Raw genomic sequence first — 57,671 nt, 5'->3', positions numbered from 1 at the left:
GGTACAGCATCTGGCGATGGCCGATTTCGTGGCCATCACCGGCGAGATGGAAGACCGCGCAATCGAATTCGTCGACCACCTGCACCAGCACTTCCTGGACCCGGTACGCATCCGGCACGGCCGCTATCTCGCCCCGGAAGCCGCTGGTTTCTCCGCAGAAATGCATGCCGCCTCGATTGCGGAGTTCAGCTATCCGGGCGGGCGGTTCTGGGTGGAGGATCTGGCGGCCAGCGCGAAAGGCTGAGCCTACGGCCCCTCATCCGCCCTGCGGGCACCTTCTCCCGCGCGCGGGAGAAGGAAGTCGTGGTTCGTCCGGGACGGCGGGGTGATCGGTCTCCGACGTCGCGGAAAGCCAACCGCCGACCGCGGCGCACTGCAGATGCCCGGCGATGGGTCCATCCCCAAGATGCCCGAGCCAAACCGAATCACGCCTTTCTCCCACCTGCGCCTCTCCCACCTGCGCCAGATCACGCCCTTCTCCCACGTGAGCCGGATCACGCCCTTCTCCCGCCTGCGGGAGAAGGTGCCCGCAGGGCGGATGAGGGCGCGGCCTAGCGCTGCGCGGCGATCGCCTCGCCCAGCGCAAAGATCCGTCCGGCCTGCCGCCATTTCTCTCCCTGCTTACTGCCAGGCAGCGGCTTCTGAAACCGCCACATCAACTGCTCCCACGCCTGGATGCGCGGGTCGGCTGCATCGCGTGCGGCCTTGACGGCCGGATCGTAGTCCTCGCGCACCTCCATCAGCATCACCAGCCGGTCGCCGCTGCGAAAGATCTCCAATTCCAGAATGCCGGCCTGCTGCAGCGAGGCCACTACCTCCGGCCATACCTCGGTGGGCTGATGCCAGCGCTCGTATTCGGCGATCAGCGCCGCATCGTCGTGTAGATCCAGCACATAACAAAGGCGCGGCATGCTCAGGCTCCTGAAACGACGGGCACCACGCGGCGGGCGCGCAACGCGAACGACAAAATCACCGCAAAGCACGCACCCGGCACCGCCATCGCCCAGTGGATGCCGGCCATGTCCGACACCGCGCCCATCACCGCCGTGAGCAAGGCACCGCCGATGATGGACATCACCAGCATGGACGAGCCCAGCTTGCGGGCATCGTCGTGCATGCCGTCCAGGCCCAGCGCAAAAATGGTCGGGAACATCACCGACATGAACACGCTCGCCGCCACCAGCGCATACAACCCGGTCCACCCGGGTAGTGCGATGGCCACCGCGCACAAGAACAGATTGATCACGGCAAAACTTGCCAACAGCTTCGCAGGCGCCAGGTAACGCAACAGCGCGGTGCCGATAAAGCGGCCGGCCATGAACAGCACCAGCGAGATGGTCAGATAGGTCGCAGCGGTTTTTTCCGGCGTGCCAGGCACGGCATCCTGCAGATAGCGAATCAGATAACTCCAGATGCCGACCTGCGCGCCCACGTAAAAGAACTGCGCGACCACCGCAAACACGAACAAGCGATTACGCAGCAGTTCGCTGAAGCGTGCGCGCCTGGGCGCACCGCCGGTGTCTGCATCCGGCGCGCCGCTGGGGAAACGCACCAGCGCGATCAGGATCGCCCACAGCACCACCACCGCACCGATGATCAGGTATGGCATCTGCACGGCCGCCGATTCGGTGGCGAAGAACGCCTCGCGTGCGGCCGGCGCCATCGCGGCCAGTTCGGCCGGGGTGTGCTCCACGCCGGAGAAGATGAAGTGCTGGCCGACCAGCACGCCGGTAATCGAGCCCAGCGGGTTGAACGCCTGCGCAAGGTTCAAGCGCCGCGCCGCGCCATCGGCTGGACCGAGGACGGTCACCAGCGGGTTGGCCGTGGTTTCCAGGAACGCCAGGCCGCTGGCGATCACGAACAGCGCCAGCAGGAACAGCCAGTAGGTGTGCACCTGCGCGGCCGGATAGAACAGGAAGGCGCCGCAGGCGTACAGCAGCAGGCCCAGCACCACCGCGGCCTTGTAGCTGTAGCGGCGCATGAACATCGCCGCCGGCAGCGCAAACACGAAATAGCCCATGTAGAACGCGCTTTGCACCAGCCCGGCCTGCAGGTCGGTCAGTTCGAAGGCCTTCTTGAACTGCTTGATCAGGATGTCGTTGAGGTTGTTGGCCATGCCCCAGAGAAAGAACAGGCTGACAATCAACAACAGGGGAACCATGGCGGTGCGCGCCAAGTTGCCGCGCGGCGACGCGGCAATGTCACTGTGATGCATGCGACCGTTCCCCTCCCAAGGCTGTGGCGCTTGCGTTGCAATCGAGCGAGCGTACTGCGCAGACCAGCGCCATGCAAATATAAAATCTTTGTTTATATTTGCACTGACACGCGCCACCTGACCCCGCCCCGCGTTGCCTGTACCCTGGCGCGCCGCACCTTGCCTGGACCTGCAAACGGATGAGCACCGAACCCGCCAAGTACCGCGCGCCGGCCCTGGACAAGGGCCTGGACATCCTGGAGCTGCTCGCCCGCCAGGCGCAGCCGATGAGCATGGGCGCAATCTCGCAGGGCATCGGGCGCTCGCGCGGGGAGATCTTTCGCATGCTGCAGGTGCTGGAAGAGCGCGGCTACCTCACGCGCGATGGCGAAGGCGACTACGTGCTGACCAACCGCCTGTTCATGCTCGGCATGCAGCAGCCGCAGGTGCAAAGCATCAGCGAAGCCGCGTTGCCGGTGATGCGGCGCTTGTCCGATGCGATCTACCAGCCGTGCCACCTGGTGGCGCCATCCGGCGACCAGATCGTGGTGATCGCGCAAATGGACGTGCCCAGCGACCTGGGCCTGGTGGTACGCCCGGGGCATCGTCGCCCGTTGACGCATTCCAGCTCCGGGCTGGTGCTGTTCGCCTTCCAGCAGCCGGAGGTGCAGGCGCGCTGGCTGGACATGCTCGAGGCCAGCGAAGTGCCGTTCGAGCGCGCGCAGTTCCTGGCCGCCGCCGCGCAGGCGCGCCGCGATGGTTATGCCATGCAGCCCAGCGAGGCGGTGGTCGGCGTGGTCGATCTGACTGCACCGATCCTGCAACGCGGCAGCGCCACCTACACGCTCACGGTGCCCTTCATCGAACGTCGCCCTGCGCTGGTGAGTCCGCAAGCGGCGTTACAGGCCCTGTGCGCGGCAACCGCCGAGATTTCCAGCGCGCTGCACTAGCGACGTGCGCGACCGGCGCACGCGCGCCATCGCCTGCCACGCGCATTTCCAGGTGCCCCACTCCTGCGCGACGCCGCATCGCCCCTGCGCGCCGCACCTCGACGTCTGCGATGTAAAGGAATACACACAATATTGGGCAGCTTGAAGAGGCGGGCAGGCAGCACGCACGGCGCCCGCATAGCCACGGCTATAAAGATCAGACCGACCTTCGCGTGCAGTGCAAACGCACCGAACGCGGCAATGCGTTGGTACACTGCGCGCCCCTTGGGGAGTAGCCTACTTTCGTCATCGAAAGCGCCTGCATCAACATACTCGGCCAGTGCGCCGTGGTGCAGGCAACCAGTTTCGGTTTGGCGAGACCAGCGGCATGCGTGCACGACGACGGTTGGCGCGGGCGCATGCCGTTGTGACCGTGCCCAACCCGAGAGTGTCGATGTCTCCTTTTTCCATTGTGTTGATCGGTTTTGCGATGTCGACCGACGCGTTTGCCGCGGCGATCGGCAAGGGCGCGGCGATGCGCAAACCGCAGTGGCGCGACGCGCTACGCGCCGGCCTGATCTTCGGCTGCATCGAAGCCATCACCCCGGTGATCGGCTGGCTGCTGGGCCGGGCCGCAGCCAGTTATGTGTCTGCCTACGATCACTGGATCGCCTTCGTGCTGCTGGGCGCATTGGGCACGCACATGATCGTGGCCGGGCTGCGCAACGGGCCGGAAGATGCCGAAGATGCAGCCTCCGACACGCCGAAACGGCATGGCGTGCTGGGCTTGGCCACCACCGGCTTTGCCACCAGCATCGATGCGATGGCGGTCGGCGTCAGCCTGGCGTTTCTCGATGTGCATATCGGCGTGGTGGCGGTGGTGGTGGGCCTATGCACCTTCAGCATGGTCACTGCTGGAGTGATGCTGGGCCGCGCGCTGGGCAATCTGATCGGCAAGCGCGCCGAAATGTTGGGTGGATTGATTCTGGTGATCGTCGGCAGCGTGATTCTTTACGAGCACCTGAGCGGCGCCGGGTAAGTTGCTGTAGGAGCGCACCCGGGCGCGAGAGGCGTTATCGATGACGCCTCTCGCGCCCGGGTGCGCTCCTACGCTGCAAGGGATTGCGGCCCGCACGCGATCGGCATCATGGGATGCTTGCTCGATGCCGCGTGCATCCCCGCATGTCGCGGCGATGGCCCGATGCACCTGTCAGCGTGTTTTTGCATCGTGGTAGGCGCTCAGGAACGCGCGTAACGAGGCCGGCTTCACCGGCTTGGTCAGCAACCGATAACCGCGATCGCGCGCGAGCTGCTTGAGTTCGTCGCGGCCGTCGGCCGTGAGCAGGGCGCCGGCGATCGGCGCCGGTGCGGCGGCTTGCACGGCATCGAGCGTGTCCAGGCCATCCATGCGGTCGTGCAGGTGGTAATCCACCAGCATCAGGTCCGGCTGTTCGCGCGCACGTTCCAGTGCCTGGTCCACGGTGCTGGCGGTGATCACCTCCACCTGCCAGCGGCCGAGCAGCGCGCGCATGCCATCGAGAATTTCGCGGTCGTTATCCACGCACAGCACGCGCAGGCCGGCCAGCGAATCGCCGCTGCGCGATGCACGTGCAGCCGTCACCGGCAAGGGCGGCGCCACCGGAACCGGCGCCACACGCGGCAACAGGATCGAGAACATGCTGCCGCGGCCGACCTGGCTGCGCGCGCTCAGGTCGTGGTCGAGCAGGCGCGAGATGCGTTGGCAAATCGACAGACCCAACCCCAGCCCCTGCTCGCCCCAATCGAAGGGCTGCTGATAGCGGCGAAATTCTTCGAAGATCTGCCGCATGTGGTGTTCGGGAATGCCCGGGCCGGTGTCCCACACCTGCAGCTCCACCTGCTGCCCGCGCCCGCGCATGCCCAGCACGATGCGGCCCTGGCGCGTGTAGCGCAGCGCATTGGCCAGGAAGTTCTGCATCACCCGGCGCAGCAGACGGCGGTCGCTGCGCACCCAGATCGCGCGCACATGGACCTGTAGCTGAAGACCACGGCTGGCCGCCACCGGCGCGTATTGCGCGGCCAGCTCGTGCATCAGCGCGCTGGCGTCGAAATCCTCGACCGTGGGACGCAACCCACCGGCATCCAGGCGCGAGACGTCGAGCAGGCCGTCCAGCAGTTCTTCGGCCGCACGCAGCGAAGCATCCACGCGTTCGGCCAGATGCCGTTGCTCTTCGTTGTTCTGATGGCTCTCGCGCAAGGCCGAGGCGAACAGGCGCGCGGCGTTGAGCGGCTGCAACACGTCGTGGCTGATCGCGGCCAGAAAGCGGGTCTTGGATTGTTGCGCCAGCTCGGCTTCGCGCGAACGATCGGCGACGCGTTGCTCCAGATTTTCATTGGCGTCCAGCAACGCGCGTTCGGCGCGCTTGTAGTCGGTGATGTCGTTGTAGCTGGTGACGTAGCCACCGCCCGGCAGCGCCTGGCCGCGCATCTCGATCACCTTGCCGTCGCTGCGGGTGCGTTCGAACACATGCGGCGAGCCGGCGCGCATATGCCGGATACGCCGATCGATCTGGTCTTCGATATCGCCCTCGCCCAGTTCGCCGCGCTCGGCGTTGTAGCGGATCAGATCGGCCACCGGCCGGCCCACATACAACATGCCATCGGGATAGCCGAACAACTGCTGATAACGCCGGTTCCAGGCGGTCAAGCGCATGTCCGGGTCGACCACGCTGACCGCGGCGCTGATGTTTTCCAGCGTGGTGGACAAAATCTCGCGATTGAAGCGCAGCTCCTGGCCGGCTTCGTCCAGCACCGCCACCACTTCGCCCAGTTCCATGCCCGAACCGCGCAACAGGCTGGTCAGCACCAGGCGCGCGGAGGCGGCGCCGATGGAGGCGGCGAGCAGGCGTTCGGTGAACTGCACCCAGGCGCGGTCGGCCACCACGGTGGGCTGCAGCTCGCGTTCCAGCAGCGAGGCCTGGTCGACGAAAGCGCGATGCGCGTGCCGTTCGCCCACCACACGCTCGGCCAGCGCCTGCAGATCGGCCACGCGCACATGCCCCGGCCAGTCGCCGGCCACCGCCGGGCGCTGCGCGTACGGGTCCAGAAACGGCGCTGCACGCAGCCGCTCGTCCACCCCGGGACGCCAGCGCGCGGAGACCAGCATCATCGCGCCCACGTTGATCAGCAACGACCAGAACGTGCCATGCGCCAGCGGGTCCCAGCCGCGCATGCCGAACAGCTGCTGCGGCTGCAACCAGGCGATGCCGAACGGCCCGTCCACCAGCCAGTCCGTCTGTAGCCAGCCAGCGCGCGTGGCCGCCGGCAGCAGCAGCGTGTAAATCCAGGTCATGAATCCGAGCGCCATGCCGGTCTCCACGCCCTTGCGGCTGGCACCACGCCAATACAGCCCGCCGATCACACCGGGCGCAAATTGCGCCACTGCGGCAAATGCCATCAGCCCGTACGCAGCCAACGTGGTGTCGTTGGCGACGCTGCGGTGATATCCGTAGGCAATGAGCGCCAGCAGCAGGATGGCAACACGTCGGATCCACAGCACGCGCGAGGCCACCGCCGCGCGCGCATCGGCGCTGCCGCGGCGACGCAGCAGCACCGGCATCACCAGGTCGTTGCTGACCATGGTGGCCAGCGCGATGCTGGCCACGATCACCATGCCGGTGGCCGCCGAAAACCCGCCCACATACGCCACCAGCGCCAGCACCGTATTGCCCTGGCTGAGCGGCAGTGCCAGCACCACCGCATCGTCCACCACCGCACTGCCCTTGCCGAACAACGCGATGCCCGCCGAGGCGATCGGCACCACCATCGCCGAGATGATCACCAGATAGGCGCCGAAGAACCAACGCGCACGGCGGATATCGCCAACGTCGCTGCATTCGACCACCGCCACGTGGAACTGGCGCGGCAGGCAGATCACGGCCAGAAAACTCAGCAGCGTCTGCGAAATGAAGCCCACCGACGGCGTGTGCTCGAACAGCGTGCGCGCCGAATCGGCGATATGCAGTCGGTGCTCGCTCAACCACAGCCACGCGAACAGCCCCACCGCCACGATGGCGACCAGCTTGATCACCGACTCCAGCGCGATCGCCAGCATCATGCCGCGGTGGTGTTCGGTGGCATCCACCTGGCGGGTGCCGAACAAGGTGGCGAACAAGGCCATCAGCAATGCCACATACAACGCCGGGTCGGCGAAGATGCCGCGTCCGGCGCTGCTATGCCCGGTCAACACTTCCAGGCTCATCGCCACCGCTTTGTATTGCAGGGCCAGATAGGGAACGATGCCGATCAACGCGATCACCGCCACCAACGCGGCCAGCCGGCGCGAACGGCCGTAGCGCGAGGAGATGAAATCGGCGATGGACACGGTATTTTCGGCGCGCGCGATCAGCGCAAGGCGCTCGATGATGCGCCAGCCGAACAGCAGCAACAGCAGCGGGCCCAGATAGATCGGCAGGTAGCCGATGCCATTGCGCACCGCCGAGCCGACCGCGCCATAGAAGGTCCACGACGAGCAATACACCGCCAGCGCCAGGCTGTAGACCGCCGGCCGCAGCCACGGCCGCTCCGGATACAGCGGGCGGCGGTCGCCCCACCACGCCACCCCGAACAGCAGGGCTGCGTAACCCAGGGACACCAGCAACAGGATCCAGCTCGAGACCAACATGTCCTCCGACGTGGCGCAGCGCCAGCGGTGGAGTGTACGCAGTCGCGCACATTGGCGGTGCAAGCGCGGCATCCGGGCCGGGCGGGGTCTGCCGTGCGGTTTGCATCGGCATGCGCGCTCGCCCTGCCGGGCTGCTCAAGGCCTTGGTGGAATGCGCAGACGCCGCCTTGGCGGGCATTGGCATCGCAGACGCGCAAACATGCCCGCGCGGACTGCGGGCATATCTGTGGTTGGTGTGCCGCCACCGGTGCGGCGCCCATGGCCTGCTCACACATGCCAGCGCGGTTGAATCGCGCTGCTGCCATCGCCTCGATCGGCGAAAACAGGGCCGCGAGAGGCACTACCTGCGCAGGGACATGGCCGCCTACACCTAGCAGCCGCGCTTGCCGGCAGCTTGATGTTAGCGCTAACGCAACGTACTTTCTGATCATCTCGAGTCGGACGATGTGCCCAAAGCGTTTCGTTGCTCGATGTCGTCTTGCATGACAGCAGTGCCTGCCACGCAACGCCATCGCTTGCGCCACCGCGTGATGCGATGACTGCTGCACTGCAGCGACGGCAGTCACCTCACCGCGATGCGCGTCATCACAACGCGATGGAACGCACCCTCTCGTGCAGGCGCGGCGCATACCGGCGGTGCATCGGCCGCGCCCGCCGCTTGGCAGTGCCGTCGATACGCGTGTCGCACCCATCCAGAAACCAGCACCGCATGTGTGGAGAGCCCATGACCGTTCAAGCAAGAAGCCAGATCTCGTCGAGTGCGCCGTCGCGCATGCGCTCCCTGCTGATCATCGTGGCCGGCCTCTTCGCCGCCGACGGTGTCTGGGCCTGTGCCACGCCAGTGTCGGTGTGCGAACGCGACAGCCCCGGTGCGTTTGCGCTGATCCGCTCGGAAGCACCTGCCACGGTCGTGGTCGATGTCTCGGCCGATTCCGCGGTGCGATCGGCGGCCGACAATTTCGCAACCGACCTGCAACGGGTTGCCGGCCGCACCAGTGGCGTGAGCACCGATCTGGCAGGCGTCCGCGGAACGGCCGTGATCGTTGGCACGCTCGGCCAGAGTCCGATCATCGATGCGCTCATCGCCGCCGGGAAAATCGACAGGCGCGCCTTGCTGCAGCGCTGGGAGGCGTACACGCAAATTGTCGTCGATCGCCCCACGCCGCAGATCGATCGGGCGCTCGTCATTGTCGGCGCCGATCGCCGTGGCGCGGTCTTCGGTACCTACGATGTCTCGGAAAAGATTGGCGTGTCGCCGTGGTACTGGTTCGCCGACGTCGCAACGGCGCATCGATCCAACCTGTTCATCACCCGCGGCAGCGTGTCCGATGCGCCGAAGGTGCGCTACCGCGGATTGTTCATCAACGACGAAGACCCTGCCTTGAAGGGCTGGGCGACGAAGAAATTCGGTGGCGTCAATGCGAAGATGTACGCGCATGTCTTCGAGCTGGGCCTGCGCATGAAGGCCAACTATCTGTGGCCGGCGATGTGGGGCAAGGCATTCAATGTCGATGATCCCGACAACATGGTGCTGGCCGATCAGATGGGCATCGTCATGGGTACCTCCCATCATGAGCCGATGATGCGCGCGCAGAAGGAGTGGCACCTCAAGAGCATTCCCAACAGCGGCGGCGCCTGGGACTACACCAGCAATGCCGCCAACCTGCGCGCCTTCTGGAAGGGCGGCATTGCGCGGATGATGTCCAAGGGCGGCGGTCAACGCTACGACAGCCTGGTGACCGTGGGCATGCGCGGCGATGGCGACGAACCGATGGCCGAGAGCACGGCCAGCCATTTGCTGGAAAAGGTTGTGGCCGACCAGCGCGCCATCATTGCCGATGTGACGAAGGCGCCGGCCGCGCAAACGCCGCAGGTGTGGGCGCTTTACAAGGAAGTGCAGGACTACTACGACCACGGAATGCAGGTTCCCGACGATGTCACGCTGCTGTTTTCCGACGACAACTGGGGCCAGATCCGCCGTCTTCCGGTCACCGACCTGCAGCGCACCGGTGGGTATGGCGTGTACTACCACTTCGATTATGTGGGGGTGCCGCGCAACTACAAATGGATCAATACCAATCAGATCGAAAAGATCTGGCAGCAGATGGATCTGGCCTATCAACGCGGCGCACGGCAACTGTGGGTGGTCAACGTCGGCGATATCAAGCCGATGGAATATCCACTGAGCTTTTTCCTGAAGATGGCCTGGAATCCGGAAGCGATGACGCCCGGCGCACTTGCGGCGTATCCGCAGCAATGGGCGCAGGAATCGTTCGACGCGGCGCATGCCGCGCGTATCGCAGAGCTGATCACCCGCTACAGCATGTTGGTTGCACGGAGAAAGCCGGAATTGGTCGATCAGGACAGCTTCGCCCTGGGCGAAGGTGCGCCGGCCAAGCTGGATGGCGGCGAGTTCGGCGCGATCGTTGCGCAATGGCAGGCGCTCGAGCAGCGCATGCTCGGCGTCAAGGCGAGTTTGCCCGCCGACCAGCAAGACGCCTATTACCAGCTGATCGAATACCCCATCGCGGCCGTCTCCAATCTCTACCAGCTCTATTACGCGGCCGCATGGAACAAGCGCCTGGCCGCACGCAACGATGCACGTGCCAATTACTTCGCCGACATGGTCGAAACCACCTTCGAGCGCGATAAGGCCCTGACACAGCGTTACCACGCGATCAACGGCGGCAAATGGGACGGCATGATGAATCAGGTCCACATGAGCTATGTGATCTGGAACGACCCCACCCAGCAGTCCATGCCCTCGATCAGCCGCGTCGGCGGCGATACGCCGCCCGACCGGATCGCACGCTCCATCGCGTTCGCACCGCCTGCGCCGCAAACGCCAGGGGTCCTCTCGCTCGAAGCGCCCATGTTCTCGCGGGTCATCGCCAACAAGGGGCTGCAATGGACGGCGATCCCCGCGCTGGGACGCACCCAGGGCGCCCTGGTCGCGCTGCCGCAGGGGCAGCCTGCCACCACGGCCGAAGACCGTGTCGCAGTGGAGTACGACGTGGTGGTCACCACGCCGGGCCCTGCAACGCTCGGCCTGTATCTTGCGCCCACACTGGAGACGTCCAACCGCGGGCCGCTCCGCCTCGGCGTCTCCATCGACGACGGTCCGGTGACCACCGTCAATTGGGAGCTGCACCCGACCGGCGGGGCGCAGAACACGCCCGCCGAAAAAGCCTGGGCAACCGCGGTACGGGACGATGCAGTGTTCGTATCGGCGCAGATGGGCGCGGTGGCGAAGGGTCGGCACACGATCAAGGTCTTCAGGATCGACGACAACATCGTCCTGGAGAAGCTCGTGCTGAGCACCGTGCCGGTGCCTGCGTCCTATCTGGGGCCAGCGCCGACACGCTGACGCACGCCAGCAGGAGGGCGTCGCGAGCGCGCTCCCGCTGCTTCAGCCACCCATTGCCGCCGCCAGTGCTGACACGGCGAGCGACCCGCCATCAACCGGGCAGCCTTACCTCGACCCGATACACCTGCCCGCGCGCGATGTTGCCGATGCGCTGCTCCGGACAGAGCTCGCCATCCACCAGCACCTCCATCGCGGTGCGGCCCGGCTCGCGCGTCAGCGTGAGGTCGAAGTCCGCACCACGGAACTGGCGCCTCGCACGCGCCTGCGGCCAATGCGAGGGCAGCTGCGGGCGGATCGCCAGCGCATCGCCCTCGCCCACCAACCCGAACAGGCCTTCCAGCACGCAGCGATACACCCACGCCACCGTGCCGGTGTTGAACAGCTGGCTCGAACGCCCGGCCGTACGCGGATACTGATGCCACGCGCCACGGTAGTAGTTGGGCAGCGACACCGGCAGGTGGCCGCGTTGCAGCACATCCTCGCGTGTCGGCCCTGGCAGCAGGGCGCGCAGGATCTCCCAGGCGCGGTCGGCCTCGCCAATCTGGTAAAGGCTGTACAGATAGAATGCCGCCGCGTGGTTGTACACCGCACCGTTTTCCGCCGCACCCGGCCACTTCTGGGTCAGCCGGCCCACGTCGTCGCGCATGTGCGTGTACGCCGGCGCCAGCATCACCGGGCCGTACGGCGTGTGCAGCTGCTCGCGCACCGCCTCCAGCAGCGCCGCACGTTGCTGCGCATCGGCAGTGCCGGCCAGCAGCGCGAAGCTCTGCGGATTGAGATAGATGCGCCCCTCCACATCGTCGGCGATGCCGAAGCGCACCCCGTCGTCGGTGATGCCGCGCGCGTACCAGTTGCCGTCCCACAGCTCACGGTTGGCGTCGGCGTTGATGACGGCAACCGCCTCCCCGAATGTCTGCGCCTGCACGCTGCGCCCTTGCGCGGTGCAGATCTCCGACCACAGGCGCACTGCATACGCGGTGGCCACGGTGAGCCAGCCGGACACGCCCTTGCCGCGCCAGCCGACCATGTTCATCGGGTCGCACCAGTCGCCCTGCGCGATGAAGCTCAACCCACGTGCATCGCGCGCATCCAGCAGCCATTGCATCGCTGCATCCAGGCGCTCGGCCACGCTCAGGCGCTGCCCGTCATGGGTTTCCACGCGCGCGCCCAGGATGCTGGTATCGCCGGTTTCGGAAAGATAGGCGCTCAGGAAGATCGGCAACCACACGCAATGATCGGTATGCGGCACCTGGTTGATGTATTTGAGCTCGGCGCCTTCCACCAACAAGATGCCGTCCGGCATTGCGCCGCTGGGCTCCTGCTGCGACAGGGCATGCAACAGCGCCGCGCGTGCGGTGGCAGGCTGCAGGTAGGCCATGCCCATATGGTCCTGCAGATAGTTGCGCGTCTGCGGATCGGTGGTCAGGCGATTGACGTCGCCGTGATAGAACACCTGGCGCGGCAACCAGTGGTTGACCAGATTGTCCAGCGCCGCATCCGGTGTTGCGATCTGCACGCAGCCACGGCCGGCCTGCAGATAGTCCGCATATGCACGCGCCGCCTGGGCGAAACCAGCTTCGGACAGATAGCGCGCACGCAGAGCGGCGATTTCGGCATCGTCCTTGGCCGGCCCGAATGCGAAGCGATACACGCTGGCCGCATCGGCGTCCAGGGTCAGCCGGTATTGCAACGCGGCCGCCGGCGTTTCGTAATGCGCATCGTGGTTGCCCAGCTGCTCGGCCTGCACGGCCGATGGCGCGTGCAAACCACCCTCGCCTTCGAATGCCATCTGCTGCGCGTCCCAGGCGACCGGCGTCTGCTCGTGCAGCAGGAAGGTGCAATCCTTGAAATCGCGCTGGCGGAAGTAATCGTCCACCTTTTGATACGGCGCCACGCTACGGCAGACGATCCCGCCCAAGGCCGGCTCGTATCCGCCGGATTGATGCATCCACGACATGTAGCCGACCGGGAAATACGCATACAGGCTCAGTCTGCGTGTGCGCCCGGATCCGTTGTGCACACGACATTCCCACAGCTCCACCGCATCGTCGGTGGGCAGAGAAACGCACAACTCCACCACGATGTCGTCGTGGCGCACCCGCCAGCGCACATCGTGCTTGCCGGCAGAGAATTCGAACGCCTGCGGCTGCGCGCGCACCGGCTCGTGCGGCACCGAGTACAGCGCGCCGGTATCTTCGTCCTTGAGATAGAAAAACCGCCCAGGATGATGCGCGTAGTACGGCTGCTCGGGCATCATGAAATTGCGCGCTTCCAGCATCGGCGCATGCGCGTATTTCGATGGCTCCGGCTGCATGAACTGGCCGGTGGCATAACCGCGGCAGGTCAGCTGCACCATCATGCGGCGGTTCCACAAGAAGCCGCTGGCATTGGGCATTGCAGTAGGGCTGTAGAGCGCATAGCGCGCGCCATCGGCGCTGGGCGCCATCAAGCTGGACAGCGCATCGGACGTGGCGTGGGGCGTTGCAGACACGGTCAGGGGTGCTCCGGTTCGTCGCGCTTGCGCGCGGCCAGTTCATGCTGGATGCGGTTCAACAGCCCGTCGTCCAGCGGATAAAAACGCATGGTCCAGGCCGCCAGCAGTGCAACCGCGCCCGGAATCACGGTCAGCAGCAGCACGATGCCGGTCAACGACCCGGTGGACTGCGCGGTGTTGGCGACATAGCCCATCGCAGCCAGCACCCAGGCAATGCCGGCCGAGGCCAACGCCCCGCCGAGCTTTTGCGAAAACGTCGCCGCGGCGAACGTCATCGCCGTGGCACGGCGGCCGGTGCGCCATTCGGTGTAGTCGGCGCTATCGGCATACATCGAGAACGCCAACGGCGATTTCGGCCCCAGCGCCAGGCCGATCAGCATGTTCAAGACAAACACCGCCCACACCGCATCGGCCGGCACGAAAAACATCGCGCAGCTCAGTAGGCCGACGAGCACCATCAGCCAGAACATCAGCTGGCGCTTGTCCCAGCGCCGCGTCAGCAGCGGCGTGATGGCCGCACCCACGCCCAGGGCCACCGAATAGCTGCCCAGAAACAGGCCAACCAGATCCGGGCGTTGTACGTAGTACTTGAGGTAGTACACGCCCGCACCACCGCGCATGGTGATCGTGATCATGATGATCAACGACAGCACGAACAGTACGCACCACGGTTTGTTCTGCAGCAGATCGGCGATGTCGCGACGAATCGGTGTGCGTTGTTGCGGCGGCGGCTGCACGCGTTCGCGCGTGGTCAGCGCCACGGTGACGAACAACGCCAGCGCCACCGCGCCGTACAGCATCATCGTGCGTTGCCATCCCAGCGCGTCGTTGCCTGCGCCGAACCAGCGCACCAGGTCCATCGTGAAGTAATTGACCAATGTGGTCCCTGCAAACGCACCGATGAATCGCAGGCTGATCAGGCCGGTGCGCTGCTGGCTGTCGGCGGTAATCACGCCGGATAATGCCGAGTACGGAATGCTCACCACCGTGTAGGCCAGCATCATCACCAGGAAGGTGATCGTGGCCCACCACATGCGCCCATGGTGGTCCAGATCCGGCGTGGTGTAGGCAAGCACGCCAGCAGCGGCCATCGGCAGCGCGCCCCACAGCAGATACGGGCGGAACTTGCCAAGCCGGCTACGCGTGCGGTCGGCCAATGCACCCATCGCCGGGTCGGCGATCGCATCGGCGATCTTGGTCAAGAGGATCATGGTGCCGACCGCAGCAGCCGGCAGGTGCATGGTGTCGGTGTAGAAGATCAGCAAAAACGCCGAGATGTTGGCCCAGTACAGATTCAGCCCCAGATCGCCGGCGCCATAGCCCAGCTTTTCGCGCCAGCGCAGGCGCGCCGATGCAGGAGACGTTGCGGGCGATGACGGCATCGACACACCTTCAAATGCGTTGTACCCGGCCGAGCACGCCGTTACGCTGAGTGCCCGCGCACCTGGCGAGGAGCGCCGACGCTACACCACGCATCGGCTGCCGCCAACGTGAAATCCATTCGAATGCCGAATCGATCCAGAGATATAACCTGACGTGATGGACACCGCCACACATGCCACGCCCGCGTCCGCTTCGCCGCTTGCCATCGTGGTGATGGGCGTGTCGGGCAGCGGCAAGACCACCATTGCACAAGCGCTGGCAGCGCATTACCGCTTCCGTTTTCTGGACGCAGACGACTACCACAGCGTGGCAGCACGCGCGCAGATGGCGGCCGGCCAACCGCTCACCGACGCGATGCGTCTGCCATGGGTAGAACTGCTGTCGGCCACGCTGCGCGATTGCGTGCAGGCCGGCGAATCGGTGGTGCTGGCCTTCTCCGGTCTGCGTAGCGCGCATCGCCAATTGCTGCGCAACAGCGGCGTGCCGATGCGCTTCGTGTTCCTGCACGCAGCCCCGCACGTGATCGCCGCCCGCCTGAGCACCCGCGCAGGCCACTTCATGCCAGCCACATTGCTCGACAGCCAGCTGCAGACATTGGAGCTGCCGCTGGACGAAGCGGACGTGGTGTCGGTGGACGTGGATGCCAGCGTGCCTGCGGTTGTGCAGGATGCGATCGCACAGCTGACCGCGATCGATTCCGCTGCGGTGCAACATGCTTCACGCGCATCGGAGCGGGCGTAAGCGGACGCACACGACGTGCGTGATGCCTACGGTGAGTGCCGCCTAGGCCGTTGTGCGTTGTGCGTTGTGCGTTGTGCGTTGTGCGTTGTGCGTTGTGCGTTGTGCGTTGTGCGTTGTGCGTCACGAGGCTATCGCTTCCGTGCCGATGGACAACCCGTAGCGATAGCGCGACGCGCAGCATTACCGCAGTGCACAGAGGGCAAGACACAACGGCGCAGCGCCAAACGTCTGCTGTCGCGCTAGCTTGCGCATCCAGCGCGCATCCACGCGGCCGCATGCCGCAGAAAAGTACCGCATCAGCAACGCGCCATTCCCTTCTCCCGCCGGGAGAAGGTGCCCCGAAGGGGCGGATGAGGGTAAGGCCACCCGCATCGCGCATCTCGCCACCTCCGCACGCCGTACGCCGTACGACAGGCAACGCGCAGCGCAATCAGTCGCAGTGCTGAGCCAATAAGCCCCATTCGCTACATACCGCAGAACGCTGCAATCGACCGCCGACATCGCGCACCGGGTTCGTCGTGCCCTTCCCCATCGCGTCCATCCGTTGCAAAGGCCCACACCCAAGGTTGCGCAACATTTCCTGGTTACTTCTTGCAAACCGCCATCATCGGCGCATCTTCGGCCAAGACCGCATCAATCATTTTTTCTATCGCAACACAGGAAATAGTGATGAATCATCACGATTGGTGCGAATAGCGAACCGATTGAACGCAAATTTTTCAAGCTGGTCGCACCAGATGCGAACGGACCCGACCATTATCTGAATGCAGCGCTGCGCAAGTGTTGCGCGGTCATGTCAATCGTCCATCGTTCGGTCAGCCGATCCGGGGGGATCCAGCGCTTCCTTCCATCTAGGACATGCCGTGATGACCAACCCCAAACGCCGTTTGCGACTCCGCAGTTTGACGCTCGTTCCTTGCCTGCTCATCAGCGCCGTGGCTTTGGCGCAGTCTGGCGCCACCACCGCGCAGCAGCCGGTATCGTCCCTGGATACCGAGGCATTCGCACGCTCCGGCCAGGTCTGGCGCAGCTTCGGTCAAGACCTTCCCTTCGCCAGCCCCACCAACTGGACCACCGCCGGTGGCGGCTACTTGAACTCGCGTTTCGCCCCGGGCGAGTGGAAGATCAATCGCACCACCGCCAAGACGCTCAAGCCGGCGTGGACGTTGACCACCACCGGCGACATCTCGGCCACGCCCAGCGTCGAAGGCGGCACCCTGTATGTGCCCGACTGGGGCGGCACGCTGTATAGCGTGGACACGCAAACCGGCAAGCCGAACTGGCAAGCCAAGCTGTCCGATTACACCGGCAACGCCAACTCGGTGACGCGCAACACGCCGGCCATCAGCGCCAAGAGCATCATCGTTGGCGACCAGGTCGCCGGTACCTTGCTGGCGCTGGACAAGAAGACCGGCAAGCTGCTGTGGAAGACCACGGTGGAAGCCAACCCACAGGCGCGCATCACCTCCTCGCCGGTCATCTACGGCAACCGCATCTACGTCGGCGTCTCCTCCGGCGACTGGGGCAACCTGGCGGCCAACCACACCTTCAGCTTCCGCGGCAGCGTAGTGGCGGTGGATCTGAACACCGGCAAGAAGGTATGGCAGTTCTATAACGTGCCCGAGGGCTACACCGGCGCCTCGGTGTGGGGCCAGGTGGCCATCGACCCGATCAACCGTCGCCTGTATTTCGGCACCGGCAACAACTACAACATTCCGCAGGGCGTGGGTAACTGCATTTCAAACGCGCGCTCGTATCGCGGCAGCGAACTCACCGTGCAGGATGAGCTCGACTGCATGGCGCCGGACAACTACGTCGATTCGGTGATTTCGTTGAATCTGGATACCGGCAAATTGGTCTGGGCCAACCGTGCACAGGGATACGATGCGTGGAACCTGTCCTGCATCGTGGCGCCGACCAACGGTCTGTGCCCCAACACGCAGGCAACCAACCTGACCGGCCCGGATTACGACTTTGGCGGTGCTGGCGTGCAACTGTTTGCCGTGCCGCGCAACGGCAGGTTGCAGCAGTTGGTCGGCGCTGGTCAGAAGAGCGGCATCTACTGGGCCTTCGACGCCAAGACCGGCGCCAAGGTCTGGTCGACCCAGGTCGGCCCCGGCGGCACCACCGGTGGCGTGGAATGGGGTACCGCGTTCGACCCGTACAAGTCGCAGATCTACGTGGCCATCAACAACAACTCCAACGCGACTTATACGCTGGGGCCGGCGAACGTGCAGACCCATAACGGCGGTTCGTGGATCGCGCTGGACGCGGCAACCGGCAAGATCAAGTGGCAGGTCAAGGTGCCCGGCATCAACCCGGTGAATCCGACCGTGCCGGCGGGCGGCCAGGGTTCGCTGACGGTGTCGCCAAACCTGCTGTATGCCGGCTCGATGGCCGGCAATATGGTCGCACTGGACGCCGACACCGGCGCCACCGTGTGGAACTACAACGCCAGCGGCTCGGTGATCAGTTCGCCGGCCATCGCAAACGGCGCGCTGTATTGGGGCGCCGGCTACGGCCGCTTCAACTTCGGCACCGCGGCCACAGGCAACCAGCTGACCAAGTTCGTGCCCGATAACGCGGCAGCCAAGTAAGCGGAGTCTGCAGGACGGCAGTGACGCGTCCTGTCTGCACACGACACTGCCGCCTTCGGGCGGCAGTGTCTTTCAGTGATTGTTGTTGGGCTGGTGTGGCTGCAAGCGCTGCAAGGAGTAAGCCGCAATGCGGTGCGGGATCGTCTGCAGCGATGACGCCGCGTCCACGCGCCAAACACAGCGCGGCAAACTAAACCTCGCCAGTGGTTGCCAGGCGAGTACGGACGGCGTGCAGCAACCGCAGCGTCCACAGGCAATGCCGGACGAGCAGAGGCCGCACCCGCCCAGTGGCTGCTAGTGGCTGCGCACACGCGGTGCTAGCTGCTCCAAGCTCCCAGCTACAACCGCGTGACCTGGCATAGGCGAATCTGCCCTGCTTCCAGGCCGTGCGCCTCGGCCGCACGCCGACGCAGCGCGCGCACCAGCGCGGCTGCGTCCAGTTCGCCCTCGGCCGGCACGTCCACGCTATGCGCCAGTTGCCCCCACAGCACCGGCCGACCATCGCAGTAGCCCTCGTAATCGGCGAAGTAATGCAGCTTGTGCCGCTCAGGTCCCGACGTGGACATCGCCTTGGATCTCCGTGCAGCCCAGGTGTTCCAGCGCGATCTCCAGCCCCAACAGATAGCTCTGCGCGCAGTAGCCACGCACCGTGGCGATGCACTGCCCCAGACCGTGCGGCAGGCAGCGCTCCGGACGGTCCACGCTGTCGTCGTGCGTTTCGACGTAGGGGTAAGGCAGGTCTCTGAGCACGCGATGCAACCGCGCACTGTCCACGCAGCTGCCCGGATCGATCAGCGCAATCTCCATCCGCGCCTGGCCGGCCACACGCAGCGCATCCAGCAGTTCCTGTTCCGAGCCACAGGCACGCAAGGCCACCGTCTTGCCCGCGTCCCCGGCACACGCCACCAATTGGCGAATGACGGCGCGCGGCAACGGCTGTGGCCCACGCACCAGCGGCATGGCCGCCTCCGGCCCACGCATGATCATGATCGACATGGCGACCTCCTCAGGCAGCAACGCGCAATGGCGCGTGCAGCGACGGCAGACACCGCGCGGCAATGCCGAGCGACATCGCATACGCACGCGGCGCATCGTGCGGCGTGATCACCACCGCCAACGGCGCATGCTGCGCATGCAGCCACGGCTCCAGTTCCTGATCGGCATGGGTATGCAGCTCGATATACGGTGTCGGCAACGCGTCCACCGCTGCCCGCAAGGCGCGCGCGCAGCTGCGCTCGGACAAGGGCAGATCGCCCGAATCCAGCAATACCAGCTCCACCTCGGCATCGCCACCGGCCGCATGCAGCTCGGCAATCAAGCGATCCACGTCGGCACACGCCAGCGTGCGCAACGCACGCCCAGCGCACGCAGGCAGTTGCATCGGCACCAACGGTGCCGGATCGGCCTGAGGACCGCGCAAAATCAGGATACACATCGTGTTCGGCTCAACGCACCACAGTGCGGGAGTGCCAAGATAGGCCTGGCGGGCATAAAGGGGCTATCCGCACGCCGGGGCGCGAGCATAAAGAGTGCGTAATGGCGCGTTGAAACAGTCCAACGCGCCATTGATGCCGATGCGCAGAGAAGGTAAAGCAGATGCAACCGGTGTGATCCTCCATCCATGCAACAAGAGCTGCACACCAACGGCAGCAGACGCCGCAGAAGGACCAGCAGTTTCTACCAGCTCACCGTCGCCTACTTCTCCCGCCGCCAGTTCACCGACCCCTTGGTCTCGATGGTGCTGGATTCGGCTTCGATATCGAAGCCGCGGCTGAGCAGGTATTTGAGCGTCAGTACCGAGCCGCCGCCGACCATCGACACGCCGTAGCCGACGTAGAGTTTGGGCGAGAGATACTTGCCGAAACCCACCACCGAGCCCAACGTGCTGGATTGACTGACGCCCGCTTCGTCCAGGCCGAGCTTGGCGCCGATCTGCGAGGCGATCAGGCTGCTGCCGGCCGATAGTGCCGCCGAGGCGGCGCTGACCTGCTGGGTTTCGTCGCTGCTGGCGGTGGACAGGCCGCGGCCCAGGACCAGGTACGAAAGCGCTTCGGATTGCGACATCGCCGGCTCGGACCACACATCGGCACGCGGCGATTCGGCGCGGCCGCTGACGTCGATGCCGGCGGTGACGTCGCCGATCTTGCGTTCGGCGCGCAGGCTCACGCGCGGGTCGGAGACGATGTTGTTGTTCCAGGTCAGCTGGCCACGGGTGATGGTCAGATCCTGACCATAGGCCTTGTAGCGCCCACGCACATCCAGCCCGCCATTGGCGGTCATTTCGCGGCCAGGGCGCGCGCGGATCTGCATCTGCCCGCTCAGCCCACCCTTGAGGCCGAAGCCGCTCATGTTGACCTTGTCGCCGAGCACGATCGCCAGGTCCATATCCAGTGGCGATGCGGGCGTCTGTTCCGGGTCCACCGGGTCCAGCACCACCACGTCTTCGGACACCGAGGTGCCACGGTCCAGGCGTTCCAGGTCGATATCCGCTTCGGGCACGGTGACCTTGCCGCGCAACTGCATGGTGTTGTCGGTAATGCCGAACTGCATGTCCGGGTTGGCGATGATGCGCAGCTCGCTGGTGTTGTAGGCCAGCACGTTGTCGCCGCGGATATTGAGCAGCAGCGGGGTGCTGGTCCCGAACCACGACAATCCGCCATCGACGGTGAGCGTGCCGGGACCGGACTTGGCCGAGGCGGTGATCTTGGCCGAACCATCCGGCAACGCGTCGAAGCGACCCTTGCCCTCGCTCAGCGTCAAACCCATCGACGGGTATTCGGCGGTGAAATCGCTCAGGGTCGCATCGCCGCCGAGCAGCGGTTTGTCGCGGGTGCCGCGCAGGCTCACGTGGCCTTCGACCAACCCCTTCGGCCGCACCACGTCGGCAATCACCAGCTCCAGCCAGTACAGCCGCGACATATTCAGATACAGCTCGCCGTTGAGCGGCGCGTACGCATCCCAGCCGGTATTGAACTTGGCATCGACAAAGCCGGCGCCCTGGAAACCGATACCGAGCTTGCCCTGGATCTGTTGCTGGGTGAAATCGGCCTGCACGCTGAATTGGTCGTAGCGCAGCAACTCGCCGCGATTGGGATTGCCGGCCACTGCAGCGTAACGGGTTTCGCCCAAACGAATGCCGCCTTCGGGCGACGCGATGCGCAGGCTGCCTTCCCAGGCATTGCCGCGTGGCTTGAAGCTGCCGTCCAGCGACAGTTCGCCACGCAGATAGATCTGCCGACCTTCCTGCTTGGGCAACCACGGCTGCACCAGCGACAGCGGCAATGCGTCGCCGTGCACCACCATGCCCTCGCGCGGCCAATTGGCGCTGGCGCACAGCGCGCCGCCGGTGGCCGCGCCCAGGCAGGTGTCGGACAAGGTAAACGCGGCGCCATCGGTGCTGAACTGCGCCGGTTGGCGCAGCGCCCAGGCATCGCCCTTGGCCGGTGCGATGCGCAGCGTTGCGACCTGGCCCTGCCAACGCTCGCCGTTGCGACGCACATCGCCCTGCAGGGCGACGCTGGCCATGCTGTTGGCGATATCCGCATCCAGCCGCAGGGCCTCCACCGCGCCGCGCGCCTGCACGCGCACGCTGTCGAGCACCACACCGGCTTCGATGGCGGTCCCTTGCAAGGCCAGTTGGCCATCGCTGCCGCGCCACGGTAGCCGGCCACGCAGGCTGATGTTCTGGGCGCTATAGGTGTCCCACCGCAGGCCGTTGCCGGCAATGTCGGCGGTGATGTCGGGTGCGTCGCGCTTGCCGCTGACCTGCAGCTGCCCGCGCACCACGCCGGTGGCGCCGGGCAGCACGTCGTCCAGCTGCAACGGCTGCAGCTGCGCGGCGATATCGAGCTGGTCGCCCACCTTACCCTTGGCGTTGATGCGGCTATTGCCCAGCGCCAGTTGCAGTTCGCCTTCGCCCTGTTGGCCGCGCAACGCGAACTTGCCATTGCCCGACAGCGCGCGTTGACGCAGCTGCCCGGTCAGGCTGGGAATTTCCGCAGTGGCCTCGAACCCCGGCGAGACGCCGCCGGCGGGGGGCGGCAATTGGCGACCTTTGGACGCGATCTTGCCGGACAGGTTGCCGTTCCAGCCCGGCGCGAAATAACCCGGATCGAACTTGGCAAGTTGCGCGCTGACATCCCATTGCAGCGCCGGCGCCCAAGCCACTTCACCGGTGAGATCCAGCGAGCCGCCCGGGGTTTTCGCCTGCACCTGCTTGAGCTGTGCACCTCGGTCGTTGCCACGGCTGTCGAAGACCAGCTCGGCCTGCTGACCATCGCGCTCCACGGTGGCGCGGCCGATCGCGGCCCAGGCCTTTAACGTGCCGGCCACGCCCAGGCGCGCGTCTTGCAACTCCACCGGCACCAGCGGCGCGTCGGGCGTGGCTGGATCCGCGGCCGGGGTGAAGCGCAGGCCGCTGGCGTTGACCGCAAACCGGAAACTCGGATTCTGGGTGTCGCGGAAATCGGCGGTACCACGCAATTGCGTGCGGCCTTCGAAGGTGTCGATCACCAACGGTTCGACGGTGAGGACCTGGTCGGCCAGGGCGATATGCGAAGGCTGCAGCGTGGCGCTCAACTCTCCCTGCTTGAGGCTGCCGTGCAGATCGGCGTTGCCACCCTTGCCGGAGGCTTGCAGGTTCAGCGCGATCGGCGTGGCCGGCGGATTGGCTTGACCCTCGGCGGCCGGAATCAACAGCGAGGTATCCAGTGCGTCGGTCACGGCCTTGAACGCCCAGGTCGGGTCGTCGCGGCCGGTGAACACCAGGCTGGCCTGCAGCGGCGCCGGCGCCCGGCCGGCGATGGCTACTTCCATCTTGTCCAGATCCCCGCGTGCCACCAGCCCCAGGCTGGCCGGGGTGCGCCCGCGTGCGGCCGGTAGCACCGCAGTGGCGGTCAGGTCGGCACGGTAATCGTCGTTGGGCAGGTAATCGCCGTGCAGGCGGAAGTCGCCCATGTCGGTGTCGATCACCAGATCGCGCGTGCGCAGCTCGCCCGTAGCCACATCGAGTCCGCCCTGCACCTTGTGCAGCACGATCATCGGCTGCTGCAGCTGGGTGATGCGCAGGTTCTGCACATCGATCTTGTCGGCCTGGATCGCCAGCGGCACATTGATCTGCGGTAGCGACTCGGGCCAGCTGGGCAGGGTGAACGGTTCCTCGCTCTTGCCCAGGTTCAACGTGGCATTGCTCACCTGCACCGCGTCCAGCTGCAGCTTGCGCCCCAGAAGCGGGCGCAGGTCCGGCTCCAGATACACGCGCTCTGCAGTGAAGTGGATGTCCTGATAATGGAAATCCACATCGCGCAAGGTCAGCGGGCCGGCTACCGGGCCTTCGACCTTGCCATAGGTAAAGGTGGCGCCCACCGGCAGGCGCGCGGTGACCTGTGCCAGCAACACATCGCGCCCGGCCACGGTCTGCAGCAGCCAGTAGATCGCGATCAAGGCCAGCAGCACCAGCCCGAGCACGGTCAGGCCCGAGCCCACCCAGAACCGGCGCCGGCGATAGAAGCGCGGGCGCGGTGCCGGCGGCGTAGGTGAGGGTGCGCTCACAGGTTGGCCCCGATATCGATGTAGAGCTGGAATTGCGAGTCGGGGGCGTTCAAGCCATGTGCGATATCCACGCGCACCGGGCCCACCGGCGAGCGCCAGCGCAGGCCGAAGCCGATACCGGTGTGCCAGTCCGGCCGGTCATCGAAGGCGCTGCCGCCATCGACGAACACCGCCCCGCCCCAGGGGCCGCCCTTGAGGTAATGCTCGTATTCGGCACTGGCGGTGACCACGTTCTTGGCACCCAGCGCGAATTCGTCCGGCTTGGGCGTGCGTGGGCCGACTTCGCGGAACGCATAACCGCGAATGCTGTTGGCGCCACCGGCGAAGAAGCGCAGGCTCGGCGGCATCGCCACCAGGTCGCTGGTCCAGGTGGTGCCGCCTTCCCCGCGCAGGATCAACCGGCCATTGTCGCCAGCGCCCAGAAACCAGCGCAGCTGGCCATACAGCTGGCCGAAGTTGGTATCGGAGCCGGCACCCTCGGCGCCGCCGCGAATGAACATCTGCGCCGACACGCCACTGCGCGGAAACAGCCGGTCGTCGACATTGACGTAGTTGGCCTGCAGTTGCGGATAGATCAGTGTGGAGGTCTCGTACACCGCGCCTTCGAAATCGTCGCCGCTGCTGAAACGCCAACGCTCGCGCAAGGCGTTGATCGAGGCGATCGCGCTCCAGCGCTCGTTGATCTGGCCGCTGCGGCTGCCGGTGAGTTTGACGTTGCGCAGGTCGATGTACTCGGTCTGCTCGTCGTACAGCCGCGCCGAGGCGGTGTACCAGCCATCCAGCCAACGGAACGCCGGCACGCGGTAACTGGTGGTCAGGCTCTTGCGGTTCTGCGCGTAATCCAGCTGCGTGTCCATCTTGTGGCCGCGCGCGTTCACGTAACGCCGCTCCACGCCACCGCGCACACCGGCGCCGCTTTCGCTGCCGTAGCTCAAGCCGGAGGTGTAGACCGTGCGCTTGGCGCGGGTGAGTTTGACGTCCACCGGCACGCGGCCCTGGTCGTCCGCCTCTTCGGGCTTGGGTTGGATATCGATGGTGCTGAAGTAATCCAGCTTGGTCAGCGACTCGCGCAATCGGTCAAGCTTGCCTTCGTGGTAGTAGCTGCCTTCGTCCCAGTACACCAGCGGGTCGAACAGGCCATCGCGGAAGTAGTCGTAGTCGAAGCGCACCTTGCCCATGTCGTAGCGGCGGCCGCTGTCCCAATTCAGATCGATGTCGGCCGCATGCTCGGCACGCGTGATCGCAACGCGGCGCTGGGTGAAGTCGGCATCGAAGTAGCCACGCTCGGCCAGACGCCGGGTGATGCGGACCTTGCTGGCTTCGTACTGCGGATGGCTGAAGACCTGGCCTTCGCGCGGCGCGAACTGCTTGAGATCCTGGCCCAGATAGCGGTCCTGCTCGGCCCAGCCGGTGATGGAGATATGCGAGGTGCGCACCCGCACCGGCTCGCCACGATCCACCGTGATCACCACGGTCACTTTGTCGCCGGCGCGTGGTGCGGCCAGCGTAATGGTCGGCGAGTAATAGCCAAACGGCTCCAGCGCCTCACGCGTCTGCCGCTCGGCCTGTGCCAACAGATATTCCAGACGCGACTCGCCCTGCTCCTTGCCCACGGCCTCATACAGAGACAGGGAGACCTGGATGTTCTCGATCATCTCGGCGTCGTCGCCGTCGTCCAACCCCTTGATTTCGATCTTGTCGATGGTTGCCCGAGCAACCGCTTGCAGCGGAACGAACAGGGTGCACAGCAAGAAAAGAGCAAACGCGACTTTAAGCATCTGCAAAGGATACCCAGCCTTGGCGTGAAGGGCTAAAAAATGTGAGCAGACGCGACTATACGGGCGGCGCAACCTCCTTTGAGCCGAGATCACTTTAACGTTTCTTTCACACTCTCACCGCCGTTCTGTCTCGTCGGAATTAGACAGGATTTAGTTAAGCCAGTTGCTCCGCTTGAGCTCGCTGTGTTATAGCTCGCGAGTCGCAAATAGATGCACGTTCCGCTTTCTGCACTTAAACACCACGATCAATTCAATACCAAAATTATTTTTTGTCATGCAATGAAGGGAAAGGTGCTTAAAAACGCCAGTTGCTTAGGTTGTTTCCGTCTCTTTGGGGGCCGCAAGCTTGCGCTGAGAATTGCGGGTGCAATGAAAGGATGCGAGGACAGACATGCGTGATACCTACAAAAAAGCCGTACTGATCAATTCTCTCGACGGGGATTTCCATGCAGCCGTCTTTGGGCAAGCACTGTCTAGGCGCGGCAGTCGCGTCATCCGATGGAATGCCGAGGACTATCCCACAAAATCTTCGGTGAGTATCAGCTATGCAGAAAGGCATGCGGATGTAAAAATCAGCACAGGGGAGCATAACTTTAATGAAGATGATATAGGTGTCGTCTGGAACAGGCGTCGGCGTGTGCCGGAAGTTCCGAAAGTCATCGACGTCAGGGATCGTCAGTTCGTCCAGATGGAGCTGGATGCGGCGTTCCATGCGCACAAGTCGCTCTTTAGAAAGGCGTTCTGGATTAATAAGGGTATTAGCGCAGACGCCTGTGAGTTGAAGATTCATCAGCTCTTGATGGCGCAAACTGTTGGGCTGCTCATTCCGCGAACGCTGATTAGCAACAAACCTGAGGAAATTCGTGCCTTCATTGAAAGTACTGGGGAACATATCTACAAGCCATTAACCGGCTATGTGTGGCAAGAGCAAGGCTCAGTGACCCAGACATTTACCGCGAAAGTGACGGCAGAGCTATTGCCCGAGAATAGCCTGCTAGCTGCAACTCCAGGGATATTCCAAACCAAGGTTCCGAAAAAGTATGAAGCACGCATCCAGTTCTTTGGCCGTTTCTACGGCGGGGTGAGGATTGAGTCCCACACGCTGAGCGGTGGAGACCTCGACTGGAGAATAGGACAAGGCGGCATCAAGGCGTGTGCGCCGGCAGTTCTCCCCGAAGAAATTTACCACAAATGTCTCAACCTCATGGAGCGGCTCGACATTGTCAGTGGCGGATTTGATTTCATCATTGATGAGAATGATCAATGGATCTTCCTAGAGGTCAATGAAGCCGGGCAGTTCATGTTTATTGAGACATGGTGCCAGAGTATCCCGCTCACTGAGGCGTTCTGCCAGTTCATCGAGCGCGCAGATCCACAATTCGAGTATGAGCCAGTTTCCCAACCGCTTACTCTGAGAGAAGCCTACGAAGATGCTAAACGTTCGGGATTGGAAACTGAGTTGGTTTTTCCCTGAGTATTGATGCATTAGCGCATCAATTTGGTTCGCTATTCGCATGGATGGTCCATGCGTTGACGCGCAGCATTACCTGCGCACTTACTGGAGTCGATGAAATGAGCAATGCTGATGTCACGAAAAACCGTAAGAATGCTACTGAAACGGGACGTGTGCTTGCACGGGTCCTTTCTCGGGATGAAGTAGGCCAGGTTGCAGGCGGCGCCACGAACCCGACGCCGACCAATTCATGGAAGGACCAGAGCAAATGTACGCCGAAGACTGATCCCGGCTCCGCCTGAGGCAGCGCAACAATCGGTAGTTGGGCGATCTTGATCCGACTACTGGTGGGCGCGTCCAGCGGCTCCAGAGTTGGGCGCGCCTTAGTTGCGCATACGCCATTATTGATTACGAGCCCACGCCTCGCAGATCGAGCAACGAAATTGTAGTATCAATTCCGACCCGTCTCTAATGTGTGGCGATAGGTCATCTGCACATCGCAACCTGCTTACCTGCCCAGGTATTACGTCGCAGCCCCACGCCCCCTGGCCCTCTCTTTGAACGAGGTCGTCTGGATGTACGTGGCGGGTCGCGCAGCGTGACTGCTGTATTTGAGGATCTGGATATCTATGAAGAGAACTCCTTGGACTTTTCTAGCGTTAGCAACTATTTCCTGCGTGGCAAGTGCAGCAGATAAGAATATCTATATCGAATTTCTCTGGGACGCCCAGCCGCCTCATTCAATCGTACGCCAGCAGACCATCCAGTTCTTGACCGATGGTAAGCACGATCATCAGGTATGCGTCGCAACCGATCTTGCCGATACCGACGTGCATGGCTTGGTGTTGACGGTGCTCGACGCAACCGGACAGGAAGTATCGAGCCACAAGTATCCCGATTACCGGGGCGTCAAGCATTGCTATAGCGCCGATCTAGGCAAGGACGGCACGCTTGGCCTATGGACGTTCAGAGCGGAAACAGGCGATGGGCGCGCTGGGGAAAGCACGATACAGGTCAATGCCAGGCTCGAGGACTCACCACTTTCTAAGGATCCTGGAACACCTTATGTCGTGGGGCGTCCTAACTATGATGCTTCGATTCCACCACGGGAATGGCTTGGCAGCCTTGAGTGGGATATGAAAGTCAACGCGCAAGGCAAGGTGACCGAAGTCTCTGTCGTGACAGCAGAGGGGGTTGGCTTGAAACTCCGCGACCGCGCCATCGCCGCAGGCTACCTTTCCCTCTTCTTCCCGGACAAGCAGCGAGAGAGCAAGCCACTGGTCTGGAGGCGCCAGCTTTCATTTGCACCTGACTAGGGCTTGGTGGGCTGGTTCCGCTCGCGCTGCGTGCTTGCCAACTTCCAGCCACGCTGCGGGTCAGTCGTTCCGGATCCGCCCCGGTAAGCGGCAGGTTTTTATGGAAAATTATCTCCGGCAGCACTGGGGAAACCCTCAGATACGCGACGCTACCGACTCAGGTTGAGGAGACATGTGTCGACCATTTTACAGATTCCTCTGTTGCAGCAATGGTAGGCACTGATCAACCCAGCGTTTAAACAGGCGCTGCGCGGGATCTCCCCCTTACCCCAGTTTTGTCCAGCTCGGCGGATTGAATGACATTCCCGATTAAACCGCGATTCTAACTCTCGTCGCTTGTTGGAGGCCCACGGCCTTGCCTAGCGGATTTTGGATATGGTCAACGCCAATCTGGTGCGAAAAAGAGCAAGCTTTCGGTCTGGCACAATCGTCGGTGCAACTTTCGTCACAGCACCCAGCTAACTCAGAAGTGCCGATCCCACTCACCCTGAGACGTATAATAATAAACAAGAGCAATCGATGGTATTTCAACACAAAAAGCGTGCATTGGCATGGATGAAATTGGGGCTGTTTCAGCCAGCGCGATTTACCGCAGCCATGTCGCCGATGTCAAAGTGAGCCAGGAAAACACTAAAACTCCAGACCTGGAAGATCGCAACAGATGCGTGGGTGGTCGGTAAGATGGCGCAGGTGCTGACGCTATTTGTGCTGTCGTTACTCAAGCCAACTACATGCATCCTGTAGGCAGTGCTGATTGAAACTTCCAAGGTGCTGCTGGCTGTTCAGATCTTCCTTAGTGAAATCTTTAGTGCGAGGAATGTAAATGGAGCTTTTCCGCAATGAGGTGTTCGCGGCGAAAAAGGTAGACCGGCTGGGCGGCATCAGCATCACGCCACCCCGCTTGGGTTGGGTTTTCTTTTTTAGCGCGGCCCTGATCTTGTTGATCATGACGGGACTTGCGCTATTTGGGCGCTACAGCAGGACCGAAAAAATCGTTGGACGCCTGATTCCGTTGGCTGGCCAGGCGAACGTGGTGGCGCCACAGGCATCGGGTGCGACCGTGGCCGAAGTCTTAGTGTCGGAGGGAGATCAGGTGATGATTGGGCAACCCCTGGTCAGAGTATCCAGCCAGCGTTCTAGCGCGGCGTCCAGCGATACTGGAAAACTGATCTCCGGCCAAATTGCCAGCAAGCTCCAACAGCTCAAGGCGTCGGTCGAATCTCAGCAGCGCCTATCTGTACTGAAGGAACACGATCTGCGTGATCGGATCGGACTGCTACGTGCGCGCATTGCAACGTTGACGCTGCAGATCAAGAATCAGGATATCCGCTACAAGGCGGCTAACGCGCTCTACGAAACTTGGCGCACCAAGGCGAGCGGATTGGTCAGCGGCTACCAGCTGGCGCAACAATATGACACGGCACTACAGCAGAAATCCCTTGCGCAGGATCTGCGAAATCAGCGGCTTCAGGCAACGCTTGAGTTAAACCAATCGGAGGCTGAGCTTATTCAGCTTCCCCACATCACCGGTGAGCGTATTGTCGCGCTAAACGTACAGATTGCGGATGTGGAAAACGAGAAAGCAGAGAATGAACAGCGCCGGAGCCAGGTGATTCGTGCTTCGATAGACGGCAGTGTCGTAAATGTCCTCGCACATCCTGGCATGGCCGTGGATGAAGCGTCACAACTCATGGTGATCCTTCCTAGAAATTCGAAGCTCGTGGCCGAACTATGGGCGCCCAGCTCGGCGGTCGGTCTGTTACAGGTCGGCAAGCCTGTGGATATCAGCTACGATGCATTTCCTGCCGCTAGATACGGCAGACAGCGCGGTAAGATTATCTCTATCTCGACGAACGCTGTTTCAGCGTTGGAGATCGGTAGGATCCTCGGCAGCGCCCAACCTAGCTCGGGCTATCGTGTGATAGTCGCCATTGACGATTCATCGTCATCGTCTTTCCTTCGGCGGTTTGCAGCAAAGCCTGGAATGACCTTGACGGCTAAGGTCGATGTGGAGACCAGAAGCCTGATTGATTGGATGCTCCGTCCGTTCGCTCTGCAATCCCTGGGCTCAGATGAAAAGGCTACCCCATGACAATGGCTGATGGCAGCCCGACTCTTTTGTGGTCGCAAAAAAAGCGTGTCGATCCGATCATGCAATCGGAGGCGGCAGAGTGCGCGCTGGTGTGCCTAGCAATGCTGGCCCAGTTCTACGGCAATGACTGCGGGCTTCCTGCCCTCAGGCGTCGCTACAGCTCCACGCTGAAGGGGATGTCGCTTAACCAGGTTATCGAGGTTGCAGATGACATGGGCTTCGATTGCAGGGCGTTGCGCGCGGAGCTGGATTATCTGAGGGAAGTGCAAGCGCCCGTTATTTTGCATTGGAACATGAATCACTTCGTGGTACTGGCTGGTACCAAGGGCAGCAAGCTGGTAATCATTGACCCGGCCCAAGGGCGGCGCCTGATGCCTATGGGTGAGGTCAGCAAATACTTCACCGGAGTGCTGCTGGAATTAGAGCCCAGCGCGTCATTCAGGCGGGCAAGCAAGTCACCTACCGTGCCACTGTCTGCATTGACCGGGCGGATCAGCGGATTGAAGAGGGTGCTCATCCAGATCTTCGCACTCGCATTGGCGATCGAGGCGCTAGGTCTATCTATACCGCTCCAGGCCCAGTGGGCAGTCGACCAGATCTCAGAGTCCAACGGCAAGGTCATACTCACAGTTGCAGCAATTTTCTCGCTGGTGGTCATCATCCAGGCGGGTCTGAATTTAGCGAGGGCTTGGTTGATTAGCTGGCTAGGGGCCAACATCAGCACCCAGTGGGTCATTAATATCTTCAGCCATCTCATGCGCCTGCCACTGGACTTTTTCGAGAAGCGCCACCTGGGAGACATCATGTCCCGATTCGGATCCATTCACTGGATCCAGGCGATCTTGACGGGTAGTTTCGTCACCGCACTGCTAGACGGCCTGACAGGCAGCCTAGCTTTAGTATTGCTATTTATCTACAGCACGGGTATGGCGACCGTCGCGGTGGCCGTGGCCACCCTCTATGCCTTGGGTCGCTTCCTCATGTTCGGTGCACTCTGGCGTGCAAGTGAACAGAGCATGGTGTTCGATGCACGACAGCAATCGGAGTTGATGGAGTCGGTACGGGGCATCCAGGCAATCAAGTTGGCAAACCGCCAGCTCGAACGCCGCGCCCGCTTGGCAAATGCTACGCTGGAGGCAGCCAAGCGTGGAATTACCGCGGAGCGGATCAAGCTGGGCTTTGGAGCCGCCAGCCAGGGCATCTTCGGGCTGCAGCGAGTTTTCTTGCTTTCAGCAGGCGCCTACTTGATCTCACGCAACGCGATGACCGCCGGCATGATGGTTGCCGCACTGTCTTATGCGGACCAGTTTTCTATTCGTGTGGGCTCCCTCATCGATAACGCGGTCGAGCTGAAGATGCTTGGACTCCACCTCAATCGTCTTGCCGATATCACCACTGCGGACGAAGAGCCTGCGCGCGGGCGCCTGGAAGGCGCCCTCCGGTCCGCACCGGAGGTGCAGGTGAAGGGGCTGGGATATCGCTACTCCGAATGGGAACCGTGGATCTTCAGGAACTTGAGCTTCACCATAGCACCTGGCCAGTCTGTTGCCTTGGTCGGTCCAAGCGGATGTGGCAAGACCACGCTTGCCAAAATCGTCCTTGGCCTGATTGCGCCGCAGGAAGGAGAAGTGACAGTAACCGACCAGCCCAGCCCTGTGTGTCGCAGCGCAATCCCCGCCGAGGGAATGGCGGCAGTGATGCAGGATGATTGCTTATTCTCTGGGACAATCGCCGACAACGTGGCGTTCTTCGACAGCTCGGCGGAGCTGTCGAAGATCGAAGCGGCAGCGCGTGCTGCTGGTATCCACGATGACATAGTTAAGATGCCAATGGGCTACGAAACCCTGGTCGGCGATATGGGCTCGACTTTGTCCGGTGGACAGAAGCAAAGGATCCTACTGGCGAGGGCACTATACACGCAGCCTAAGATCCTCGTGCTCGATGAAGCGACCAGCCATCTGGATAGCAAGAACGAAAAAGTTGTCAACGACGCAGTTATGGATCTGGAGATCACCAGGATCATCATCGCTCATCGCGAGCAGACCATTGCGATGGCGGACCGCGTGTTCGATCTTTCCAGGCAAACTTGGATCCGATGAGCGATCAGTGACTGCGTGGACGACGGACTCATGGCTTGCGCTCGGTTGAAGAGCCCAACGTGCCGATCGCCGACTACACCTACAGTAGTACCAGCATCCAGGGCCGCTGGTACGGCACCTCAGAGCTGTAGTCGGTCACTGCCAAATACTGGCGTTATGGCGTAGTTAATTGCAGCCTCCAGCAGCGCCTGCAATGCAGATGCTGCCTCGCCCAGATCGCGCCGCGCCAACGCGGTCTGGGCGGTCTGCCAGTGCAGCGCGCCCGCCGAGCTGGACATCAGCTGGACAGATGCTCGATGGCGGCAACGCTGCCGAGGCGGTCGCCGAGCTTCTTCAACAATGCGAGCCGGTTGGCGCGCAGCTGCGGGTCTTCAGCATTGACCATCACGCCGTCGAAGAACGCATCCACCTGTGGGCGCAGGCGCGCCAGGCGTGCGAGCACGGCAACGTAGTCGTGACGATGCAAGGCATCGCCTGTATCGCCGATGGCCGCTTCCACCGCTTCGGCCAGCGCTTCCTCGGCCGGCTCGCGCAGCAGGCTGGTATCGATATCGCCGGGGATCTCGCCTTCGACCTTGCGCAGGATATTGCGGATGCGCTTGTTGGCCGCAGCCAACGCCTCGGCTTCGGGCAGCGTGGCGAAGATGCCGATGGCATCGATGCGGCGGTCGAAGTCGTAGAGGGAAGCAGGTCGCAGCTCCAAGACGGCGTTGAAGTGGGTAGAAGGCGCTCCCTTGTCAGCGTAGTAGCCTCTCAACCGCTCAAGAATGAAGTCATAGACATCCGCGAGATCGGTTTGGTTGAACTCAGAGCTACCTTCTTGAGAAACAACGACCTTCGCTCCCTTCATTGCTGCAGACATCGCAGCATCTGTTTTACGGGCAGCATTAACGTCCGCGATATCTTCGTTTACGAGCGAATATGCGTCATGGATCAATTTCGTTAAATTCAAATCAAATCCCGACTCAATTACCGTCCGCGCCAACCCCAACGCATTGCGCCGCAGCGCAAACGGGTCTTTGTTACCGGTTGGCTTCAATCCAGCGGCAAATCCACCGGCCAAGGTGTCCAGGCGTTCGGCAATCGCCAGCACCTTGCCCAGCGGCGACAGCGCGATGTCGTCGCCGGCAAAACGCGGTTGGTAGGCCTCGTCGATGGCCAGCGCAATCTCGCTGGGTTCACCGGCGGCCTTGGCGTAATGGCGGCCGACAATACCCTGCAATTCCGGAAATTCGTTGACCATGCGCGATTGCAGGTCGTTCTTGGCCAACGCTGCAGCGCGGCGTGCCTGCAGCGGGTCGGCGCCCACCTGCGGGGCGATGACTTCTGCCAGCGCCGCCACGCGTGCGACCTTGTCGGCCACCGTGCCCAGCTTGGCCTGGTAGGTCACGCTGGCAAGCCCCGCGCCCATCGCCTCCAAGCCTTGCTTCAGGTCTTCATCGAAGAAGAACTTGGCGTCGGCAAAACGCGGACGGATGACCCGCTCGTAGCCTTTGGCGACTTCGGCCACGTCCTTAGATTGGATATTGGCGATGCCGACGAACTGCTCGGTCAAGGTGCCGCCGTCATCCAGCACCGGGAAGAATTTCTGGTTGATCTCCATGGTTTCGATCAATGCTTCCTGCGGCACCGCCAGGAAGTCGCGTTCGAAACTGCACAGCACCGCCGCGGGCCATTCGACCAGGTTGACCACCTGCTCCAGGTTGTCGTCGCTGATGCGTGCGCTGCCGCCGGCCTGCCGGGCCGCCGCCTGCACTTCGTCGACGATGCGGGCACGGCGCGCGTCCGGATCCACCAGCACATGCGCCGCACGCAGCGCATCGACATAGTCGCCGGGCGCCGCCAGCGACACCGCGCCTTCATGCATGAAGCGGTGCCCGCGCGTGATGCGGTCGCCGCGCACGCCCAGCAATTGGGCCGGAATCACCGTGGTGCCGAACAACAGCACCAACCATTGCACCGGCCGTGCGAAGGCGTATTCGTGCGCGCCCCAGCGCATCGGCTTGGGGATGGGCATCGCGGCGATGGCCTCGCGCAGGATCTCCGGCAACAAGTCGGCCGTGCGCGCGCCCGGCGTCACTGCGCGATGCACGAAACGCTCGCCCTTGGCGTCGCTGGTGCGTTCCAGCGCGGTCCAGTCGATGCCGGCCTTGGCGGCGAAACCGGCCAGCGCCTTGGTCGGCTGACCTTGCGCATCCAGCGCGATATTGAGATACGGCCCCAGCACTTCCGAGCGCTGCTCCGGCTGCTCGGTGGCCACGCCCGGCAGCAGCACCGCCAGGCGACGCGGGGTGGACAGCGGTTTGGCATCGCCACGGGCGACGGCAATGCCGCGCTTTTCCAGGCCGCTCAGCACGCCATCGAAGAGGGCCTGCGCCAGACCCGGCAGCGCCTTGACCGGCAGCTCTTCGGTGCCCAGTTCGATCAGCAGGGGAAGTTGTTCGCTCATGTCAGATGGACCTTGCTTGTTCCTTCTGCCGTCAACGGGCGAAGGTGACTGGAGGATGTGCTTCTCCCGCTGGCGGGAGAAGGTGGCGCGCAGCGCCGGATGAGGGTCGTGCCAGGTGGGATGGCGTACTGCCCCCATCCGCCCTTCGGGCACCTTCCCCCGCGAGCGAGGGAAGGGAACTGCATCAGCAAGTCGCCGGCATCAACGTTTGACGCCGGGAAAGCCGAGCTTCTCGCGCTGGGCGTAGTACGCCTGCGCCACGCCCTGGGCCAGCGCGCGCACGCGCAGGATGTAGCGCTGGCGTTCGGTGACGCTGATCGCGCGGCGCGCATCCAGCAGGTTGAAGGCGTGGCTGGCCTTGGTGACCTGCTCGTACGCCGGCAGCGGCAGGCCGACCTCGACCAGGTGCCTGGCTTCGGCTTCGCAGGCGTCGAAGCGATGGAACAGCTCGGCCACATTGGCGTGTTCGAAGTTGTAGGTGCTCTGCTCCACCTCGTTCTGGTGGTACACATCGCCGTACGTGACCGCAGCCCCGTCCGGGCCGTAGGTCCACACCAGTTCATAGACGTTGTCGCAGCTCTGCAGATACATGCACAGCCGTTCCAGACCGTAGGTGATCTCGCCCAGCACCGGTTTGCACTCCAGTCCGCCGGCCTGCTGGAAGTAGGTGAACTGGGTCACTTCCATGCCATTGAGCCAGACTTCCCAGCCCAGGCCCCAGGCGCCGAGCGTGGGCGATTCCCAGTTGTCTTCGACAAAACGCAGGTCGTGCACCAACGGGTCGATGCCCAGCGCCTGCAACGAGCCCAGATACAGGTCCTGGATGTTGTCCGGATTGGGCTTCATCGCCACCTGGTACTGGTAATAACGCTGCAGGCGATTGGGATTTTCGCCATAGCGGCCATCGGTGGGACGGCGCGAAGGCTGCACATAGGCCGCATTCCACGGCTCGGGCCCCAGCGCGCGCAGGAAGGTGGCCGGATGGAACGTGCCCGCGCCCACTTCCAGGTCCAGCGGCTGGATCAGCACGCAGCCCTGTTCGGCCCAGTACTGGTTGAGGGTCTGGATCAGGCCCTGGAAAGTGATTGGAACGCGCCGGGAATCGGACATGCAGCAAAGGCCGTACGGAAGGGGTGCGCTAGTATACCGGCCGACCCGCGGCGCTTTGCCGCGCAGCACCGCTGCTGGGGAAGAACACGCATGGAACAGCGGCGCACCGCCGATCCGGATAACGCTGTGGCATTGCTGCCGCGCGGGCGGCTGATGTTCGACCCGGTGGCCGCGGCCCTGCTGGCCGACGGCATGGTGGTACCGCACGAACACGAGCGCGTGCAGTTCTCCGCCAGCGGCGCGCGCACCGCCAGCGATGTGCATCCGCTGGTGCTGCTGGCCAATCTGAAGTTGCACGCCGCGCAGCCGCCGGCCGGCGAGCTGGGCCTGGAACGGCTCACCGAATGGCTGGCCACCCGCACCGGGCTGCGCTATCTGCGCATCGATCCCACCCGCATCGATGTGGCCGCGGTCACCGGCGTGGTCTCGCATGCGTATGCGCGCAGGCACCGCATCCTGCCGCTGGCGCTGGATGCCGAGCGCGTGCTGATCGCCACCAGCGAGCCGTTGGCGCTGGACTGGCTGGCCGACGTGCAACACCTGAGCCGGCGCCGCATCGAGCTGGCGCTGATCAACCCGCTGGACCTGCATCGCTACACGATGGAGTTCTTCGGCGTCACCCAGTCGGTGCGCGGCGCGCGCAGCGATGCGCGCAGCACCGAACCCAACGCCGGCCTGCCCAGTTTCGAGCAGCTGGTGGAACTGGGCCGCGCCGGCGACGTCAATGCCGACGACCACCACATCGTGCATATCGTCGACTGGCTGCTGCAGTACGCCTACGAACAGCGGGCGAGCGACATCCATCTGGAGCCGCGTCGCGAGGCCGGGCGCATGCGCTTCCGCATCGATGGCGTGCTGCACAAGGTGCTGGAAGTGCCGCCCTCGGTGATGACCGCCGTGGTCAGCCGCATCAAGGTGCTCGGGCGCATGGATCTGGCCGAACGCCGCCGCCCGCAGGATGGCCGCATCAAGACCCGCTCGCCGGGTGGGCGCGAGGTGGAAATGCGGCTGTCCACGATGCCCACCGCCTTCGGCGAGAAGTGCGTGATGCGCATCTTCGACCCGGATTCGGCGTTCAAGAGTATCGAGCAGCTGGGTTTCAGCCCCGAAGAAGCCACCGGCTGGGGCGCGCTGGTCGAGCGCCCGCACGGCATCGTGCTGGTTACCGGCCCCACCGGCTCGGGCAAGACCACCACGCTGTATTCCACGCTCAAACGCCTGGCCACGCCGGATGTGAACGTGTGCAGCGTGGAAGACCCGATCGAGATGATCGCGCCGGAATTCAACCAGATGCAGGTGCAGCAGAACATCGACCTGGATTTCGCCAGCGGCGTGCGCACGCTGCTGCGCCAGGACCCGGACATCATCATGATCGGCGAGATCCGCGACCTGGAAACCGCGCAGATGGCGGTGCAGGCCTCGCTCACCGGGCATCTGGTGCTGTCCACGCTGCACACCAACGATGCCGCCTCGGCAATCACCCGCCTGCTCGACCTGGGCGTGCCGCATTACCTGGTGGCCTCCACCCTCAACGGCGTGCTGGCGCAGCGGCTGGTGCGCACGCTGTGCGTGCATTGCAAGCGCCCGCACACGCTCAACGACGCCGACTGGGCGGCCATCCGCGAGCCAGGCGAGGCGCTGCCGGAACCGCTCAACGTGCACGCCCCGGTCGGTTGCCTGGAATGCCGCCGCACCGGTTACCTGGGCCGGGTGGGCCTGTACGAACTGCTGCCGGTCACCCCGCGCCTGCGTACCCTCATCCGCCCCGACACCGAACTTGCCAGCTTCAGCCAGGCTGCCCGCGGCGAAGGCCTGCGCACGCTGCGCCGCACCGGCCTGGAGAAGGTCGCCGCCGGGCTGACCACCATCGAAGAAGTGCTGTCGGTGCTGCCGCCGCGGGAGTAGACGCGTCCTACGTCCTGGCGACCACGCCGCTTGCGCGTGCGTGATCGGTCGACGCCGCGAGGCGTCGATGGCCGGCAGGGGTCGGTTAAAAACGTCTGTGCTGACAACAGGACCGATCCCTGCCGGTTGCTCGTGTTCGCTCAGGCGCACGGTTGCGTGGCATGCACGCAGCAAGACCTCCAGTTAGCACGCCATTCTCCAACACGTCGCGGTCGATCGCCATGACGACGATCGACGCGTTCGCCCGCGCCTGCGAGCCGCACGCGCGTGATTCCCGCACCAGTGCAACTCGGCGCGCATGCCTTCAGGGTGGAGCTGTCGTCCGGCTCACAGTTCAACCGTCCTGATCGCCGCAGTTTGCCAACGTCTTGAGCCGTTGATGGAGCTCATTCGCGATCCCCCAGACGCTCGATGTCGGCGGGCTCGCTCACCCTGGCGGTCATCTCGTGCATCGCCTGTCTGTGCCCTGCGATTTCCTGCGTCAGTTTTGCCTGCCTGACCGGATCGGGCCGAGGTTTTTGCCGCGCCTTGTCCAGGCGTGTCTGCGCCAACTGCATCCGCTTGTACGACAGATGCGTTTGCGCCTTGGCGTTGAAGCTCTCGGCCGTGTGGAACTGCACTTCGAACACGTAGCCCTCGGCATCGGTGAAGCTGGCATTGATGCCCCGGTAGGTGCCGTCTCCCGAGGTAAAGTAATTCTGCAGCTTCACGCACGTCATCCCTTGCCGACGCAGTGCGTCCTGGGCCGCCTGCACCTTCGCCACGAAGCCCTCGGACGGTAACTCAAGCGCATAGCGCAGCGCATCGCCCACGCTCTGGGTGGCCTGTTCTGCGGTCATGCCGGCGCGCAGATGGCGCCGGATCTTGTCCTTGATCGAGACGACCGATTTCTGGAACGGGGCCTGTTGCACCTGCTCGATCCGGCCCTGCCTGGCGTCGTAGCGCACGTTGCCCCAGAGCCGTGCGCCCAAGCCGTCGGCCAGCGTGTTGAGCACCGGCGTCAGCGACGCTTGCTTGCCTGCGGCGACGTTGAACACGCGGTGTGCCTGCGATGCGTCCGCATTGACGGGGGTCTGTTCGGAGCCGGGCGTCGGCGTCGCGCTTGCCAGCGCCGGCACGGTCTCTTCCTGCCAGTCGTCGATCTCCTCGCACCCCGGCGGCGAGGCCACACGCTTGAAGGCCTCCAGCGCAGGCGCCTGTAGCTCGCGCTGCTCGGCCCGCGACGCACCGCCAAGCGCCAGCGCATGGGCGTGCTTGTACAGATCGTGGAAGTGCTCCTTCAGCGCGAAGGTCTCCGGCGTGTGGAACTGGATCTCCCACAGCGCACCGGCAGGGCTGCGCAGCGTGACATTGATGGCCTTGAAGACTGGCGGGTACACGGTGAATTGATTGGTCAGCTTGACCCGTGCATGGCCCTGATCGTCCAGTGCGGACAGCACCGCGCGCAGGCCGGCGGTGAAGTCCTGCGGTTCCAGCACCACGCTGTAGCGCAGCGCGTCGTTGACGCCGGCTGCCGCCTCTTCCAGCGTCTGCTTTTTCAGGGCCATCCGCTGCGTGAGCTTTTGCTTCAAGGAGCTAAGCGACTTCAGTTGATGCTGCGTGCCGGTCAGTTGCCCACCATGACGCGCGGCGATGCCCCGCAGCATGTCGGTGACCTGCGGCTCCATCTGGCGAGCACGCCCCAGCAAGGCCTGTGCCTGAACCGCAATGTCCTGCGGCTGCACGGCGCGCAGCCGCTCGGCCGGCGGCTGCGGCCGGTCGATCCAGCCGGCCTGCTGAAGCGCCTCAAGCGCGTCTTCCATGACCCCAGCGGCCATCGACGGCATGCGCTGCAGCAGCAGCTTGGTCTGTTCCGGATCGAAGCGCCCGTCCTGCATGGCCCGGGCGGTGGCCCTGCTGTAGGGCACGTTGCGGACCCGCTCGGCGAAGCTCCGCTCGGACCGTTCGCAGCCCTCCACGATCTTGGCGAACAGTGCCGTGCCGGTGTCGGACTTCAGCGCATCGGTGCCGACCTTGATCGCGATGGTGAATAGGTTGCGCATGGTCAGTTCCGGCTCGCCGGGGACGAGCCCGGGTTGCCCGTCCGGGAACTGCGCATGCGACAGCCGGCACACCGGGTAGTTGTCCAGGATGGCGTGGATGCGCGCCTCCACGCCAGCGGCGGACTCGTAGGCCTTGGCCAAACCGGGAAACGCCTCAGCCAGGGCCTCGGGCAACGCCGGCGCGGCGCTGTCGGCGGACGGGCCCGCCGCAAGCGCAAGCAGCTGTGCGTGCAGCAACTCGGCAGCTTCACGCGCCTCGGGCAGGTGGGCGCGTTCGATCGCCTCGCGCGCCTGCACGCGCAGCGCGGCCAACACCTGGGGATCGCGGACCTGCTCGTCGAGCAGCTCGCGCAAACCGTTGCGCAACCCGCGCTCGATGCCATCGTAGGTGCCGAACATCATGTCGCGCGCCATCGCTTCGCGCAGTTCGTTCGGCTGCCCCAGGAAGCGCGCCGCCAGCGTGGCGGCCGCAGAAGTGATGCGCTGACCGCGCTTGAGGGACATGATCTCGGCCAGCCGCCCGGGCTGGTAGTGGCCGCTGACCGGGTCGATGGCCGGCGTGGCCGTCTTCGGCGGCTTGAAGGACTGTTGCCGGCCGCGCCGGGCCTGGCGGTCCATCATCACCCGCGAAATCAGCGCGGCCAGCTTGGGGTAGCCTGCGTAGATGAAGGCGTCGTCGCCGTCGGTGTCCATGTTGCGTTTGCGCAACTCGTCGATCGGCAGTGCGCCCAGGCGCCCAGGCTCCACGATGTCCTTGAGCCGCAGGCTGCCGGTGCTGAGGATGTCGCGTGGCAAGGCGCCACGGTCGCGGCCGTTTGTCCAGCACGACAGCGTCTTCAGATCTTCCTTGGAGCAGGCCAGGTCGGTGTCGCTGAACGCGGCCGGCCACTGCTGCTCGGGCACCACCACCAGCATGCCCTTGCTGTGCAGCATCTGCGGATCGACGCCGGAGCCATCATCGAAACCGGTGTAGCTGTACTGGATGCCGAAGCACTGGGAGAGGAACGCGGCGGTGGCGTCGCCCTGGGCCACGGTGGCGATGCGCTGCTCCGGTACCGGCAGCAGATTTTCCTTGTCGTAGGGCGGCTTGCCGAGCAGCAACGGGCCGCCCGCGACGTCGAAGGCCTGGCTGCGCTGCTGCGGCAGATGCACCTTGTCGTCGGCCGACGGCACCGCCCGCACCCGCTGGCCCTGGTAGCCACCGCCGATGAGCGGCCTGTACATCCACAGCGGGTCATCGCCTGTCGGCTGCAGCGTCTTGAGCTGCTCCTGCATCGCCGCGTGCGCCTCTTCCAGCGCCGCCGCATCGCGCGGGTAATGATGCAGCGCCTGCGCCGGCATCAGCGAAGGCCCCTTGTCCTTGGCCACCAACTCGCGCTGCTCCTCGGTGGCCTGGTTCGCCTGCACGGCGTGCCAGGCCTCGTAATGCTTGCGGAAGGCGGGGATGGACAAGGCCACCTCCAGTTTCACAAAGCCGCAGCCATCGTTGGGGCACAGCGCCAGGGCAGTGCCATCCACGGCCAACGGCTTGAACGGATGCGCAGGGCCCTCGACGTCATCGAACACCCCCAGGCGCAGCGTGCCTTCCACGACATGGTCGCTGGGCACCATCTCCAGCAGCGAGCGCTGCATGCGCGACCAGTCCTCGCGTTGCGGAGCGAGCTTGCCCGCCAGGTGCATCAGGCTGCTACCCGGAGCGGTGTCGGCATAGCGGAACGCCGGCAACAGCGACGCCGACTCCTTCCTGTGAGACATCGCCAGACTGCTGCTACCGGATTTGCTGCGCGCCGCGCGACTGCCGCCGAACATGTCGAAGCGCCAGGGCTCGCCGTTGTAGTTGAACGTCCGCGCCAGCATGAAGGTCGATAGCTCGCCAGGCAGTTGCACTTCCACCAGCGGCAGGCCGGTCAGGCGGGCAAACAGCGAGTACGGCTTGTCCGATTCGGCACGGTTGGTCGACAGCTCCTTGCCCACCAGATCGACCACCACATGGGTCGTGCTGCCGCGGCCGGGCGCCGGCGCCACCGGCCGGCCGGGAACCGAGGACATGCTCAAGCGCCCACTGTGCAGGTCAAAGCGGGTCGGTGGATGGGCCTGGATAATCGTCGGCGCGTCCTTGGCCATGCGCAGGTCCAGGGCGTCGAACACCTGGTCGCCGGCCTCGATCTGCGCGATCAGGTTCCAGCTCATCTCGCCCAGGTCCGCCTCGATCGCCTCGCGCGTGCGCGCCAGCGTCTGGTCCACCCACTTCACCAGTTCGTCGCGGCGCTGGCGCAGTTGCTTGCGCGGGCCGTCAAGATGGCGCGCCTTCCATTGCCGGCTCACCACCGCGTAGGCCTTGAGCACCTGGTAGAAGGTCAGCGCCGGGCAGCGCGTGGCATGCTGTTCGATGCCGGCCGACGCGCGCGCGCCGTCGCCGCCCAGGTACAGGTCGATCTTGCGCGCGACGATGGGCTGCAACGTATCGAACACGCGCAATGCCTGGACCCGATGGCGGGGGGACAATTCCGGACTGCGGATCAGCGGCAACAGTCCCATGCACAGGCTGCCGATCCCCTCAAGGCTGGTCTGGCGTAATCCGTCGTCCCCGATCAGGGCCGACACCCGCTCCAGCGCCGGCCGTCCCAGCGGACGCATCTGGCGCTGCAGCCGCGCCGATGCCAGGGCCTTGAAGAGCACCCCGATCTCGTCGGCCAACGCGGACGCAAACCGCTCGCGGTGCACATCCAGGTGCCCGGCCATCGCCTGCAGCTTGGGGACCACAAGGGCCCGGAACTGCCCATCGTCCTCATCGTCCAGGTGCCACAGGCGCGACATGGCGGTGGCCAGCATGGCGATCCCCCGCATCTGGAACTGCCGCCAGGGCAGCTCGGCCGAGCCTGCGCGCTCGGCCAGCAGCACGCATGCCGACCGGCACACCGGCCTGGCGAGACATCTGCTCAGCGCGTCGAGCGCCATGGCCACGTCTTGCCCTCCAAAGAGGTGTCGTAGCTTGTGGTTCTCAGCCAGCCTCGCAGCCAACAGGTCGATGGCCGCCTCGCAGGCCGGCGCGTTGGGCCATTTGCTCAGGGCGTTCAGCGCAACGGCCACGCCTTGCGCATTGAGGTCGTCGCGCAAACTGCTCTCGGCGGCCAGCCGTGCGGCTAGCGCGCTGGCGGCGGCTGCACATACCGTGTCGTCCGGCCATTTGCACAAGGCGTTGAGCGCATTGCACACGTGTATGGGCTTGAGGTCGTTGCGCAATCTGGACTCGTCGGCCAGCCGTGCGGCCAGCGTGCCAACGGCGGCCGCACAGGCCGTGTTGTCCGGCCATTTGCACAGCGCGTTGAGCGCTTGGGCCACGTGGACAGGTTCGAGAGCCTTGCACAACTGGGGATCGTCTGCCACCCGTGCTGCCAGCGCACTGGCGGCGGCCTCATAGACCCCTGTGTGAGGCCACTTGCTCACGGCGTTGAGCGCGGTGGCCACGCCCTGCGGGTCGAGGTCCTTGCGCAACTCGGGCTCGTCGGCCAGACGACTGGCCAGCGCACTGACGACAGCTGCACAGATCTCATTGTCGGGCCATTTGCTCAGGGCGTTGAGCGCAGTGGACACTTGCTGAGCGTCCAAGCCCTTGCGCAACCTGCGATCGTCGGCCACCCGTGCGGCCAGTGCGCTGGCAGCGGCCGCACAGACCGGTGTGCCGGGCCATTTGCACAGCGCGTTGAGCGCTTGGGGCACGTGGACAGGTTCGAGGGCCTTGCACAACGCGGGATCGTCGGCCAGACGCTCCGCCAGCGCGCTGGCGGCGGCCGCACAGTCCGTATTGTCGGGCCACTTGCTCAGGGCATTGAGCGCTTGGGTCGCGTGGCTGGGGTCCAGGTCCTTGCGCAACCCGGGATCGGCGGCCAGCCGCTCGGCCAGCGCACTGGCGGCGACCGCACAGGCCGTGTTGTCTGGCCATTTGCTCAGCGCATTGAGCGCACTGCCCACTTCTTGCGGCCTGAGGTCCTTGCGCAATTTACCCTCGACGGCCAGCCGCGCGACCAGCGCGTTGGCGGCATTCTTACAGTCCCGGGTGTCGGGCCATTTGCACAACGCGTTGAGCGCGATGGCCACGCCTTGCGCATTGAGGTCGTCGTGCAATCTGCTCTCGGCGGCCAACCGTGCGGCCAGCGCGTTGGCGGCATTCTTACAGTCCGGCGTGTCGGGCCATTTGCTCAGGGCGTTGAGCGTATTGGCCACGCCTTGCGCAATGAGGCCGTTGCGCAATCTGCTCTCGGCGGCCAGCCGCCCGGCCAGCGCAATGACAGCGGTCGCACACGACGCGTTGTCGGGCCATTTGCTCAGCGCATTGAGCGCTTGGGCCACGTCGATGTGTTCCAGGTCCTTGCGCAACCCGGGATCGGCGGCCAGCCGCCCGGCCAGCGCACTGACAGCGGTCGCACACAACGTGTTGTCGGGCCATTTGCTCAGGGCATTGAGCGCATTGCCCACGTGTTTGGGCTTGAGGTCGTTGCGCAATCTGCTCTCGGCGGCCAACCGTGCGGCCAGCGCGCTGGCGGCGGCCGCACAGGCCGTGTTGTCGAGCCATTTGCTCAGGGCGTTGAGCGTATTGGCCACGCCTTGCGCTTCAAGGCCGTCGCGCAATCTGCTCTCGGCGGCCAGCCGTGCGGCCAGCGCGTTGGCGGCATTCTTACAGTCCGGGGTGTCGGGCCATTTGCTCAGGGCGTTGAGCGTATTGGCCACTTCTCGCGGGAGAAGGTCGTGACGCATCCTACTCTCGTCCGCCAGCCGATCGGCCAGCGCGCTGGCGACTTTCGCACAGACCTCTGTGTGGGGCCATTTGCTCAGGGCATTGAGTACATTGGCCACGCCTTGTCCGTCCAGGGACTTGCGCAATTTGCTCTCATCGGCCAGCCGCTCGGCCAGCGCACTGACAGCGGCCGCACAGTCCGTGTTGTCGGACCATTTGCTCAGGGCATTGAGCACACTGCCCACTTCTTGCAGCTTGAGGTCCTTGCGCAGTCCAGGATCGTCGGTCAGCCGCTCGGCCAGCGCGCTGGCAGCCTCCCCACAGACCGCGTCGTCGGGCCATTTGCTTAGCGCATTGAGCGTGTTCGCCACGTTCTGCGCATCCATCGCATGACGCAGGCGCTTGTCGCTGGCGACACGCGCGGCGAGCCGGTGCGCCGTGGCCTGGCAATCCGGATTGTCGAACCGCTTGCTGAAGGTATTGAGTGCCAAGCTAATGTCCAACGCGGTCAAAGACTGCCAGGCACGGTCATCACGTGCCAGGTGACGCGCCAAACGCGCCACCGCCCGTTCACACCGGCCGCTGTCGATATTCTTTGCCAAGGCGTTCAGGAGAAGCACCGACAGGTAGCCACTCAGCCCAACCAGATCATCGGCCTGATCGAGCTGTCCGGCGATCCACGCGATTGCCTCCATGCATGCGGGCTGGTTCGGGTGCTTGCTCAGCTTGTTGCCCACGTGCGCCAGCTGCGCCAGCGATGCCCCTTCGAACCATCCGGTCCCGGAGAGATACTGCGCCGCGAGCTCGGTGCAACGATCCAGATCGCGGGGCGTCACGCCTGCCCTGGCGCGCCGTGCAGTGGCAATCAGCTGAAGGTACTTGTCCAGCCGCTGCGCGTTGACTTGCGCGTTGACGCTCTCTTCCAGGAATGGCAACGCCATCCCCTCACGCATGCGATGCGCCAGCTCGTTGTCATATGCCATCGACACGCACAGGCCCGCATTGTGGTTGCGAGCGATTCCGTGGGGCTCGCTCAACTGTCGCTGCTGTTGCTGTCGCTGTGCCTGTAGCCGTTTTTTTTCCGCACTGTCCAGCTGATGTTCGGCCCTGCGCAGGTCGTCGGTCGTCAGCTCCATGCCATGGAATGGCCGCTTTGACTGCCGAGAGGGCGCCTGCTCTTCACGTGGTCGCTTTCTGGCGGACCATTCGGACGGTTGTTCGCGCGGTCGAAGAGATGCGCTTGCCTCCACACCATGCTGCTGCGACGATCGTTGTGGCCGATGATGCGCTGACGACGCGCCGACGTCAGCGGTGACCCTGTCCGGATACCGCTCGGTTCTGATGCGCTCGTTTTTGACGGCAGCCGGCTGCCACGGCCGAACGCGCCTGTCCCATGCGCCTTCGCTGGCATCGATTTCGTCTTTCTTCAAGGCGTTTGCCGTAAAGGGCTGCCTGTCGCGCGTCGAGGCCCCTGGGTCATCCGACTCCATCCTCTGCCGTTTTCTAGGCGGCCGTCCAAGCGGTTGCTGCGTGCCGCTGCTGCTGGCTGCTGCCTGATCCTCCGCTAGCCCGGGCTTGTCCTCATGAACGTAAGGCGAGTTTGTGCGGAACGCATTTGGATGGGTAGCATGGGTTTTCATGTGCGAAATTTAGCCAATCCGCGCGCGAGCGACTTCGTCAACACGAAGCGCCGACGACGTGTGCGACGCCGCTGCGCGTTGGGCCCATGGCCCTAATACATTGCATGAATTGAACGCGTGGGATGCAGCACGCCGGCACGACGACATGCTCCGCAGCCTCCAAGCACAGTGTTCGGATGGTTATGCACGATTCGATGTTTTTCCACAGCAACCCCGCCGAACCTTGCCTCGACCTGACCACCGCGACGGCGCAAAGGCACTGTCATTGCAGCCGTGCGTTTGTCTGCCGATATCCAGGACATGCACCAGTCGGCAACCACCGCTACCATCATCCGCATCTCGCTGCGAGGGCATCAGGACATGTCATTCGGCAATGACCCGCAGCGCGCGTCTTGGAGTGGCGCTTGAAAAAAACGCGTCGCTGCCGCCTACAATCGGGGGCATCTGTTGTGTCCGGATCTTCGCGCATGTCCGTTTTGCCGTTCCTGATCATCGAAACCGGGCAGCCCGTGCCGGAGATGAAGCGATACGGCCGTTTTCCGCACTGGATCCGCGTGGCGGCCGGGCTGGCCGAGCAGGAAACGGTGGCCATCGACGTCGCCAATGGCGACGCGCTGCCCGACCCGGCCGACTTTGCCGGCATCATCGTCAGCGGTTCGGCGGCCTTCGTCACCGACCGCGCCGACTGGAGCGAACGCAGTGCCGAATGGCTGCGCCATGCCGCCCATCAAGGCATGCCGCTGCTGGGCATCTGCTACGGGCACCAGTTGCTGGCGCACGCGCTAGGCGGCGAGGTCGACTACAACCCGGCCGGGCGCGAATCCGGCACCATCGCGCTGGAGCTGCACCCGCCGGCCGAGCAGGATCCTTTATTCGCAGGGCTTCCGCCGCAGTTCCCGGCCCATGCCACCCATCTGCAGACGGTCGTGCGTGCCCCGGACGGCGCCGTCGTGCTGGCGCACTCCCGGCAGGACCGCTGCCATGCCTTCCGTTGGGGCCGGGCCACCTGGGGCGTCCAGTTCCACCCCGAATTCGCCACCCACCACATGCGCGGCTATGTGCAGGCGCGTGCCGACTGCATCGCCCGCCACGGACGTTGCGCCCGCACGGTCGCCCGCGAGGTCACCGCCGCCCCCATCGCCCGCAAGCTGTTGCGCCGCTTCGTGCATCACGCACGCCGGCTGCAGACAATGAGCGCTCGTCCCGCCGCGCACACCTAAAAGCAGCGATAATCGCCTGACGCCGGATGGTCCGGCGCGCGTATCGATCCGGAATGGGAATGAGCGAAATTCGTAAGGTGCCGGCATCTGCCGGCGCAGAGTGGCTGTTGACCGGTTTCTCGCTGTTGAAGCGGGCGCCGCTGGCGCTTGGCTCGCTGGGGGTGATCTGGAGCGTGGCCGCCTCGTTGGTGGTGTCGCTATCTGTCCTGGTGCCGCTGTTGGGCCCGGCTCTGCAATTCCTGCTGGTGCTGGCCGGCCCGTTGTTCATGGGCGGCCTGCTGTGGGCCATCCGCGAAGTGGACGAAGGCCGCATCGCCAAACCGTCGCATTTGCTGCATGGCCTGCAGGACGGTCGCGCGCCGCATCTGCTGGTGTCGCTGCTGCCGCAGCTGATTGCCGGCCTGCTGCTGGGCGTGCTGCTGCTGGCGATGATCGGCGCCAGCGGGCTGCAGCAGTTGTCCGAGGTGATGGTCAAGATCAACCAGATCAGCCAGTCCGGCGCGCAGCCGGATCCGGTGCAGATCGAGCAACTGGCCGCCAGCCTGCCAGCCGGGCGCATCCTGCTGTGGCTGCTGCTGACCATCGCCACCTTCGCCGCGATGACGCTGGCGCTGTTCGTGATGCCGCCGCAGGTCATGTTCGACCGCAGCACCGGCGGTCACGCGCTGCGCGAAAGCCTGCGCGCCAGCCTGCACAACCTGCCGGCGATGCTGGTGTTCTTCGTGCTGGCCTTCATCGCCATCTTCGCCATCTATTTCGCGGTGATGATCGTGGCGCTGATCGTCGGCCTGATCGCCGGCCAGACCGTGGCGATGTGGCTGGCCCAGCTGCTGCTGATGGCGGTGCTCATGCCGGTGTTCGCCGGCTCGGTGTATGCGGCATGGAAGCAGATGTTCACCCACGACGGCACCGTCGCCCAGCCAGCCCCGCCATCGCGGCCGGATGTGTTTGTTGCTTGAGGTCGCGCAGCCGTAGGAACGCACCTGGGCGCGACCGGGGCTTCTCGACGTAGGCTTCGTCGCGCCCGGGTGCGCTCCTACATGGACGATGGCATCCGGGGCGATACCGCGCAGCGACCTGGCGTGCCCGAAGACGACCGAACCGCCCACCTGCATGCGACGGCGCCGCTTCGATGCCCTGATCGGCCAGTTCGATCACTGCGGCGCGCGCCTCGGTGCAGCGACGGCACTAAGCGGGCTTCGGTGCCACAGCACGCGAGGCCATGATGCCCAGCTCGTAGAGCAGGCACATGGGGATGGCCAGCATCAGCTGCGATACGACGTCTGGCGGGGTCAGCACGGCGGCCAGGATGAAGATGCCGACGATGGCGTAGCCCCGGCCTTCGCTGAGCTGCTTGGGGCTGACCCAGCCCAGCAGCACCAGGATCACCAAGGCCACCGGCAGTTCGAAACTCGCGCCGAAGGCGAAGAAAATGGCCAGCACGAAATCCAGGTACGAATTGGCGTCCGGGGTAATGGCGATCACGTCCGGCTTGAACGTGGTCAGGAAGTGGAACACCGCCGGCAACACCAGGAAATAGGCGAACGCGCAGCCGATATAGAACAGCGCCACCGCCGACGCCAGCAGCGGGAATGCCAGCTTCTTTTCGCGCTGGTACAGCCCCGGCGCCACGAACGCCCAGGCCTGATACAGCAGCCACGGCACGCTGAAGAACACCGCTACGAAGAAGGTCAGCTTGAGCGGGGCGAAAAATGCTCCGGCCGGGTTCATCGCGATCATCGTCTGCCCCAGCGGCAGTTGCGAGATCAGCGGTGCGGCCAGCCATGAATAGATCGCCCGCGAAAACGGCAGTAGGGCCAGCAACACCACACCCAGCCCGATCAGCCCGCGGACCAGGCGGGCGCGTAATTCGACCAGATGCTCGATCAGACTGCTTTCGGCCTGTGCGTCGTCGAACAGGCTCACGGCTGTTTCTCCTGGATCTTGGCTGGCGCGCTCGGCATCGACGCAGCCGGTGTGCCCGCATCGACTGGCACGACGGCGACCGGCTCAGGCGCGCTGGCCAGATGCGCGGCGTGCGGCGCCGGCACTATCGCGTCGTGGGGAGCCGGAACCAGGGTTTGATGCGGCGCTGGCGCAATGGGTTGAGCTTGCGCAATGACCGGCGCGGTGTGTGCAGCTCCAGCCGCATCGGTTGCGCCTGCTGCCGTATCGACATCGGGGAGGGCAGACCAATCCGCATGCGCCAGTTCCAGCGGCGTTGCCACCGGCGTGGCGCTGGCGCGGATGTCGATATCGCGGCTGACGTCGTCGTGCAGCGCGCGGGCACCCTGCTCGACTTGCTGTTGCTTGTTGCGCAGCTGGTCTTCGGCCTCGCGCAGCGAGGCTTGCACGTCCTGCAGGCTGCGCTTGAGCTCTTCGGCCTCAAGTTCGCGTTCGAGTTCCTGCTTGACCGAGTCCCACTGCATGCGCGCACGGCGCACCCACAATCCGGCAAATCGGGCCGCCTTGGGCAAACGCTCGGGGCCGAGCACCACCAGGGCGACGACCGCAATGAGCGTCAGTTCGCCAACACCTATGTCAAACACCGACGCCGCTCCGGATCAGCGCGCGTCGCGGTCGCGTTCGGCCTGCGCCTCACGCGCCTGCTCGGCAGTGCGGGAGTCGTCGCCGAGCTTGCCGGCCGGCTTGTCGTCGTCGTGCATGCCTTTCTTGAATTCCTTGACCGCGCTGCCGAGATCCTTGGCACCGCTGGTGAGCCGCTTGGTACCGAACACCAGCAACACGATCACCAGCACGATCAGCCAGTGCCAAATGCTGAAACCGCCCATGATCTGCTCGCTTGCTGAAAAGAAGGAAGACGCAGGATACCCCAGCGCACCGCGCAGGGGGATGACAGTGCGTTAGCGGTTGCCGTCTAGGGATTCGGTGCGGATTTCGCCCTCCGATACCGGCTGGAAACCTTGCTGGGCCGGCGGCATGGCGCTGGGCTGCATCGGCACGGTGCTGGCTTCGTTGGCCGGAGGCACAGTGGCCGGTTGCTGTGCCTGCGCCGGCGGCGGGGTTTGCGGACGCGGTGCCGGCGGCGCGTCATCGGCGGCGGCATCGGTGCCGCGATTGGCGCGCGCGGTGTAGGTGGCCTCTTCCAGCCGGTCGCGGAAGGCGATCACATCGGTGGACGGGCGTTCGCTGGTGCGGCCTTCGAAAATCATGCGCGGGGTCGCGCCACCGCCATAGGCATTGAGGTCGGCGGCATCGTCGATCTGCAGGACCGCACCGTCCAGCGCAACCCCGGCGAACAGGCCACGGGCACGCGACCATGACCAGATTTCGGCCTTGAGCTGACCATCGGTAGCCGCAGCGGCGTTGCGCCCGACCGGGCCTGCGGCCACGCCGGCATCGGCGCCAAGGGTGAACTTGCCGTTGACGATGTTGTCCAGGCTGCGGTCGTTGCGGAACACCAGCACCACGTCGGACGACTGCACGCCGGCCTGGAAGCCGATGCTGCCGCCGGTCAGCTTGACGAACACCGGTTGCGACCAGCTGCCATCGGCATTCTTCATCGACATCAGTCCATGGCCGCGACGGCCGCCGATCACCAGGCCGGCCTTCAGCGTGTCGGGAATGACCACGATGGCGCGCGCCTCGTCGAGCAGTTTGTCCGGAATGGCCTGCTCGGGGATCTTCATGATCTCGGTCAGCACACGCACCGCATTTCGTGCGCGCTGGTCTTCTTCCGGGCCGGCGACGGCATGGCCGGCGGCCAACGTCAGCGACAACAACAGGGCCAGGCGCGACAAACGAGGCATGACAAGCTCCAAGGAAGAATCCGTTAAAGATAGCAATGCCGCGACGGTAGTGCCGGCGCAATGAATCGGTGGTGAGCGCAACCGGCATGGAAGAGACGGCCGATCGCAGCGATCGTTGCGCTGTTGTCGGCAGCGGTGCCCGGCTCTGCCAGAATGGTGCGCATGAACACGACACCCGATACCGCCCTGCTGGTCGTCAACCTGGGCACCCCCGAATCGCCGACCGCCCCGGCCGTGCGCCGCTACCTGGCCGAGTTCCTGAGCGACCGCCGCGTGGTCGCGATTCCGCCGTTGTTCTGGAAGCCGCTGCTGTACGGGGTGATCCTGCCGATCCGCGGGCCGAAATCGGCCGAAAAATACGCCAAGGTGTGGTTGCCGGAGGGCTCGCCGCTGGCGGTCTACACGCGCCGCCTAGCCGGCGGCCTGCAAGCGGTCATGCCCGACTGGCATGTGGAATGGGCCATGCGCTACGGCGAGCCGGCGTTGCGCAAGACGCTGGACCGGCTGCGCGCACGCGGCATCAAGCGCATCGTGGTGCTGCCGCTGTATCCGCAGTACTCGACCACCACTACCGCCTCGATCCAGGACGTGGTGGATGCATGGCGCACCAGCGCGCCGGAGATTGCGGTGGAGGTGATCCAGGACTACTGCGAGGACACCGGCTGGGTGGCCGCGATCGCCGAGTCGATCCGCGCGCACTGGCAGGTGCATGGGCGCAGCGAAAAGTTGATGTTCTCCTTCCACGGCCTGCCGCAGCGCGTGGCCAATGCCGGCGACCCGTATCCGCAGCAGTGCGAACGCAGCGCGCAGGCGATTGTGGCAGCGCTGGGGCTGGGCGCGGACGAGTGGCAGATGGGCTACCAGTCGCGCTTCGGCGCCGAGCGCTGGCTGCAGCCGTACGCCGAACCCACGCTGTGGAAACTGGCTGAAGGCGGCGTGCGCAGTTTCGACCTGGTCTGCCCCGGCTTTGCCACCGACTGTCTGGAAACGCTGGAAGAAGTAGCGCTGGGCTTTTCCGAAACGCTGGCCGAACGTGGCGCCACCCTCAGCTACATCCCCTGCCTCAACGCCAGCGATGCGCATGCGCACGCGCTGGCCGCCGTGGCGCGCCGCGCGTGAAGTTGGAGCCGTTTGCATGCGACCTGGCCATCGGCCGGGTCACCGGATTGCGCAACCAAGATCGCGGCCCGCGCCGGGTGCTGGCCTTGCATGGCTGGCTGGATAACGCGGCCAGCTTCGTGCCACTGAGCGCGCATCTGCACGCGCAGGAGCTGGACCTGGTGCTGCTGGATCTGCCCGGCCACGGCCACAGCGCCTGGCTGCCGACAGGCGCCGAATACACGCTCAGCAGCGCGATCGCCCTGTTGTTGCAGGTCGCCGATGCCCTGGGCTGGGAGCGCTTCACCCTGCTCGGCCACTCGATGGGCGGCGGCATTGCCAGCCTGCTGGCCGCCGCCGCGCCCGAGCGCGTGGAGGCCTTGATCGCCATCGAGGCGCTGGGCGCGCTGGCCGAGCCCGTGGAAAACACCGCCACACGCCTGCGCGATGCAGTCGCGTCGGCACGCACGCTAGCGCAGCGGCCGCTGCGGGTGTTTGCGTCGATGGAAATGCCGGTACGCGCGCGCATGATGGCCAACCAACTCACCGAACCGGCTGCACGGCTGCTGGTCGAACGCGGCGTACGCGTGGTGGAAGGTGGCTACAGCTGGTGCAGCGATCCGCGCCTGACCCTGCCCACCGCCATCCGCATGACCGAAGCGCAGATCGACGTGCTGCTGGCCTCCATCGCCTGCCCCGCCCAGACGATCTTCGCCACGCCCGCACAGCCGTATTTCCCGGACGCATTGCGCGACCACCGCGTGGCGATGATGCGCGATGCGCGCCTGCAGCTGCTGCCCGGCACCCACCACGTGCATATGGAAGCACCGGAAGCGGTCGCGGCGGTGATCAACGCCTTTTTGGATGGTTTGCGTCACGCGTGATGCGCAGATGCGAATCGCGCAGGTGAACTAGATCCACGGCAGATGCCGCCCGTGTCGTGGGCGTACTTGAATCCTTCGATCGGTGGCATGCGCCGTGGACCTTCATCCAGGCGGTGCGCGCCGCCGACCACCTGGATGCAGGCGATCGGGTCCTGTTGGACCAGGCGTGGGCAGCGGCGTGTTGCGCCGACCACTGGATGCGGGCGCGCACCCTGGACGCGGGCGCTGCGGCTGCAGAACACGCCCTGTCAAAACGCGTTGCCTGGCTGTCGCCGCTGGCCTGCCGGCAACTTGCCCGGGCTGCCTCCTACGCGTGGCGCTAGCGGCCTCTTCGCTGCAGCTCTGACCACTCGCTGGTGCTGGCCGCACCGATCGCCTGTTGCTGTTGCCGCACCCGTACCACTGCCGCGAACGGGGCCTCACCGCAGCCTTGCGCGCTACGCCTGCGTCACTGCGCGTGCAGCAACCGACGCAGCTGCGCCTTGAGCTGGCGGCCGTGTTCGTGGAAGTAACTGCGCTCCTCGCGCCAGCTGGGAAAACGCTGCTCCACTTCGGCCCAGAACGCGGGCGAGTGGTTGGCCTGCACCAGGTGGCAGAGCTCGTGCACCAGCACGTATTCGAACGCGGACGGGCGGCCGAGTACCAGCGCCAGGTCCAGCGCCATCGAGCCATCCGGTGCCAGCGAGCCCCACTGCGAGGACATCATCTTCAGCCGCACCCGCGCCGGGGCGCGCGGCAGGCCGGGCAGATAAGTGGGCAACCAACGGCCGACATCGGCGCGCGCCTGCGCTTCGTAGAATTCCTTCAGCGTGCGGCGCAGGCCTGCATCGCCCAGGCGGGTCGGCACGTGGAACTGCGCCCCGTCGTCGGTGATATCGATGCGTGCATAGCGCCCTTCGTGCCAGCTCAACGGCAGCAACGCACCGCGCAACGGCAGCTGCCCGGGCACGCCACGCTCAAGTGCAGGAAACGCATCGACCTGCTGATACCGCGACAGCTGTGTGGTCAGCCAGTCCAGATGCGCATGCAGAAACCGTTCGCCGGAAATCAGGCTCGCGCGCAGCGGCAAGGTCAGCCGTGCGCCGCGCTCGTCTACGCTCAGTTTGATGCGTCGCGCGCGCGGGTCGCGCACGCGCAGTACCGCGATGTCGCGGCCGTCCAGCTGCACGCGCACGCAGTCGCGTTCGACAACCTGCGAGGGCGATGCAATCAGGCGGCGGACGGGCTTGAACATGCGCACAGGATACCGCCGCGATGTGTCAGGCGGTGAGACGCGTTGATTGCCGCACTCGATGACTGCCAGACCGTGATCGGTGTCGTCTCTGGAAGCGATTGGACAACCGATGGATCGGTTGTAGAGCAGCTGATCTGCGGCGTGCTGTCGGGCTCTTCTCCGCCACCGTCGCAGTACACATCGCACGTCTGTCCTTCACGAAAGCAACGCAAGCACGCGCTGGTGCGGTGTGCTCACCGCCTGCGGGACCGTGTGGCGGCATGGATGCCGCCGCCGAGCCTCCACGGCTGGATTCACGGCGTGTCCCGCAAGCGGTGAGGGCGCCGCGTCCTCGACGCACCGGGAGCGTTCGATTCACGCCTCGAATCGCGCCTCAACGCCGCCACCGTTCGACCTTCCGGTTACTCGGCCTTGCTCAACTTCAATGCGGTTTCCAGCAACAGGAACAAGCGGCGGATCTCGGCGCTCATCAACGCAAAGCGTGCGTCGAGTTCGGCGCGTGCGCCGTCGTCTTCGCTGTGTTCGAGCTGATCCAGGGCGCCGTCGAGGAACTTGAGCTTGCGGATGACCAGATCGTCGCCGAGCACGAACGAGAGATTGTCGTCCAGCACCAGCGCCAGCTTGGTGACCTGCTTGCCGGCCTCCAGGTGCTTGTCGATCTCGTCGCCGCGCAATTCCTGGTGCTGGCACTTGACCACCGCGCCGCCTTCGATCGGGTCCTTCATCTCGCACTCTTCGCCCAGGCTGAGGCCTTCGGGCAAGGGTTCGCCGGCGATCCAGCCGGTGAGGATGGCGCGCGGGGCCACTTCGGCATTGAGCGGCAGCGCGGGAAAGCTGCCCAGCGCGCCGCGGATCTCGCTCATCACGTTCTCGCCGCTCTTGCGGCTGGAGCTGTTGACCGCGATGTAGCCGTGCTGCAGGTCCAGGATGGCGTCGGTGCGCGAGCTCTTGACGAAGGCGCGCGGCAGCAGCTCATGGATCAGGTCGTCCTTGAGGCGCTTGCGTGCCTTGCCGCCGGGGCGGCGGCCTTCCTTTTCCTCGATCTCGGCCACCTTGCGCTCGAGCAAGTCGTTGACCACCGCGCCGGGCAGTATCTTGTCCTCGCCGCCGACGGTGAGCCACAGAAAATCTTCCAGACGGTGCGAGAGCACTTCCTGCTCGTCGCGGCCGAACGGGGAGATGAAGCCGCGCGAACTCATTTCCAGCGGGCCGACCGGCTTGAGCTGCACGGGCGGCAGCAAGGTGTCGATCTGCGAAAAATCCAGGGTGGCGGGAAAACGGAACAGGGTGAGATTGCGAAAGAACATGCGTTGGACCGAATAAAGAAAGATGTGGAGGGTGGAAAGACTGCCGGCGTCCGGATCGGCCGCGTCAGTCGCTGTCGTGTGTGGCGTGGCCGGCGGACAGCCACGCGCGGGGATCGGGATCAAGACCGCTCGGCGCATCGCCGCTGCGGCCCAGCGCCAGGAAATCGAACAACGTGCGGTCGGCCAATTGCTCCGGGCGAACATCGCCCAAGGCGCGTGCAATCTGTTCCACGCGCCCGGGGGACTCGCGGTCCCATTGCTGCAGCAGCTTGCCGACCTGCTGGCGCTGCAGGTTTTCCTGGCTGCCGCACAAATTGCACGGAATGATCGGAAACTGCCGCGCCTGCGCGTACGCCGCGATGTCGGCCTCGCGCACGTAGGCCAGCGGGCGGATCACCACATGCGCGCCGTCGTCGCTGCGCAGCTTGGGCGCCATCGCCGCCAGCCGCGCGTGGTGAAACAGGTTCATGAAGAAGGTGGCCACGATGTCGTCGCGATGGTGGCCGAGCGCGATCTTGGTCACGCCATGCGTCTGGGCATAGGCATACAGCGCGCCGCGCCGCAGCCGCGAACACAGCGAACACATCGTCTTGCCGGCCGGAATCACCCGGCTGACCACCGAATAGGTGTCCTGCTCGACGATATCGAACGGCACACCCAGCCCGCGTAGGTAGGCCGGCAGCACATGGGCGGGAAAGTCGGGCTGTTTCTGGTCCAGATTGACCGCCACCAGGCTGAACGGCACCGGCGCCTTGCGCTGCAACCGCAGCAGCATGTCCAGCAAGGTGTAGCTGTCCTTGCCGCCGGACAGGCAGACCATGATCTTGTCGCCGGGCGCGATCATGCCGAAGTCGGCGATCGCCTGGCCTACCTGGCGCTGCAGGCGCTTGCCCAGGCGCAGCTGTTCGCGCTGCAACCGCTGACGCGGGTCGCGCGGCGCGGGGTCGGCCAGGGGTTGCGGCAGCGGCAGGACAGCGGTCATAAGCCGGCCATTGTAGCTGCCGTGGCCGGTGCGATGAGGGGCGTGCGGTGTGACGGCGCGGCCCCTCGCCCATCCGCCCTTCGGACACCTTCCCCGTGAACGGGAGAAGGGAACAAGCCCCCGTTGCGGGAAGCGCGCGCCCTGCTCCACGCAGTTCCCTCTCCGCACGCGGGAGGGGGTGCCCGAAGGGCGGGAGAGGGCAGCACGCCAGGCGCATCACCGGCATCCCCCCATCCGGCGACCACAGACCAGTTCGTATCTCGCAGCGCAGCAAGCCTTTCCGCGCCGGGCTGGGTAAAGTCGCAAGGACAGTGTTCCCCCGGATAGGCATGGCATCTCCAGCTTCGCTCCATGGCGTGGCTTTTTTCGGCCGCAATTGTGGTAGCGCTAACATTTTCCGTCGCGCGCGTGCGGTACTGCGCGCAAGCATGCCGCCTGTGCTGGTTGCGCGCGCGCCGCAGTGCGTGGCTGCAGGCGCTCGGTGGCGACGCCTTCCACTGTTCCCCTCCCCTTAACGCAGGAGCTTCACCCCATGAGCAACACCGTGTACATCGGCGCGAAAGAATATTTCCCCGGCATCGGCAAGATCGGTTTCGAAGGCCGCGATTCGGACAACCCGCTCGCGTTCAAGGTCTACGA

The 57,671-nt window shown here is 64.6% G+C and carries 36 protein-coding genes and 1 riboswitch (1 of these 37 running past the window's edge); of the genes, 15 read left to right on the top strand and 21 right to left on the bottom strand.

Going from position 1 to position 57,671, the window contains the following annotated elements:
• Nucleotides 1–244, top strand: the 3' end of a protein-coding gene (locus tag EO156_RS15945; protein ID WP_016850363.1) for an L-fuconate dehydratase. 1,079 nt of this gene lie to the left of the window's left edge; the window shows 244 of its 1,323 coding nt (coding positions 1,080–1,323); the start codon falls outside the window, past its left edge; it ends in the stop codon at nt 242–244.
• 307 nt (nt 245–551) lie between these two features.
• Here the strand turns inward: EO156_RS15945 and EO156_RS15940 are convergent, their stop codons facing one another.
• Entirely contained in the window at nt 552–911 is a 360-nt protein-coding gene (locus EO156_RS15940) for an L-fucose mutarotase (RefSeq protein ID WP_016850362.1), read from the bottom strand.
• Nucleotides 912–913: 2 nt separating this feature from the next.
• Nucleotides 914–2,215, bottom strand: a complete 1,302-nt coding sequence (gene fucP, locus EO156_RS15935) for an L-fucose:H+ symporter permease (RefSeq protein WP_016850361.1) — start codon at nt 2,213–2,215, stop codon at nt 914–916.
• 179 nt (nt 2,216–2,394) lie between these two features.
• On the opposite strand from fucP, the gene EO156_RS15930 reads away from it, so the two are divergent.
• Both EO156_RS15930 and EO156_RS15925 read left to right on the top strand, forming a co-directional pair.
• The gene (locus EO156_RS15930) at nt 2,395–3,144 is read left to right on the top strand and encodes a helix-turn-helix domain-containing protein (protein ID WP_003487644.1); all 750 of its coding nucleotides are present in this window, start codon (nt 2,395–2,397) and stop codon (nt 3,142–3,144) included.
• A 260-nt stretch (nt 3,145–3,404) separates the two neighbouring features.
• Nucleotides 3,405–3,565: riboswitch (yybP-ykoY riboswitch) on the top strand.
• Nucleotides 3,566–3,577: 12 nt separating this feature from the next.
• Nucleotides 3,578–4,162: a manganese efflux pump MntP family protein gene (locus EO156_RS15925; protein ID WP_005930599.1), complete on the top strand. Its 585-nt coding sequence runs from the start codon at nt 3,578–3,580 to the stop codon at nt 4,160–4,162.
• Between the two features lie 171 nt (nt 4,163–4,333).
• On the opposite strand, the gene EO156_RS15920 is transcribed toward EO156_RS15925, so the two are convergent.
• Entirely contained in the window at nt 4,334–7,786 is a 3,453-nt protein-coding gene (locus EO156_RS15920; RefSeq protein ID WP_029829668.1) for a PAS domain-containing hybrid sensor histidine kinase/response regulator, read from the bottom strand.
• Nucleotides 7,787–8,510: 724 nt separating this feature from the next.
• Here EO156_RS15920 and EO156_RS15910 point away from each other — a divergent pair.
• Complete coding sequence (locus EO156_RS15910) at nt 8,511–11,153, top strand: glycosyl hydrolase 115 family protein (protein WP_016849812.1); 2,643 nt, start codon at nt 8,511–8,513, stop codon at nt 11,151–11,153.
• Between the two features lie 91 nt (nt 11,154–11,244).
• Here EO156_RS15910 and EO156_RS15905 read toward each other — a convergent pair whose 3' ends face one another.
• Nucleotides 11,245–13,644, bottom strand: a complete 2,400-nt coding sequence (locus tag EO156_RS15905) for an NdvB protein (RefSeq protein ID WP_029829669.1) — start codon at nt 13,642–13,644, stop codon at nt 11,245–11,247.
• A 2-nt stretch (nt 13,645–13,646) separates the two neighbouring features.
• Nucleotides 13,647–15,029 carry an MFS transporter gene (locus EO156_RS15900; protein WP_005930581.1) on the bottom strand — a complete coding sequence of 461 codons (1,383 nt, stop codon included), beginning with the start codon at nt 15,027–15,029 and terminating at the stop codon, nt 13,647–13,649.
• A gap of 157 nt (nt 15,030–15,186) precedes the next feature.
• On the opposite strand from EO156_RS15900, the gene EO156_RS15895 reads away from it, so the two are divergent.
• Together EO156_RS15895 and EO156_RS15885 are read left to right on the top strand one after the other, a co-directional pair.
• Complete coding sequence (locus EO156_RS15895; RefSeq protein ID WP_016849814.1) at nt 15,187–15,771, top strand: gluconokinase, GntK/IdnK-type; 585 nt, start codon at nt 15,187–15,189, stop codon at nt 15,769–15,771.
• A gap of 866 nt (nt 15,772–16,637) precedes the next feature.
• Nucleotides 16,638–18,368, top strand: a complete 1,731-nt coding sequence (locus tag EO156_RS15885; RefSeq protein WP_016849815.1) for a PQQ-binding-like beta-propeller repeat protein — start codon at nt 16,638–16,640, stop codon at nt 18,366–18,368.
• A gap of 338 nt (nt 18,369–18,706) precedes the next feature.
• On the opposite strand, the gene EO156_RS15880 is transcribed toward EO156_RS15885, so the two are convergent.
• The 5 genes from EO156_RS15880 to EO156_RS15860 form a co-directional block, all read right to left on the bottom strand.
• Nucleotides 18,707–18,934 carry a hypothetical protein gene (locus tag EO156_RS15880; protein WP_016849816.1) on the bottom strand — a complete coding sequence of 76 codons (228 nt, stop codon included), beginning with the start codon at nt 18,932–18,934 and terminating at the stop codon, nt 18,707–18,709.
• Nucleotides 18,915–19,364 carry a 3-dehydroquinate dehydratase gene (locus EO156_RS15875; protein ID WP_016849817.1) on the bottom strand — a complete coding sequence of 150 codons (450 nt, stop codon included), beginning with the start codon at nt 19,362–19,364 and terminating at the stop codon, nt 18,915–18,917. Before EO156_RS15875 ends, EO156_RS15880 begins: the two co-directional genes overlap by 20 nt.
• A 10-nt stretch (nt 19,365–19,374) precedes the next feature.
• Nucleotides 19,375–19,803: a hypothetical protein gene (locus tag EO156_RS15870; RefSeq protein WP_003490144.1), complete on the bottom strand. Its 429-nt coding sequence runs from the start codon at nt 19,801–19,803 to the stop codon at nt 19,375–19,377.
• A gap of 260 nt (nt 19,804–20,063) precedes the next feature.
• Nucleotides 20,064–23,918 (bottom strand): translocation/assembly module TamB domain-containing protein, encoded by a 3,855-nt coding sequence (locus EO156_RS15865; protein ID WP_016849818.1) that lies wholly within the window; start codon nt 23,916–23,918, stop codon nt 20,064–20,066.
• Nucleotides 23,915–25,696, bottom strand: coding sequence for an autotransporter assembly complex family protein (locus EO156_RS15860; RefSeq protein ID WP_016849819.1), 1,782 nt, complete (start codon nt 25,694–25,696; stop codon nt 23,915–23,917). The genes EO156_RS15865 and EO156_RS15860 overlap by 4 nt, the downstream gene beginning before the upstream one ends.
• A gap of 391 nt (nt 25,697–26,087) precedes the next feature.
• On the opposite strand from EO156_RS15860, the gene EO156_RS24420 reads away from it, so the two are divergent.
• From EO156_RS24420 to EO156_RS15835, 4 genes are all read left to right on the top strand, one after another.
• The gene (locus tag EO156_RS24420; RefSeq protein WP_016849820.1) at nt 26,088–27,170 is read left to right on the top strand and encodes an MvdC/MvdD family ATP grasp protein; all 1,083 of its coding nucleotides are present in this window, start codon (nt 26,088–26,090) and stop codon (nt 27,168–27,170) included.
• Between the two features lie 608 nt (nt 27,171–27,778).
• The gene (locus tag EO156_RS24415; RefSeq protein WP_230578036.1) at nt 27,779–28,465 is read left to right on the top strand and encodes a hypothetical protein; all 687 of its coding nucleotides are present in this window, start codon (nt 27,779–27,781) and stop codon (nt 28,463–28,465) included.
• An 823-nt stretch (nt 28,466–29,288) separates the two neighbouring features.
• On the top strand, nt 29,289–30,557 hold the full coding sequence (locus tag EO156_RS15840) for an HlyD family efflux transporter periplasmic adaptor subunit (RefSeq protein ID WP_016849822.1): 1,269 nt from the start codon (nt 29,289–29,291) through the stop codon (nt 30,555–30,557).
• The gene (locus tag EO156_RS15835; RefSeq protein ID WP_016849823.1) at nt 30,554–32,656 is read left to right on the top strand and encodes a peptidase domain-containing ABC transporter; all 2,103 of its coding nucleotides are present in this window, start codon (nt 30,554–30,556) and stop codon (nt 32,654–32,656) included. Before EO156_RS15840 ends, EO156_RS15835 begins: the two co-directional genes overlap by 4 nt.
• Before the next feature lie 119 nt (nt 32,657–32,775).
• Here the strand turns inward: EO156_RS15835 and EO156_RS24025 are convergent, their stop codons facing one another.
• The 3 genes from EO156_RS24025 to glyQ form a co-directional block, all read right to left on the bottom strand.
• Nucleotides 32,776–32,934, bottom strand: coding sequence for a hypothetical protein (locus EO156_RS24025; protein WP_016849824.1), 159 nt, complete (start codon nt 32,932–32,934; stop codon nt 32,776–32,778).
• On the bottom strand, nt 32,934–35,105 hold the full coding sequence (gene glyS / locus EO156_RS15830) for a glycine--tRNA ligase subunit beta (protein WP_016849825.1): 2,172 nt from the start codon (nt 35,103–35,105) through the stop codon (nt 32,934–32,936). The genes EO156_RS24025 and glyS overlap by 1 nt, the downstream gene beginning before the upstream one ends.
• A gap of 201 nt (nt 35,106–35,306) precedes the next feature.
• The gene (gene glyQ / locus EO156_RS15825) at nt 35,307–36,215 is read right to left on the bottom strand and encodes a glycine--tRNA ligase subunit alpha (RefSeq protein WP_003484954.1); all 909 of its coding nucleotides are present in this window, start codon (nt 36,213–36,215) and stop codon (nt 35,307–35,309) included.
• Nucleotides 36,216–36,305: 90 nt separating this feature from the next.
• On the opposite strand from glyQ, the gene EO156_RS15820 reads away from it, so the two are divergent.
• Nucleotides 36,306–38,120 carry a GspE/PulE family protein gene (locus EO156_RS15820; protein ID WP_016849826.1) on the top strand — a complete coding sequence of 605 codons (1,815 nt, stop codon included), beginning with the start codon at nt 36,306–36,308 and terminating at the stop codon, nt 38,118–38,120.
• 386 nt (nt 38,121–38,506) lie between these two features.
• Here the strand turns inward: EO156_RS15820 and xopAD are convergent, their stop codons facing one another.
• A complete protein-coding gene (gene xopAD / locus EO156_RS15815; RefSeq protein ID WP_126936760.1) occupies nt 38,507–46,537 on the bottom strand; it encodes a XopAD/skwp family type III secretion system effector in 8,031 nt (2,676 codons plus the stop codon).
• A gap of 467 nt (nt 46,538–47,004) precedes the next feature.
• On the opposite strand from xopAD, the gene EO156_RS15805 reads away from it, so the two are divergent.
• Both EO156_RS15805 and EO156_RS15800 read left to right on the top strand, forming a co-directional pair.
• Nucleotides 47,005–47,757, top strand: a complete 753-nt coding sequence (locus tag EO156_RS15805; protein ID WP_016850349.1) for a glutamine amidotransferase — start codon at nt 47,005–47,007, stop codon at nt 47,755–47,757.
• A gap of 59 nt (nt 47,758–47,816) precedes the next feature.
• Nucleotides 47,817–48,716 carry a BPSS1780 family membrane protein gene (locus tag EO156_RS15800; protein WP_003484965.1) on the top strand — a complete coding sequence of 300 codons (900 nt, stop codon included), beginning with the start codon at nt 47,817–47,819 and terminating at the stop codon, nt 48,714–48,716.
• 229 nt (nt 48,717–48,945) lie between these two features.
• On the opposite strand, the gene tatC is transcribed toward EO156_RS15800, so the two are convergent.
• From tatC to EO156_RS15780, 4 genes are all read right to left on the bottom strand, one after another.
• On the bottom strand, nt 48,946–49,683 hold the full coding sequence (tatC, locus tag EO156_RS15795; protein ID WP_005929678.1) for a twin-arginine translocase subunit TatC: 738 nt from the start codon (nt 49,681–49,683) through the stop codon (nt 48,946–48,948).
• A complete protein-coding gene (gene tatB, locus EO156_RS15790; protein WP_016850350.1) occupies nt 49,680–50,306 on the bottom strand; it encodes a Sec-independent protein translocase protein TatB in 627 nt (208 codons plus the stop codon). Before tatB ends, tatC begins: the two co-directional genes overlap by 4 nt.
• A gap of 15 nt (nt 50,307–50,321) precedes the next feature.
• A complete protein-coding gene (gene tatA, locus EO156_RS15785) occupies nt 50,322–50,549 on the bottom strand; it encodes a Sec-independent protein translocase subunit TatA (RefSeq protein WP_003484969.1) in 228 nt (75 codons plus the stop codon).
• Nucleotides 50,550–50,621: 72 nt separating this feature from the next.
• The gene (locus tag EO156_RS15780) at nt 50,622–51,527 is read right to left on the bottom strand and encodes a YSC84-related protein (RefSeq protein ID WP_029829677.1); all 906 of its coding nucleotides are present in this window, start codon (nt 51,525–51,527) and stop codon (nt 50,622–50,624) included.
• Nucleotides 51,528–51,680: 153 nt separating this feature from the next.
• On the opposite strand from EO156_RS15780, the gene hemH reads away from it, so the two are divergent.
• Both hemH and EO156_RS15770 read left to right on the top strand, forming a co-directional pair.
• Nucleotides 51,681–52,646 (top strand): ferrochelatase, encoded by a 966-nt coding sequence (hemH, locus tag EO156_RS15775; RefSeq protein WP_005917630.1) that lies wholly within the window; start codon nt 51,681–51,683, stop codon nt 52,644–52,646.
• Nucleotides 52,647–52,648: 2 nt separating this feature from the next.
• The gene (locus EO156_RS15770) at nt 52,649–53,509 is read left to right on the top strand and encodes an alpha/beta hydrolase (protein WP_026007045.1); all 861 of its coding nucleotides are present in this window, start codon (nt 52,649–52,651) and stop codon (nt 53,507–53,509) included.
• A gap of 448 nt (nt 53,510–53,957) precedes the next feature.
• On the opposite strand, the gene EO156_RS15760 is transcribed toward EO156_RS15770, so the two are convergent.
• From EO156_RS15760 to ttcA, 3 genes are all read right to left on the bottom strand, one after another.
• Nucleotides 53,958–54,743 (bottom strand): SprT family zinc-dependent metalloprotease, encoded by a 786-nt coding sequence (locus EO156_RS15760; RefSeq protein WP_016850240.1) that lies wholly within the window; start codon nt 54,741–54,743, stop codon nt 53,958–53,960.
• A 401-nt stretch (nt 54,744–55,144) separates the two neighbouring features.
• Nucleotides 55,145–56,050 (bottom strand): recombination-associated protein RdgC, encoded by a 906-nt coding sequence (locus tag EO156_RS15750; RefSeq protein ID WP_016850241.1) that lies wholly within the window; start codon nt 56,048–56,050, stop codon nt 55,145–55,147.
• 64 nt (nt 56,051–56,114) lie between these two features.
• Nucleotides 56,115–57,032, bottom strand: coding sequence for a tRNA 2-thiocytidine(32) synthetase TtcA (gene ttcA, locus EO156_RS15745; RefSeq protein WP_016850242.1), 918 nt, complete (start codon nt 57,030–57,032; stop codon nt 56,115–56,117).
• Between the last annotated feature and the right edge of the window lie 639 nt (nt 57,033–57,671).

Source organism: Xanthomonas sp. DAR33341, from assembly GCF_003992815.1.
Classification (GTDB): domain Bacteria; phylum Pseudomonadota; class Gammaproteobacteria; order Xanthomonadales; family Xanthomonadaceae; genus Xanthomonas; species Xanthomonas cissicola.
Note: the sequence above shows the minus strand (reverse complement) of the source record. Positions and strands in the feature narration are given on the sequence as shown.

Excerpts from the sequence above, each read along its gene's own strand:
- EO156_RS15940 (WP_016850362.1), bottom strand. The coding sequence starts at position 911 with ATGCCGCGCCTTTGTTATGTGCTGGATCTACACGACGATGCGGCGCTG.
- fucP (WP_016850361.1), bottom strand. The coding sequence starts at position 2,215 with ATGCATCACAGTGACATTGCCGCGTCGCCGCGCGGCAACTTGGCGCGC.
- EO156_RS15930 (WP_003487644.1), top strand. The coding sequence starts at position 2,395 with ATGAGCACCGAACCCGCCAAGTACCGCGCGCCGGCCCTGGACAAGGGC.
- EO156_RS15925 (WP_005930599.1), top strand. The coding sequence starts at position 3,578 with ATGTCTCCTTTTTCCATTGTGTTGATCGGTTTTGCGATGTCGACCGAC.
- EO156_RS15920 (WP_029829668.1), bottom strand. The coding sequence starts at position 7,786 with ATGTTGGTCTCGAGCTGGATCCTGTTGCTGGTGTCCCTGGGTTACGCA.
- EO156_RS15910 (WP_016849812.1), top strand. The coding sequence starts at position 8,511 with ATGACCGTTCAAGCAAGAAGCCAGATCTCGTCGAGTGCGCCGTCGCGC.
- EO156_RS15900 (WP_005930581.1), bottom strand. The coding sequence starts at position 15,029 with ATGCCGTCATCGCCCGCAACGTCTCCTGCATCGGCGCGCCTGCGCTGG.
- EO156_RS15895 (WP_016849814.1), top strand. The coding sequence starts at position 15,187 with ATGGACACCGCCACACATGCCACGCCCGCGTCCGCTTCGCCGCTTGCC.
- EO156_RS15885 (WP_016849815.1), top strand. The coding sequence starts at position 16,638 with ATGACCAACCCCAAACGCCGTTTGCGACTCCGCAGTTTGACGCTCGTT.
- EO156_RS15880 (WP_016849816.1), bottom strand. The coding sequence starts at position 18,934 with ATGTCCACGTCGGGACCTGAGCGGCACAAGCTGCATTACTTCGCCGAT.
- EO156_RS15875 (WP_016849817.1), bottom strand. The coding sequence starts at position 19,364 with ATGTCGATCATGATCATGCGTGGGCCGGAGGCGGCCATGCCGCTGGTG.
- EO156_RS15870 (WP_003490144.1), bottom strand. The coding sequence starts at position 19,803 with ATGTGTATCCTGATTTTGCGCGGTCCTCAGGCCGATCCGGCACCGTTG.
- EO156_RS15860 (WP_016849819.1), bottom strand. The coding sequence starts at position 25,696 with ATGCTTAAAGTCGCGTTTGCTCTTTTCTTGCTGTGCACCCTGTTCGTT.
- EO156_RS24420 (WP_016849820.1), top strand. The coding sequence starts at position 26,088 with ATGCGTGATACCTACAAAAAAGCCGTACTGATCAATTCTCTCGACGGG.
- EO156_RS24415 (WP_230578036.1), top strand. The coding sequence starts at position 27,779 with ATGAAGAGAACTCCTTGGACTTTTCTAGCGTTAGCAACTATTTCCTGC.
- EO156_RS15840 (WP_016849822.1), top strand. The coding sequence starts at position 29,289 with ATGGAGCTTTTCCGCAATGAGGTGTTCGCGGCGAAAAAGGTAGACCGG.
- EO156_RS15835 (WP_016849823.1), top strand. The coding sequence starts at position 30,554 with ATGACAATGGCTGATGGCAGCCCGACTCTTTTGTGGTCGCAAAAAAAG.
- EO156_RS24025 (WP_016849824.1), bottom strand. The coding sequence starts at position 32,934 with ATGTCCAGCTCGGCGGGCGCGCTGCACTGGCAGACCGCCCAGACCGCG.
- glyS (WP_016849825.1), bottom strand. The coding sequence starts at position 35,105 with ATGAGCGAACAACTTCCCCTGCTGATCGAACTGGGCACCGAAGAGCTG.
- glyQ (WP_003484954.1), bottom strand. The coding sequence starts at position 36,215 with ATGTCCGATTCCCGGCGCGTTCCAATCACTTTCCAGGGCCTGATCCAG.
- EO156_RS15820 (WP_016849826.1), top strand. The coding sequence starts at position 36,306 with ATGGAACAGCGGCGCACCGCCGATCCGGATAACGCTGTGGCATTGCTG.
- xopAD (WP_126936760.1), bottom strand. The coding sequence starts at position 46,537 with ATGAAAACCCATGCTACCCATCCAAATGCGTTCCGCACAAACTCGCCT.
- EO156_RS15805 (WP_016850349.1), top strand. The coding sequence starts at position 47,005 with ATGTCCGTTTTGCCGTTCCTGATCATCGAAACCGGGCAGCCCGTGCCG.
- EO156_RS15800 (WP_003484965.1), top strand. The coding sequence starts at position 47,817 with ATGAGCGAAATTCGTAAGGTGCCGGCATCTGCCGGCGCAGAGTGGCTG.
- tatA (WP_003484969.1), bottom strand. The coding sequence starts at position 50,549 with ATGGGCGGTTTCAGCATTTGGCACTGGCTGATCGTGCTGGTGATCGTG.
- EO156_RS15780 (WP_029829677.1), bottom strand. The coding sequence starts at position 51,527 with ATGCCTCGTTTGTCGCGCCTGGCCCTGTTGTTGTCGCTGACGTTGGCC.
- hemH (WP_005917630.1), top strand. The coding sequence starts at position 51,681 with ATGGTGCGCATGAACACGACACCCGATACCGCCCTGCTGGTCGTCAAC.
- EO156_RS15760 (WP_016850240.1), bottom strand. The coding sequence starts at position 54,743 with ATGTTCAAGCCCGTCCGCCGCCTGATTGCATCGCCCTCGCAGGTTGTC.
- EO156_RS15750 (WP_016850241.1), bottom strand. The coding sequence starts at position 56,050 with ATGTTCTTTCGCAATCTCACCCTGTTCCGTTTTCCCGCCACCCTGGAT.
- ttcA (WP_016850242.1), bottom strand. The coding sequence starts at position 57,032 with ATGACCGCTGTCCTGCCGCTGCCGCAACCCCTGGCCGACCCCGCGCCG.